General features: G+C 43.5%; 51 protein-coding genes and 5 tRNA genes. 11 read left to right on the top strand and 45 right to left on the bottom strand.

Annotation, left to right across the window (positions count from 1 at the left end; all coding sequences use genetic code 11):
* Window positions 1–12 precede the first annotated feature (12 nt).
* Window positions 13–1,113, bottom strand: a complete 1,101-nt coding sequence (locus FN961_RS13240) for an AI-2E family transporter (protein WP_144040651.1) — start codon at window positions 1,111–1,113, stop codon at window positions 13–15.
* A gap of 55 nt (window positions 1,114–1,168) precedes the next feature.
* Window positions 1,169–1,390 (bottom strand): sulfurtransferase TusA family protein, encoded by a 222-nt coding sequence (locus FN961_RS13235; RefSeq protein ID WP_144040650.1) that lies wholly within the window; start codon window positions 1,388–1,390, stop codon window positions 1,169–1,171.
* A gap of 243 nt (window positions 1,391–1,633) precedes the next feature.
* Here FN961_RS13235 and bepA point away from each other — a divergent pair, with 243 nt between their 5' ends.
* The 4 genes from bepA (at window position 1,634) to FN961_RS13215 (ending at window position 6,137) form a co-directional block, all read left to right on the top strand.
* On the top strand, window positions 1,634–3,094 hold the full coding sequence (gene bepA / locus FN961_RS13230) for a beta-barrel assembly-enhancing protease (RefSeq protein WP_144040649.1): 1,461 nt from the start codon (window positions 1,634–1,636) through the stop codon (window positions 3,092–3,094).
* 194 nt (window positions 3,095–3,288) lie between these two features.
* Entirely contained in the window at window positions 3,289–3,639 is a 351-nt protein-coding gene (gene arsC / locus FN961_RS13225) for an arsenate reductase (glutaredoxin) (protein ID WP_144040648.1), read from the top strand.
* A 24-nt stretch (window positions 3,640–3,663) separates the two neighbouring features.
* Window positions 3,664–4,035, top strand: a complete 372-nt coding sequence (locus tag FN961_RS13220; RefSeq protein ID WP_144040647.1) for a DUF2069 domain-containing protein — start codon at window positions 3,664–3,666, stop codon at window positions 4,033–4,035.
* 143 nt (window positions 4,036–4,178) lie between these two features.
* The gene (locus tag FN961_RS13215; protein WP_144040646.1) at window positions 4,179–6,137 is read left to right on the top strand and encodes a hypothetical protein; all 1,959 of its coding nucleotides are present in this window, start codon (window positions 4,179–4,181) and stop codon (window positions 6,135–6,137) included.
* Window positions 6,138–6,211: 74 nt separating this feature from the next.
* On the opposite strand, the gene hda is transcribed toward FN961_RS13215, so the two are convergent.
* Both hda and FN961_RS13205 read right to left on the bottom strand, forming a co-directional pair.
* Window positions 6,212–6,922, bottom strand: a complete 711-nt coding sequence (gene hda, locus FN961_RS13210) for a DnaA inactivator Hda (protein ID WP_144040645.1) — start codon at window positions 6,920–6,922, stop codon at window positions 6,212–6,214.
* A gap of 73 nt (window positions 6,923–6,995) precedes the next feature.
* Window positions 6,996–8,108, bottom strand: a complete 1,113-nt coding sequence (locus FN961_RS13205) for a DUF2066 domain-containing protein (protein ID WP_144040644.1) — start codon at window positions 8,106–8,108, stop codon at window positions 6,996–6,998.
* Window positions 8,109–8,299: 191 nt separating this feature from the next.
* On the opposite strand from FN961_RS13205, the gene FN961_RS13200 reads away from it, so the two are divergent.
* Window positions 8,300–9,523, top strand: a complete 1,224-nt coding sequence (locus FN961_RS13200; RefSeq protein ID WP_144040643.1) for a uracil-xanthine permease family protein — start codon at window positions 8,300–8,302, stop codon at window positions 9,521–9,523.
* A 102-nt stretch (window positions 9,524–9,625) separates the two neighbouring features.
* On the opposite strand, the gene grxD is transcribed toward FN961_RS13200, so the two are convergent.
* Window positions 9,626–9,976: a Grx4 family monothiol glutaredoxin gene (gene grxD, locus FN961_RS13195; RefSeq protein WP_144040642.1), complete on the bottom strand. Its 351-nt coding sequence runs from the start codon at window positions 9,974–9,976 to the stop codon at window positions 9,626–9,628.
* Window positions 9,977–10,186: 210 nt separating this feature from the next.
* Between grxD and sodB the strand changes: the two genes are divergently transcribed.
* The 4 genes from sodB (at window position 10,187) to FN961_RS13175 (ending at window position 15,812) form a co-directional block, all read left to right on the top strand.
* Window positions 10,187–10,768, top strand: a complete 582-nt coding sequence (gene sodB / locus FN961_RS13190; protein ID WP_144040641.1) for a superoxide dismutase [Fe] — start codon at window positions 10,187–10,189, stop codon at window positions 10,766–10,768.
* A 263-nt stretch (window positions 10,769–11,031) separates the two neighbouring features.
* Window positions 11,032–12,966 (top strand): PrkA family serine protein kinase, encoded by a 1,935-nt coding sequence (locus FN961_RS13185; protein ID WP_144040640.1) that lies wholly within the window; start codon window positions 11,032–11,034, stop codon window positions 12,964–12,966.
* A 51-nt stretch (window positions 12,967–13,017) separates the two neighbouring features.
* Window positions 13,018–14,286 (top strand): YeaH/YhbH family protein, encoded by a 1,269-nt coding sequence (locus FN961_RS13180; RefSeq protein WP_144040639.1) that lies wholly within the window; start codon window positions 13,018–13,020, stop codon window positions 14,284–14,286.
* An 8-nt stretch (window positions 14,287–14,294) separates the two neighbouring features.
* Window positions 14,295–15,812 (top strand): SpoVR family protein, encoded by a 1,518-nt coding sequence (locus FN961_RS13175; protein WP_144040638.1) that lies wholly within the window; start codon window positions 14,295–14,297, stop codon window positions 15,810–15,812.
* A gap of 67 nt (window positions 15,813–15,879) precedes the next feature.
* Here the strand turns inward: FN961_RS13175 and rplY are convergent, their stop codons facing one another.
* From rplY to pgsA, 9 genes are all read right to left on the bottom strand, one after another.
* Entirely contained in the window at window positions 15,880–16,167 is a 288-nt protein-coding gene (rplY, locus tag FN961_RS13170) for a 50S ribosomal protein L25 (protein WP_144040637.1), read from the bottom strand.
* Between the two features lie 135 nt (window positions 16,168–16,302).
* Window positions 16,303–16,851 (bottom strand): peptidoglycan L,D-endopeptidase MepK, encoded by a 549-nt coding sequence (mepK, locus tag FN961_RS13165; RefSeq protein ID WP_144040636.1) that lies wholly within the window; start codon window positions 16,849–16,851, stop codon window positions 16,303–16,305.
* Between the two features lie 111 nt (window positions 16,852–16,962).
* Complete coding sequence (locus FN961_RS13160) at window positions 16,963–18,351, bottom strand: L,D-transpeptidase family protein (protein ID WP_144040635.1); 1,389 nt, start codon at window positions 18,349–18,351, stop codon at window positions 16,963–16,965.
* Between the two features lie 470 nt (window positions 18,352–18,821).
* Window positions 18,822–18,907: transfer RNA gene (locus FN961_RS13155), tRNA-Leu, on the bottom strand.
* A gap of 89 nt (window positions 18,908–18,996) precedes the next feature.
* Window positions 18,997–19,070: transfer RNA gene (locus FN961_RS13150), tRNA-Cys, on the bottom strand.
* Between the two features lie 551 nt (window positions 19,071–19,621).
* Window positions 19,622–19,707 (bottom strand) — tRNA-Leu (locus FN961_RS13145).
* A gap of 96 nt (window positions 19,708–19,803) precedes the next feature.
* Window positions 19,804–19,877, bottom strand: a tRNA-Cys gene (locus tag FN961_RS13140).
* A gap of 1 nt (window position 19,878) precedes the next feature.
* A tRNA-Gly gene (locus FN961_RS13135) sits at window positions 19,879–19,954 on the bottom strand.
* Between the two features lie 219 nt (window positions 19,955–20,173).
* Window positions 20,174–20,731, bottom strand: a complete 558-nt coding sequence (gene pgsA / locus FN961_RS13130; RefSeq protein ID WP_144040634.1) for a CDP-diacylglycerol--glycerol-3-phosphate 3-phosphatidyltransferase — start codon at window positions 20,729–20,731, stop codon at window positions 20,174–20,176.
* A gap of 486 nt (window positions 20,732–21,217) precedes the next feature.
* Here pgsA and FN961_RS13125 point away from each other — a divergent pair, with 486 nt between their 5' ends.
* Window positions 21,218–21,400: a hypothetical protein gene (locus tag FN961_RS13125; RefSeq protein ID WP_144040633.1), complete on the top strand. Its 183-nt coding sequence runs from the start codon at window positions 21,218–21,220 to the stop codon at window positions 21,398–21,400.
* Window positions 21,401–21,451: 51 nt separating this feature from the next.
* On the opposite strand, the gene FN961_RS13120 is transcribed toward FN961_RS13125, so the two are convergent.
* From FN961_RS13120 to FN961_RS13010, 23 genes are all read right to left on the bottom strand, one after another.
* A complete protein-coding gene (locus FN961_RS13120) occupies window positions 21,452–28,513 on the bottom strand; it encodes an LPD38 domain-containing protein (RefSeq protein WP_144040632.1) in 7,062 nt (2,353 codons plus the stop codon).
* Window positions 28,503–29,702, bottom strand: coding sequence for a hypothetical protein (locus FN961_RS13115; protein WP_144040631.1), 1,200 nt, complete (start codon window positions 29,700–29,702; stop codon window positions 28,503–28,505). Before FN961_RS13115 ends, FN961_RS13120 begins: the two co-directional genes overlap by 11 nt.
* A 9-nt stretch (window positions 29,703–29,711) precedes the next feature.
* Window positions 29,712–29,948 carry a glycine zipper domain-containing protein gene (locus FN961_RS25940; RefSeq protein WP_221936120.1) on the bottom strand — a complete coding sequence of 79 codons (237 nt, stop codon included), beginning with the start codon at window positions 29,946–29,948 and terminating at the stop codon, window positions 29,712–29,714.
* Window positions 29,945–30,388, bottom strand: coding sequence for a hypothetical protein (locus tag FN961_RS13105; RefSeq protein WP_144040630.1), 444 nt, complete (start codon window positions 30,386–30,388; stop codon window positions 29,945–29,947). Before FN961_RS13105 ends, FN961_RS25940 begins: the two co-directional genes overlap by 4 nt.
* Complete coding sequence (locus FN961_RS13100) at window positions 30,389–31,009, bottom strand: hypothetical protein (protein ID WP_144040629.1); 621 nt, start codon at window positions 31,007–31,009, stop codon at window positions 30,389–30,391.
* Between the two features lie 11 nt (window positions 31,010–31,020).
* Window positions 31,021–31,431 carry a hypothetical protein gene (locus FN961_RS13095; protein WP_144040628.1) on the bottom strand — a complete coding sequence of 137 codons (411 nt, stop codon included), beginning with the start codon at window positions 31,429–31,431 and terminating at the stop codon, window positions 31,021–31,023.
* Between the two features lie 33 nt (window positions 31,432–31,464).
* Window positions 31,465–32,568, bottom strand: coding sequence for a phage tail tip fiber protein (locus FN961_RS13090; RefSeq protein WP_144040627.1), 1,104 nt, complete (start codon window positions 32,566–32,568; stop codon window positions 31,465–31,467).
* The gene (locus FN961_RS13085) at window positions 32,525–33,838 is read right to left on the bottom strand and encodes a phage tail protein (protein WP_144040626.1); all 1,314 of its coding nucleotides are present in this window, start codon (window positions 33,836–33,838) and stop codon (window positions 32,525–32,527) included. The genes FN961_RS13090 and FN961_RS13085 overlap by 44 nt, the downstream gene beginning before the upstream one ends.
* Window positions 33,835–35,442 (bottom strand): hypothetical protein, encoded by a 1,608-nt coding sequence (locus FN961_RS13080; protein WP_144040625.1) that lies wholly within the window; start codon window positions 35,440–35,442, stop codon window positions 33,835–33,837. The genes FN961_RS13085 and FN961_RS13080 overlap by 4 nt, the downstream gene beginning before the upstream one ends.
* Window positions 35,443–35,460: 18 nt before the next feature.
* Window positions 35,461–36,423, bottom strand: coding sequence for a Hint domain-containing protein (locus tag FN961_RS13075; protein ID WP_144040624.1), 963 nt, complete (start codon window positions 36,421–36,423; stop codon window positions 35,461–35,463).
* The gene (locus tag FN961_RS13070) at window positions 36,420–40,223 is read right to left on the bottom strand and encodes a tail fiber domain-containing protein (protein ID WP_144040623.1); all 3,804 of its coding nucleotides are present in this window, start codon (window positions 40,221–40,223) and stop codon (window positions 36,420–36,422) included. Before FN961_RS13070 ends, FN961_RS13075 begins: the two co-directional genes overlap by 4 nt.
* The gene (locus FN961_RS13065; RefSeq protein ID WP_144040622.1) at window positions 40,220–40,879 is read right to left on the bottom strand and encodes a phage adaptor protein; all 660 of its coding nucleotides are present in this window, start codon (window positions 40,877–40,879) and stop codon (window positions 40,220–40,222) included. Before FN961_RS13065 ends, FN961_RS13070 begins: the two co-directional genes overlap by 4 nt.
* Complete coding sequence (locus tag FN961_RS13060; RefSeq protein ID WP_144040621.1) at window positions 40,879–41,448, bottom strand: hypothetical protein; 570 nt, start codon at window positions 41,446–41,448, stop codon at window positions 40,879–40,881. The genes FN961_RS13065 and FN961_RS13060 overlap by 1 nt, the downstream gene beginning before the upstream one ends.
* An 11-nt stretch (window positions 41,449–41,459) precedes the next feature.
* Window positions 41,460–41,912 (bottom strand): hypothetical protein, encoded by a 453-nt coding sequence (locus FN961_RS13055; protein ID WP_144040620.1) that lies wholly within the window; start codon window positions 41,910–41,912, stop codon window positions 41,460–41,462.
* A gap of 78 nt (window positions 41,913–41,990) precedes the next feature.
* Window positions 41,991–42,368, bottom strand: coding sequence for a hypothetical protein (locus FN961_RS13050; RefSeq protein WP_144040619.1), 378 nt, complete (start codon window positions 42,366–42,368; stop codon window positions 41,991–41,993).
* A gap of 68 nt (window positions 42,369–42,436) precedes the next feature.
* Window positions 42,437–43,648, bottom strand: coding sequence for a N4-gp56 family major capsid protein (locus FN961_RS13045; protein WP_144040618.1), 1,212 nt, complete (start codon window positions 43,646–43,648; stop codon window positions 42,437–42,439).
* Window positions 43,649–43,657: 9 nt separating this feature from the next.
* Window positions 43,658–44,680 carry a hypothetical protein gene (locus tag FN961_RS13040; RefSeq protein ID WP_144040617.1) on the bottom strand — a complete coding sequence of 341 codons (1,023 nt, stop codon included), beginning with the start codon at window positions 44,678–44,680 and terminating at the stop codon, window positions 43,658–43,660.
* A gap of 199 nt (window positions 44,681–44,879) precedes the next feature.
* Window positions 44,880–46,973 carry a portal protein gene (locus FN961_RS13035; protein WP_144040616.1) on the bottom strand — a complete coding sequence of 698 codons (2,094 nt, stop codon included), beginning with the start codon at window positions 46,971–46,973 and terminating at the stop codon, window positions 44,880–44,882.
* Window positions 46,974–46,975: 2 nt separating this feature from the next.
* A complete protein-coding gene (locus FN961_RS13030) occupies window positions 46,976–48,718 on the bottom strand; it encodes a terminase large subunit (protein ID WP_221936119.1) in 1,743 nt (580 codons plus the stop codon).
* The gene (locus tag FN961_RS13025; RefSeq protein ID WP_144040615.1) at window positions 48,718–49,452 is read right to left on the bottom strand and encodes a hypothetical protein; all 735 of its coding nucleotides are present in this window, start codon (window positions 49,450–49,452) and stop codon (window positions 48,718–48,720) included. Before FN961_RS13025 ends, FN961_RS13030 begins: the two co-directional genes overlap by 1 nt.
* Window positions 49,452–49,790 carry a phage holin family protein gene (locus FN961_RS13020; protein WP_144040614.1) on the bottom strand — a complete coding sequence of 113 codons (339 nt, stop codon included), beginning with the start codon at window positions 49,788–49,790 and terminating at the stop codon, window positions 49,452–49,454. The genes FN961_RS13025 and FN961_RS13020 overlap by 1 nt, the downstream gene beginning before the upstream one ends.
* A complete protein-coding gene (locus FN961_RS13015) occupies window positions 49,787–50,275 on the bottom strand; it encodes a hypothetical protein (RefSeq protein ID WP_144040613.1) in 489 nt (162 codons plus the stop codon). The genes FN961_RS13020 and FN961_RS13015 overlap by 4 nt, the downstream gene beginning before the upstream one ends.
* Before the next feature lies 1 nt (window position 50,276).
* Window positions 50,277–50,708, bottom strand: a complete 432-nt coding sequence (locus FN961_RS13010) for a M15 family metallopeptidase domain-containing protein (RefSeq protein WP_144040612.1) — start codon at window positions 50,706–50,708, stop codon at window positions 50,277–50,279.
* Window positions 50,709–51,247: 539 nt separating this feature from the next.
* Here FN961_RS13010 and FN961_RS13005 point away from each other — a divergent pair.
* Window positions 51,248–51,817: a hypothetical protein gene (locus FN961_RS13005; protein WP_144040611.1), complete on the top strand. Its 570-nt coding sequence runs from the start codon at window positions 51,248–51,250 to the stop codon at window positions 51,815–51,817.
* A gap of 466 nt (window positions 51,818–52,283) precedes the next feature.
* Here the strand turns inward: FN961_RS13005 and FN961_RS13000 are convergent, their stop codons facing one another.
* The 8 genes from FN961_RS13000 to FN961_RS12965 form a co-directional block, all read right to left on the bottom strand.
* Window positions 52,284–52,826: a zinc finger-like domain-containing protein gene (locus tag FN961_RS13000; protein WP_144040610.1), complete on the bottom strand. Its 543-nt coding sequence runs from the start codon at window positions 52,824–52,826 to the stop codon at window positions 52,284–52,286.
* On the bottom strand, window positions 52,813–53,217 hold the full coding sequence (locus FN961_RS12995) for a hypothetical protein (protein ID WP_144040609.1): 405 nt from the start codon (window positions 53,215–53,217) through the stop codon (window positions 52,813–52,815). Before FN961_RS12995 ends, FN961_RS13000 begins: the two co-directional genes overlap by 14 nt.
* 499 nt (window positions 53,218–53,716) lie before the next feature.
* On the bottom strand, window positions 53,717–54,217 hold the full coding sequence (locus tag FN961_RS12990; RefSeq protein WP_144040608.1) for a hypothetical protein: 501 nt from the start codon (window positions 54,215–54,217) through the stop codon (window positions 53,717–53,719).
* Window positions 54,214–55,170 carry a hypothetical protein gene (locus FN961_RS12985; RefSeq protein ID WP_144040607.1) on the bottom strand — a complete coding sequence of 319 codons (957 nt, stop codon included), beginning with the start codon at window positions 55,168–55,170 and terminating at the stop codon, window positions 54,214–54,216. The genes FN961_RS12990 and FN961_RS12985 overlap by 4 nt, the downstream gene beginning before the upstream one ends.
* An 11-nt stretch (window positions 55,171–55,181) precedes the next feature.
* Window positions 55,182–55,364 carry a hypothetical protein gene (locus FN961_RS12980; RefSeq protein WP_144040606.1) on the bottom strand — a complete coding sequence of 61 codons (183 nt, stop codon included), beginning with the start codon at window positions 55,362–55,364 and terminating at the stop codon, window positions 55,182–55,184.
* Between the two features lie 85 nt (window positions 55,365–55,449).
* Window positions 55,450–55,779: a hypothetical protein gene (locus FN961_RS12975; RefSeq protein WP_229814700.1), complete on the bottom strand. Its 330-nt coding sequence runs from the start codon at window positions 55,777–55,779 to the stop codon at window positions 55,450–55,452.
* Between the two features lie 19 nt (window positions 55,780–55,798).
* Window positions 55,799–56,011 (bottom strand): helix-turn-helix domain-containing protein, encoded by a 213-nt coding sequence (locus FN961_RS12970; protein ID WP_229814699.1) that lies wholly within the window; start codon window positions 56,009–56,011, stop codon window positions 55,799–55,801.
* Window positions 56,012–56,334: 323 nt separating this feature from the next.
* Complete coding sequence (locus tag FN961_RS12965) at window positions 56,335–56,955, bottom strand: hypothetical protein (RefSeq protein ID WP_144040603.1); 621 nt, start codon at window positions 56,953–56,955, stop codon at window positions 56,335–56,337.
* Window positions 56,956–57,671 lie beyond the last annotated feature (716 nt).

Genomic DNA, 57,671 nt, shown 5'->3' with positions numbered 1-57,671 from the left:
GCAGAAATAAGATTAAGCCTCGGTTTTGGCTTTTTCTGTCGCTTCTTCATCAAGAAGTTTTGAGTGGGGTGTCGGCCAAGCATTGAGTACCGCTTTAACCAGCGAGGCCAATGGAATCGCAAAGAAGACTCCCCATACCCCCCATAAACCGCCGAACACTAACACTGCAGCAATGATAAACACGGGGTGCAGATCCACCGCATCGGAGAACAAAATCGGCACTAATAGATTGCCATCCAATGCCTGAATGATGCCGTAACCCAACATCAAATAGCCAAACTCAGGGCTGATCCCCCACTGAAAAAAGGCAACTAACGCGATAGGTAAAGTGACCAGTGTCGCTCCCACATAAGGGATTAAAACAGAAAAGCCCGTTAACACACCTAACAGTGCCGCATAACGCATGTCCATAATGGCAAAGAAGAGATAACTCACCGCACCAATAATCACAATCTCTATGACTTTGCCTCGAATATAATTGAAAATCTGCTGATCCATCTCAAACCATACTTTACGTGCTAGCTGACGATTAGTCGGAATAAATCGCTTGCTTCCTTTGATCAACTGATCTTTATCTTTGAGGAAGAAAAACACTAACAGTGGTACTAAAATGGCGTACACCATGAGCACTAATAGAGATGCCGAGTAGCCTAATATCTGTTTACCAATATCAAGAAGATGCTGGGTATCTAGCATCTTCTTCAACTCGCCAACCATGGTATCGAGTTGATCTGGACTGACAAATTGCGGGTACTGATTGACATAGGTTTGAGCGGTGAGCAGACCTTTATCTAACATTGTGGGTAGGTCAGTAATTAACGCAACGCCTTGTTTCCAGATACTGGGAACTAAACCAAAAGTTATCAATAACATCAATCCGATAAAGGCGACCAATACCAGTGAAGCAGCTGTGGTTCGATTGATCCCAATTTTATGCATCTGAGCCACTGGCCACTCCAATAGGAATGCCAAAACCAGCGCCACGATTAACGGTGCTAATAAACCGCCAGCGAAATAGATAGCCAGTGCTATCCCCATCAAAATGAACACTAAAGTTACGGCTTGCGGATCACTAAATCTTTCTTTATACCAATTTGTTAATAAAGCTAACATTCGTTATTCCTGAATTTATAATTTCTCTTTAAAGCCTAATGTGATCAATTTAATATTAATCTATATTACGTATTTTAAGTGTTAAAATCTTGTCATCGTTACATAGCTCAGAAAACTCGTAACCTACTTTTTTTAAAAATCGGGGAACATCTTGTCTAGAACCACTGTCTGATAGTGAAATGAATAGCTCTTCACCCTCCTTTAACTGTTTTAACGCCAATTTGGCTTTTACCAGTGCCAATGGACAACGACATGGGGTTAAATCAATAAAAATCATAATAGTCTTGCTATGAACAAACCTTGACTATTATCCTAAGTGACAAGAAGATCACAAGCAATGCTATCACCGTATTGATATCTCATAATCAAACAAATAGTGACTAAGTAACCTTGTATAATTTGACGTTAAACGGTGACAGCAAGGTTATATAATCAATAACCTACAGCGAAACCTCTAGTAGTTGAATAAAAGACTCATTAAACTGTCAATCAATGACAGTATGTTTTATTAAGGATCAGTTTGAGTAAATTCAGATCGACAAAAACGCTTTTAGCTGGTGCATTGTCACTCATATTCTGTGTTACTGCTCCCCTAACCTTTGCCAATAATGATCTACCCGATCTAGGTACGGCAGCAGTAAACACCTTCAGTCTCGAAAAAGAGACTGTTTATGGTGATGCCTATATGCGGGTCATCCGTTCATCAGCTCCTATGCTAAATGACCCTGTACTGAGCCAGTACCTTACTGAACTAGGTAACAAACTGGTGGCCCATGCCACCGGTGTGAAAACACCTTTCTATTTTTTCCTATTGAGAAATGACGAAATCAATGCATTCGCATTCTTCGGTGGTCACGTTGGCGTTCACACAGGTTTGTTTCTTAATGCCGATAATGAAAGCCAGCTTGCGTCAGTACTCGGACACGAGATCACACACGTTACTCAACGACATTTAGCGCGATCATTAGAAGCTCAACAGAAAAGCTCAACGGCCACTATGGTAGGAATGTTGGGAGCGATCCTGTTAACCATCGCCGCACCACAAGCTGGAATGGCGGCTCTGGCGACAACACAAGCATTATCGACTCAAGCCAAAATAAATTACACTCGACTGCATGAAAAAGAAGCTGACCGTATTGGCATGAAAATTCTCGTCGATGCTGGTTTTGATCCCAATGCTTCATCAGATTTTTTCGCAAAGTTAGCTACTCGATACCGCTTTACCACTAAGCCACCACAGATGTTATTGACTCACCCTCTTCCTGAATCACGTATTACAGATGCCAGAAACAGAGCCGCGCAATATCCTCATCGCTACGTGCCTGACAATATCGATTTTCAACTGGCTAAAGCACGAATACAGGTAAGATTTTCTGGCTACAGTGATGAAGCTTCACTGTCGTTATTTGAAACTCAATTAAGCAAGAAAACCTATGCATTTAAAAATGCTGCTTTATATGGTAAAGCACTAGCTCTCTTTAAGGTTGATCGTTTCAAAGAAGCGGAAACCATTATCGACTCATTGCTAAAAGAAGATGAGAACAACCTCTTTTACATTGATACTAAAACTGACTTACTGCTGCAAAGAGAGGAGAATGCGCAAGCCATCAGCTTACTTGAAGGGCAAAAAAGCCTGAAACCGACCTCTCAGGTTATCAATATCAATTTAGCCAATGCGTATATTGAATCTGATCAGCCTAAAAAAGCGATCCCATTATTGGAAGACCAGATTTTTCTTGATAAGCAGAACCAGCTCCCCTTCTTCCTGCTGAGTGATGCCTATAAGAAAACTGGAAATAAACCGCTAGAACATTTTGTTAAGGCAGAATCCATGGCGTTAGGAGCAGATTATAAAGGTGCTATCGATCAGTTGAATTTTGCTTATCGACTGACTGAAGATAATCCACTTCAACTTGCTCGAATCGAAGCCAGAATACGACAGTTCAAGCAGTCAGATAAAGCCCTGGAAGCGTTAAAGTAAATACAGATATTATTCCACATTCAGATCCGCTATAAGGACTGAATGTGGAAGCCAGTAACAATAAAACTTATCTTTTACATTAGCTTATACTAAAATCTCTTTTAAAAAATCTGATTTTGTCAGTACTCTTATTGTGACTTTGCTCACCTTTTCACGTATGATGTCGTCACATTTCGAAGACAAGATTGACCACAATGACTCAAGCTACCATTATTCATAATCCTCGCTGTTCAAAAAGCCGCCAAACACTTGCTTTGCTTGAGGAAAACAACTGTGAAATTTTAGTTATTGAATACCTTAAGAATCCCTTAGTTAAGAGTGAAGTTGAAGATTTATTGACTAAGCTGAATTTAACGGCAAGGGAGATAATGCGCACGAAAGAAACAGAGTATAAAGAACAAGGGCTAAGCGAACCTAGCCTCACCGAAACGCAGCTTATTCAAGCCATTGTCAACACTCCTAAACTACTTGAACGTCCTATTGTGTTGGCGAATGGCAAAGCAGCCATCGGCCGACCGCCAGAGAACGTGCTTTCAATCTTATAAATAATCTTTAAATATAGGTCTTTCATGAGCTCTAACACGCTATTTCAGTTGTGCCGAACAGGCTATCTATTCCTCGTCGTGCTTTTGTGTGCTTGGTTTATAAATCAAGGAATAAACGGCCAATATTCACTCGCGTTTACCCTTCTTTGGATCATCCCAATCTTACTGCCTCTTAAAGGAGTCATTCAGGGTAAACCTTATACCTATGCATGGGGAAGCTTCATCATCTGCCTTTATATGCTCCATGGACTTACATTACTCTATGTGACAGATGAGTATTTTATTTTTGCTTTAGTAGAAGTACTGCTTCTAGGCTCCCTGCTGATTGGATTCCCCTTTTACGCCAGAATACGCGGACGTGAATTAGGCTTAGGTTTAAAGAAGCATAAGAAGTAAGCACGCTTAACATCGTATTAATATTAAGCGCCTACGGGCGCTTTTTGTTTTCTTGAAGACCAACTAAAAAGGAGGTTAATCGCTGTGGCTCATGTTATATTTTAGTTACATGAATGAGTCATTAAGTTTTGGAGTATGCATCTATGCGGTATTATCACGCGCTGAGCCTTATCAGTCTTTTAAGCTTAACAGCTTGTGGCGGTGGAGGTTCAGAGACTGAAACGCCAACACCCGTTACCCCAACACCTCCAAGTTTGACTCGTTGTGAACAAGGTTCAGAATTGACTGTTGTATCAACCTCGTCAAGTATCGAGTTTATGACTGAGCAAAATTACTTCGCTCATCAAACCGCAACCATTATTGCCAAAATAGAGAATAGAGACAGCTCAGGCTTGGATTTCACATGGCAACAGCTCAGCGGTCCGACTCTCGTGTTAACCTCAATCAAAAGCCCAGTGCTTGCAGTACAATTCGCCGAAGCCGGTAGCTACTCTTTCTCGGTTAACATACAGTCAAGTGGTCTTAACCTCACCGAAAACCTTGATCTAACAGTAAGCGAGGCGACATCTTCTCTACTCACTATTCGCAGTGGACATCAAGTGGTCGAAGGGAATAATGCCAGTTTCCGTATTGACAGAACAGGCACGAATGGCGATCAAATCCCATCAAATATCAGCTGGTGCATCGCATCTGGCCCAGAAGTTAAATTGGATGTGGTCAATCCAGAACGTCCACAGTTTGTTGCACCAACGGTCGACACTGACACCGTCTCCATACTACGAGCTACAGGCACGATTGCTGGTGAATCAGCCTCTGGAGAGGTCATCGCGTTAATCACCAATGAAGCCCCCATCACTTCACAATATTTCGATACGCCAGTAGCAAGAACCTTTGCCTATAAAAACAGTTCACCTTATGCTGATGCCATAGAGACGTGTGTGTACTCTAATCAACTCACCTCCCCCTGCTCAACAAGTAAACTACCGTTACTTGGCCAATTATCCGGTGGAACCGATAAAGCAAAAATCATGGACAGAGTCTTAGTGTCACATCAGTGGATGGGTGATAACTTTGAAACATTTATCGACCAAATGGATCCGAACAGTGATTTTGCCAATCTACTGCAATCAGTTACTTCAGTGGTCATCAGTTACGATGTTCGCCCCTCTTTTTACTGGGTAGTAACTGGCGCTATCTATCTTGACCCCAACGATCTCTGGTTACTTGCCCAAGAGCGTGATGTGATTAATGAAGCCCCTGATTATCGTAGTAATTTTAGTAATGAGTTAGGCTTTATTATGCCTTGGCGATACGTTAAGAATAATGAATACGTTTCTGATACAACGCCTCGTTCTACCAGAACCAACCGAACCTTGACGCAACTGTCCCCAGATCTATCCTCTCTGCTTTATCATGAATTGGCCCATGCCAATGATTTTTTCCCAAGTTCGACTCATTCAAGCCTAGGTATAAACAGCCAGACCTTGCTTGATCATTTCCAGAGAAGAGCAAATGCAGGAGAATTAATCTCAGATCTCCTGACGGTTTTGTTCCCTCTAACCAGCAATGAAATGTTCAATCTAGCCAAAGTCAGTTTCAAAGGTGATACGGCAAATTCAGTCCAGAAAGCTTACATGCCAGATGACATCACCCAATTTTTCTCTAACGATATAGCCAGCGACTATTACGCCTATTCAAGTACACGAGAAGATGTGGCCATGTTGTTTGAGGAGAGCATGATGAGTCATCGATATGGCATTTTACGTGATGTAGGGGTCACTGACCGTCCAGAAAATGCCACAGCACAAACCATTATCGTGGATTGGGGCCAACGTGGTCGCATAGGACAAAACTCATTGCAAGACAGAGCTGCTTTTGTACTGGAGAGTATCTTCCCTACGATGAACGGCGCTAACTTAATCAGTAACCTCCCAACTCCAATTGCTATGACAAAGGGTGAGTCTTGGTCTGAAAACCTAACGATCTCGTTGCTAGAGAAGTCTCAGAAATCAAGCTCAAGCCAACAACACAGTACTAGTGAAGAATCACGAGTACATCCAGAGATCAGAGTGAGTGGTGATAGGCATAGAAGGGAAAACTAGATACGAATACCAAAACAAAAAAGCGCGGAGCTCATTGAGTCCGCGCTATTTATGTTAAGAAACTAACGTGTACTCTATAACCTAAGCATCTCTTTAACGAAGGGGATAGTCAACTTGCGTTGGTGAACCAACGAAGCCTTATCTAATCTGTCGAGCACATCAAACAGTGTACGTAGATCACGTGCTAAGCGGTTTAAAAGAAAACGGCCGACATCTTCAGGAAGTTGTAAGCCCCTCATTGCCGCTCTGCGTTGTAGCGCTGCCAATTTCTCATTATCTGCCATCGGTTGCAGTTGATAATTCAAGCCCCACTGCATACGAGAAATAAGATCAGGCAAGGTAAAACCAGAATCTGTTGGTGAAACACTTGCACTGACAATCAGTGAGCAGTTCTTATGTTCAGCAACGCGATTGTAAAGATCAAAAATGGCCTCCTCCCATAATGGGTGCCCGGCAATCGCATCGACATCATCGATACAAATCAGATCTAAATTCTCTAATCCTTCGAGTAAAGCCGTTGATATACTGGCGTGTATACCAAGGGGTAGGTAAAAGCTGCTGCGGTATAAATCATTAGCATGCGCACATGCCGCATGCATAAGATGAGTTCGACCTGATTTAACCGGTCCCCACAAAAAGACCGTACGTTCAGAATGCCCTTCTGCACATGCTTGTAAACTCTGAATTAACTCATCATTTCCAGCGGCTGGATAATAACTGTTAAATGTTTCATCATCAGGCAGATGAACCGGCAAAGATAACTGTATAGGTGAATTAGATTTCACTCAATGACTTCTCAATTTCAAGCGATGTAACTTAGATACCCATTTTAACATGAGTACCCACCAATTTGAATAACTAGCCACGCCATCGGTATTCTAACTTTTGCGCTGGAACGACAATAAACGTCTCTATGTTGTTATTGCTGCTCATATCGCCATCATTATTTGATTCAGCTTCAAAAACTCTTGGTTCCAATGCCATCAAACGATGAAGATCATCGAGGCTACCAAATAATTCAAGATTATACGTCACACGAGTACCAAGCATTTGTGACACATTAACCGCTTTTACTGCGCTGAGTTGTTTAAGATATTTTTCAATCTCAACCAATTGTTTCATCTCAGATATATCGACAAAAGTAACGGTGCTATTGAGCTGCTCACCAGAATCGGCAATGGCATAACGACTAACGTAATATTCACTGACGGTCGAAATAATCCCCGTCACAGCGGCACTCGCATCAACTGCTACCTGACGATGAGTCACTAAAGGCGTTTTCATCTCTTGCTCATCATTACCTTCAGCAAATAAAGAGACACTGTATTCGACCCCATTCGCGTTGGGGCTCATTGATGCCACCACAAAGTAATCAGCTTGATAGCGCTGAGATGCTTGTTCGATTTGCTCGACAAACATCCCTCTCACATCATTAATGGAGATCTGCATGTTGTCATCGAGATCCATCAACGGAAATATTAGAGGCACCCCTTTAGCTTCAGCTTCTAATTTGAAAATCTGGCGACTATCCAGTAGTGAACCATCATTAAGAATGCTTCTCTCTCCATCCAAATCTTCAACCAGCCAAATCAACGTCAAGGGACGCTGTTTACCCCAAACTGGCAGCTGAGCTTCTCGAAGCAGTTCCAATATACGTTTATGGTCAAAATTCACTTTAAGGAATAACTCTCCATCAATGTCATGATAACCATATTGGCTGATCAACGTATTGGGAGACTTTACTCTTGCGATAATAATTGGATTAGCCAGTGCAGCCGTTGCACCGGAATTCTTCAAGATCACATTTTGAAGCGCCACTGAGATGGCCTTATTGCGTTCAGCAGTCGAACGAGTTTCAACCGGAACAAGACTTTCATCAAGTATCGTGACTTCTGTAGCATTCACTGAGTTGAACTGGATAAACAAACAACTCGCATATAAGAGTGAGGCTTTAAATAAGGTTTTGAGCATCTTCTACTGTTCTAAAAGGTCGAGATAATAAAATTGTATCACAACTTTTATCCCACATCTGATCTCACTTCATTATTATAATGAAATCATAAGTTAACATAATGAGAACTCAATAGAGTGACGCACATCGCTATGAAAAATATACCATGATGGTATAGTTCTCAGGTTTACCTTACGTTAAGAGAATAAAAATGAAAAATGTTTCACTTGTACTTCAAGGGGCTCAAATGCTCTTTGTTGCCTTTGGCGCACTAGTATTAATGCCGCTGCTGACTGGTTTAGATACTAACGTTGCGCTGTTTACGGCAGGCATTGGTACCCTAATTTTCCAAATTATTACCAAACGACAAATTCCCATTTTTCTCGCTTCATCATTCGCCTTTATCGCCCCTATCATGTACGGCGTTCAAACGTGGGGGATCCCATCAACCATGGGCGGATTGATGGCCGCTGGTTGTGTTTATGTCGTTTTAGCCACGTTAGTTAAAGTCAGAGGTGATGGCTTCATTAAACGCTTGCTACCACCTGTTGTTGTGGGACCCGTGATCATCGTGATTGGTTTAGGGCTCGCTCCCACTGCAGTTAACATGGCTTTAGGTCGAAGCGGCGATGGTTCAATCATATTAGTTGAGCAAAGCACAGCTCTGTTCATTTCACTCTCTGCTCTGCTAAGCACCATCGCTGTCGCCATATTTGCAAAGGGCATATTGAAACTGATGCCAATTTTAGCTGGTATTATTGTTGGTTACAGCTTGAGCTTAGGGTTTGGTATCGTTGATTTCACCCCAGTAATCAACGCAAGCTGGATTGCGATGCCCAATTTTGTTGCACCAGAATTCAATTGGTATGCCATCGCTTTTATGATCCCTGTGGCCATTGCCCCCGCTGTTGAACATATTGGCGATATTCTTGCTATCTCTAATGTCACTGGAAAGGATTATCTAAAGAAACCTGGCTTACATCGCACATTAGCAGGAGACGGCGTTGCAACTATCGCAGCATCAGCCTTCGGTGGACCACCAAATACCACATACTCAGAAGTAACAGGTGCAGTAACGTTAACCAAAAACTTCAATCCTGTCGTGATGACTTGGACTGCGGTTACCGCCATAATCCTTGCTTTTGTCGGTAAACTTGGGGCCATGATGTTGACCATACCAGTGCCAGTCATGGGCGGAATTATGTGTCTATTGTTCGGTTCTATTGCAGCTGTTGGTTTAAATGCATTAATTAAGAACCAAGTGGATCTTAATGAACCAAGAAACCTCTGTATCGTGGGTGTCACTTTAGTGTTTGGTATTGGGGGGATGGCTTTTGGTATTGGTTCATTCAGTCTATCCGGAATTAGCTTATGCGGTATCGTCGCCATTGTGATGAACTTGCTACTACCAATGCCGAAACAGCCTGAATCTTAAGTGTTAATACTAACTAGGTATAAGAACTAAAACGGATTAAAACAAAAAGCCTTTCAAACGAAAGGCTTTTTTAGCTAAATCATACTGAAGCAAAGAGCGTAATTAAGATGCACTTTCTTCTGAAGGATATTTAGCTGCTGTTTCTGCGATCAAAGTCTGTAACTCACCTTTCTGATACATCTCAGTCAGAATGTCACAACCGCCGACTAATTCGCCTTCAACCCACAATTGTGGAAACGTTGGCCAGTTAGCATATTTAGGTAATTCACTGCGAATGTCCGGATGTTGTAAAATATCAACAAATGCAAACTGGGCATTACAATTAATCATGATTTGAGCTACTTGAGATGAAAAACCACAGCTCGGTAATTTTGGTGAACCTTTCATATACACTATGATAGGGTTTTCAGAGATTTGCAGCTTGATCTTCTCTACTGTTTCGTTTGTTTCCATTATATTTCCTAACTCACACGATAACTAACAAATTTATACTATTGTACTTCAGGTAACCCCATAACTAAAACCTACTTTTTAAAGGGCTTTAATTGACTCGCATTATCGATTGCAAAAATCTTATAATTGAACATACTGTGTGTGATTTTTCGAGTAGAATCATACTAACAAGTATTACAAATCAATTTTTTTGTTGAGTGGAGAAACGCAATGGCTTTTGAATTACCGGCACTACCTTACGCTAAAGATGCTCTTGAACCGCATATTTCTCAAGAAACCATCGAATATCATTATGGTAAGCACCACAACACTTACGTTGTGAAGCTTAACGGATTAGTAGAAGGTACTGAATTAGCTGAAAAGAGCCTAGAAGAGATCATTAAGACCTCTACTGGTGGTATTTTTAACAATGCAGCCCAAATCTGGAACCACACTTTTTACTGGAACTGCCTATCGCCAAATGGCGGCGGCGTTGCAACGGGTCCTGTAGCTAAAGCAATTGATGATGCTTTTGGCTCTTTTGAAGCATTCAAAGCACAATTTACTGATTCAGCTGTCAATAATTTCGGTAGCGCTTGGACTTGGTTAGTGAAAAATACCGATGGCTCTGTAGCCATCGTCAACACAAGCAATGCAGCAACACCATTAACTGATAGCAGTGTTACACCAATCATGACGGTTGATGTTTGGGAACACGCTTACTATATCGATTACCGCAATGTTCGTCCTGACTACCTTGCTCATTATTGGGAATTGGTAAACTGGGACTTTGTTAACCAAAACTTCGCCTAGTTTTAAGGTTAAATCAGACGACTAGCCATACTCGTCTATCAAAATATTAGGAGCTTTTTTAAGCTCCTTTTTTATTTTCGCCAATCACTTCTTTCAGTAAAATCCTCTAACCTACTTCTGCAACTGTTGCATTTGCAACTGTTTGTCATTGTTTTATTTAACTTTTTTAATGCTTACTTCATAATTTAGGTCTAATATTAATAACAGGAGACTGATTCTCAGTTATCGCTTTCAACCTATTTGGGCGTTTCAGGGGGTAGACAATGAGCATATTTGAGCATTACCAACAGCGCTATGAAAAAAAACTAGACGAAGAATATTCATTACAGGAATTTTTAACGATCTGTAAAGAAAACCGAAGTTCTTATGCATCAGCAGCCGAGAGACTACTGTTAGCAATTGGAGAAGCTGAGGTTGTCGACACATCGAAAGATCCTATTCTCAGCAGAATTTTCTCCAACCGGTTAATTTCACGCTACCCAGAATTTAAAAACTTCTATGGCATGGAAGAGGCTATTCAACAAATAGTCGCTTACCTTAAACATTCAGCGCAGGGCCTTGAGGAATCAAAGCAGATATTGTATTTGCTTGGTCCTGTTGGCGGCGGTAAGTCATCGCTTGCAGAGAAGCTAAAGTCTTTAATGCAGAAAATCCCCATTTACATCCTGAGTGCAAATGGTGTTAGAAGCCCTGTTAATGATCATCCATTCTGTCTTTTTAACCCTGATGAGGATGCAGAATTACTGTTTAACGAATACAAAATCCCTCACAGATACTTAAAATGTATTATGTCACCATGGGCGGTTAAGCGTTTACATGAGTTCGGTGGTGATATCTCTAAATTTAAGGTCGTCAAAGTCTACCCTGCAATTTTAGACCAAATGGCCATCGCGAAAACAGAGCCTGGAGATGAGAACAATCAAGACATCTCCTCCTTGGTAGGTAAAGTCGACATTAGGCAATTAGAACACTTTGCCCAAAATGATGCCGATGCTTACTCCTACTCAGGTGCTCTATGTCGAGCCAATCAGGGGTTAATGGAGTTTGTAGAGATGTTTAAAGCCCCAATCAAGGTGCTGCACCCTCTACTCACTGCGACTCAGGAAGGCAATTATAATGGTACTGAAGGGCTATCCGCCCTGCCCTATAATGGCATGATACTAGCTCACTCCAACGAATCTGAGTGGACCACTTTCAGAAACAACAAAACAAATGAAGCATTTTTAGATAGGGTGTACATCGTTAAGGTTCCTTACTGCCTGAGGGTCACAGAGGAAATCCAGATCTACAACAAGCTACTTTCCAATTCTGAATTGGCAAAGGCGCCATGTGCTCCGGGTACCCTAGAGACGTTAGCTCAATTTAGTGTGCTCTCTAGAATGGTCGCACCTGAAAACTCCTCTATCTATTCAAAAATGCGAGTCTATGATGGTGAAAGCCTCAAAGACACAGATCCAAAAGCTAAATCATACCAAGAGTATCGAGACTATGCTGGGGTCGACGAAGGAATGCATGGGTTATCAACCCGCTTCTCTTTTAAAATTCTCTCTAAGGTCTTTAACTTCGATCACAGTGAGATAGCTGCCAATCCTGTTCATCTTTTCTATGTACTAGAAAGACAAATTGAGCAGGAGCAATTCCCAAGTGAAACGGCAGAACGTTATCTTGAGTTTCTCAAGGGATATCTTATCCCTAAGTATGTCGAGTTCATCGGCAAAGAGATACAAACAGCTTATCTCGAATCATACTCCGAGTACGGCCAAAACATTTTCGACCGTTACGTGACCTATGCAGACTTCTGGATTCAAGATCAAGAGTACCGTGATCCTGAGACCGGTCAGCTTTTCGATCGCTCAGCCTTAAACGCTGAGCTTGAGAAAATCGAGAAACCTGCAGGCATTAGTAATCCAAAAGATTTCCGTAATGAAATCGTTAACTTTGTTCTCAGGGCGAGAGCCAATAATGATGGTTCAAATCCACTTTGGACGAGTTATGAAAAACTTCGCACAGTGATAGAGAAGAAGATGTTCTCAAACACAGAAGATCTCTTACCTGTTATCTCTTTCAATGCTAAAACCTCCACCGATGATCAGCGTAAGCACGATGATTTCATCGATAGAATGATGGATAAAGGCTACACCAAGAAACAGGTCAGACTGCTATCAGAATGGTATCTGAGAGTACGTAAGTCTTCTTAACTTAGACATAAAGTAGGGAGCTTGCTCCCTACTATGGCTTGGGAGGTACGCATGGCGAATTTTATCGATAGACGGCTTAATGCTAAAGGGAAAAGTACGGTCAATCGTCAACGATTCATCAACAGATATAAGCAACAGATTAAAAAATCTGTTAGCGATGCAGTCACAAGAAGAAGTGTCACTGACGTTGATAAAGGGGAGAAAATCGGCATCCCCACCAAAGATATAAAAGAGCCCTCTTTTCATCAGGGTCAAGGTGGCGTAAGAGAGCGCGTTCACCCAGGCAATGATCAATTTACCCGAGGAGACAAAATTGAACGTCCACCATCAGGCGGCGGTCAAGGTTCGGGGCAAGGTGAAGCTTCTGATTCTGGTGAAGGAGAAGATGATTTTGTATTTCAAATCTCAAAAGATGAGTACTTAGAACTGCTTTTTGAAGATTTAGAACTGCCAAACCTCCAAAATAATCGTCTAAATAAATTAGTCGAATACCAAACATATCGAGCAGGTGTGACCAGTGATGGCGTCCCAGCAAACATCAATATTGTTCGCTCGCTCAGATCGTCGCTCGCAAGACGAATTGCGATGTCTTCATCAAAGAAGAAAGACCTAAAGCAGCTCATAAGTGAGCTTGAGGAACTTGAAAACACCCCAGGTGCAGAAGCTGAAAAAATTCTATTTTTAAAGCAAGAAATAGAGGAATTAAAACAAAAAATTTCTAAGGTTCCTTTTATCGATACCTTCGATCTTAGGTACAACAACTATGCGAAAAGAGAGATCCCATCCAGCCAAGCAGTGATGTTCTGTATTATGGATGTGTCAGGCTCTATGGATCAAGCAACCAAAGATATGGCGAAGCGTTTTTATATCTTGCTTTACCTGTTCCTAACGCGAACCTATAAAAATCTCGACGTTGTCTATATTCGTCACCACACACAAGCAAAAGAAGTTGATGAACATGAATTTTTCTACTCTCAAGAAACCGGCGGCACCATCGTCTCCAGTGCATTAAAACTCATGGATCAGATACAAAAAGAGCGTTATCCGGAGAGCGAATGGAACATCTATGCCGCTCAGGCTTCTGATGGTGATAACTGGGCCGACGATTCTCCTGGATGTAAAAACTTATTAGAGAAAAAAATATTACCTGTCGTGCGATACTTTAGCTACATAGAGATCACTAACCGAGCTCATCAAACACTTTGGCGAGAATATGAAAGCTTGCAAGAAAGCTTCAACAACATTGCTGTTCAACATATTAAGCAAGCCGATGACATATACCCTGTATTTAGAGAATTATTTAAGAAACAAGCTGTTTAGGGGGCGTTATGGATAACAAAAAAAAGAGAACACCGCTTGATGATGGGCCAGATTGGAACTTTGAATTACTGCAAACCTATTTGACCGAAATAGAAAAAGTGGCCGCTCATTATAAAATTGAATCCTACCCCAATCAAATTGAGGTGATCACAGCCGAACAGATGATGGATGCTTATGCTGGCATCGGAATGCCCATAGGTTACACCCATTGGTCATTTGGTAAGAAATTCATCGAAACTGAGCAGAGCTACAAACGTGGCCAGATGGGTCTAGCTTATGAGATTGTCATTAACTCTGACCCTTGTATTGCTTATCTCATGGAAGAGAACACCATCACCATGCAAGCTTTGGTGATGGCACATGCCTGTTTTGGTCATAATAGTTTCTTTAAAAATAACTATCTTTTCAAAACTTGGACTGATGCGAGTTCAATTATTGACTACCTCGTTTTTGCTAAAAACTATATAAGCCAATGCGAGGAAGCTCATGGCGTAGAGAACGTCGAATTAATCATCGACTCTTGTCACGCACTCATGAATTACGGCGTTGACCGGTACAAACGTCCGAGTGAGATCTCTTTCAAGGAGGAGCAGCTCAGACAAAAAGATCGTGAAGAATACCTTCAAAGTCAGGTGAATGATCTTTGGCGTACTATTCCCTCGACTCAAAGTGAGTTAAAAGAGAAACCAAGATCTCATTTCCCAGAAGAACCTCAAGAGAATATTCTCTATTTTATTGAGAAGCACGCCCCGCTATTAAAACCATGGGAGCGGGAAATTGTTCGTATTGTGCGTAAGATGGGCCAATATTTCTACCCACAAAAACAGACTCAGGTAATGAATGAGGGCTGGGCAACGTTCTGGCATTACACCATTCTCAACCACCTCTATGATGATGGCTTGGTGACGGATCGATTTATGATGGAATTTTTACAAAATCATACTAATGTTGTCGCACAACCCAGTTACAACAGCCCTTACTATAGTGGAATTAATCCTTATGCCTTAGGTTTTAACATGTTTGTTGATATCAGGCGTATATGTGAAAACCCGACTGAAGAAGATAAACATTGGTTCCCTGAAATTGCGGGAAGTGATTGGCTCGAAACACTGCATTTCGCCATGCAAAACTTTAAAGACGAAAGCTTCATTAGCCAGTATTTATCGCCCACTATTATTCGCCAATTTAAACTTTTTGGTATTTTGGATGATGATGAAAAAAATTATCTATCCGTTTCCGCTATTCATGATGAACAAGGTTACAAAGACATTCGTCAAATGCTGTCTCAGCAATATAACTTATCCAATTTAGAGCCTAACATTCAGGTTCAAAATGTTGAAGTAAAGGGAGATAGGTCACTCACATTAAGATACATCCCTACTAATCGTGTCCCTCTTGCTAAGAGCCGCCATGAAGTGGTTAAACACCTGCATAGACTATGGGGATTTGATGTCCGGTTAGAGGAGATTGATGAGAATGGAGAGCAAACAATTATTGCGACTTGCCCAAGTGAGGAAGAGGAATAATTAATCTTAAATATTGAACATAAAAAAAGCGCCAATAGGCGCTTTTTTTATGGATGTCACTTTTCGCTTATGCGTAAGTGAAATCTACGTGCTCGATAAGAGGCTTGAACGCGTGACGTTGCATAGCTTTAACGCTAACTTTAACATCAGTACCATCAAGATTGATAGTCAGACCATTTGTGTAAAAATCTTCATTCGCTTGAATGTTGATGATATCTTTGTGGTCAAAAACGATAGCAACAGGCTCTTTACCTGGACCATAGATAACTGCAGGAACTTTGTCTGCATGACGTAGGCGGCGGCTCGAACCTTTCCCAATTTCAGTACGGACTTGTGCAGCGATAGTATAAGACATGGTTTTCTCACTTAAATAATTAGTTTCAGTTTGTCCTCCATTTTCGACCAACGAGGACGCATTTATAGCGGGCGGATATTACCACAGCGTCTTTAAACGAACAAACAATTTAATACTTATCTCAGAACTTGGCATTTACCAAGTACGGACAGGGCCAGTATCGACATGAATAAAGCCTGAACGGGGATAATAACCCACACCGCCGAGCTTAAGTTCTACTGCAGCTTCACGAAGATCACTTAACTTCACATCTGGAATAGCGATGTCCATTGCCATTCCCTTCATATGATAACTTTTCTTTGCAACACCACGACTTTTTGACGCTAGCATCGCATTGGTCATTGGGGAGCGATAACCAGATATCACGTTAAAGTCATCCTCAACGTTTAGCGTCTCTTTAAGTTTAAACAACAGATCATACAAACGAATATCCATTGGAACGGACTCATTACGTCTATGGTCTCTCAATGTATGACTAAACTCAGACAAAATGCTTTCTTGATAGTGTCCATCTATCCAATAGCTTCCATGGCCACGTTCGCCAGTATGAATATTGTGAAAACCAAGGTTTCTAATGCCTTTTGTTGAACGGCTCGCCTGAGCCTTTGACGGGAGAACTGAATACATTGCAATACCACTAAGGCCTAACAACAATTGCCTACGGGCAGGACACACTAAGGACACACTATCACCACTGCTGAATACTTAACCACAAGAGGGACAAAATATACGCTATCAATAGTGAAATCAAGTTAACATTGATACAGAAACATACCGTTTATTTTTTACTCAACATTATTCTTTTATCGAAACAAGATTAACTACTGAATTTTGTTGATAAATGTCGTTTCTAAATTGAGCTAAGCCTCCATCGTCCATCCAAGCGGTCCAATAGACTAAATGCACCGCTAGCGCATTATCGAAGGCAAACCACTGAGTTTTGTCTCTGTGTATTTGTAGATCAACCCATGTTTGCTTATCTTTAACTAAATTCGACGCGAGCCAATTAGCTAAGGATTCAACTTTTTCGACCCGAATACAGCCAGAAGAGAGCGCTCTATTGGACTCTTCAAACAACGCTTTATCATAAGTATCGTGAAGGTAAACATTGTATTCATTTTTAAAATAAAACTTATAACGCCCTAACGTATTACCTTTGCCAGGTTTTTGTTCTAAACGATAAGGGAATTTTCCTTTTGCCAACTCTTGCCACTCTTCAGGCGTTTTAACAATTGTCGAGCCTACAGAGTTATAAACATCGAAATTGTGCTCTTTAATGTAGGCTCCATCTTTGCGAAGTTTAGGCAGCAAATCTCGTCTTAACAGGTTTCTGGGAACTCTCCAACTTGGGTTAAGTACCATATTCGATATGTAACTGCTCAGCCTAGGAGTCTGACGATATGGCTTGCCTACAATCACCCTAGATTCAAGCTTAATTTCACCTTGATCAACCAAGACCATCTCAAACGCAGGTATGTTAACCAATAGGAATCGAGAGCCAAGAGTGCTCAAATACCTAGATTTACTTATAAAGTTATCCGCTAAAAGATGTGCCCTCTTAACTGGAGTGAGATTTAACCACCGTAAAGTCTCAGGCCCTATTATCCCGTCTTGCTTTAAACCATGGCGATGTTGAAACCCTTCAATTGCATTAACCACATCAGCTGTCATGACGTTATTTTCTGGGTCTAACACTGCCAAGTCACCCAGCAGCTTCAGTCTACGGTTGATTTCAGGAAGTGAGGAGTGGTTATCACCCTCTTCTAACCACACGTTTAATACAATCCCTTTCCAACTGTGAAGTTGATCTATCCAAAGCAAGTATCTGATCCGATTGCTGACAGGCAGGTAATCTTTTGATCTAGGCTCGACTGAAAACGCATTTAAGTACACGTCATCAGTGCCCCCACCACCTTGGACTGGAATATTCTCAGACTGCCAAAATTGAGCGAGATCTGTTTGAATGTTATCAACTACATCTAGATGTTCATTCCTAGTACCTTGAGCAAGAATACGTTTGTACTCAGTCAAACGCACTGAAGGCTTCAGTAGACTGACTAATTGAACTTGATATTGTAGGGAGTTGATCGCAGCATCAACCCTGTCCATGGCAAACATGGAAGTAGGATAAACAAGGGATACAATAAGGGTAAAAACAATCCTGATAAACTTGCCTAGCACCATAACACCACCCTATTATCACCATTGCATTAATAGATACGGTAAGGAAAAAATTATCCAATCAATTGCAGTGACTAAACAAAGTTTACTCCTTGGTTCAGTAGAATGCCAAAATCGTATTTCAGTTAATGCAACAACATCTACACCTCAACTAACCCTGTCAGTCATGCAAGAGCTTGTTACTGATGATAAGGCATTAATTTTAAAGTGGTTGGCTATATATCAATTAAAATGTGACCTTCACAAGGCGTCTAGCAACCCTGTATTTACGAGCCAAACGTTATAATAGAAATACCTATCGATAGGGTAAGAGCAATTACATTCCGACATTTTCACACCGCTTTCATCTCAACTCCAAAAGAAAGGGATCACTGTATCGGTTATCTTATGAGAGGAATAAACTCATACTTTCTCTATACTGCAGATACAAAAAAGCCCCGACTTACGTCGAGGCTTTCGTGTCATCTTAATAATGGTACCCGAGGCCGGACTTGAACCGGCACGCTTATTCAGCGAGGGATTTTAAATCCCTTGTGTCTACCGATTCCACCACTCGGGCAAACTCGTCGACGTTGATGATACGTATTATCGGTAGTTAATACTGTATGACTCCAAATATTAAAGAACATACTCACCACAATCTTAATATGGAGGCGCAACCCGGAGTCGAACCGAGATAGGCGGATTTGCAATCCGCAGCATAGCCATTCTGCCATCGCGCCAATATTTATCTCAACTTGCTTAAAGCACTTGCAACTCATTGCTGCTCTAAGAAAGTGAGGCTACTTTAACTGATTTACAAAATGAGTCAACACTAAATTTTACGTTTTTATTCAAGTGGTTGAAAACCAATCTCTAGCGTTTACTTTGCCTACACAATGTCTGATTGTTAAGCATGTATTATCACTTAACCATTCTAACAACACACCTCATTCCCCTACGCCTTACAGTAAATGAAACTCTTAGAGTCTTACCAATTAAAAATAAAATACAAATTCATTGATGATATGATGGAAAATAAGGCAGGACATCAACCGACCACGTCCTTTAATAACCTGAACATTTCAAATCTATACTTTATTTTGAATATAAAGAAAATCTCCTAGTCTCATTACCTTTAAATATCATTTAAATAATGGAGCTGAGTTAGGGCTTAGACTCGTCATCGTTTATTACAGCGTGGAGAAATTTCAATCCATGCTTTTCTATACTACAAGCACAAAAAAGCCCCAACTTTCGTTGAGGCTTTCGTGCTCATCTCTGATGAGAATGATGGTACCCGAGGCCGGACTTGAACCGGCACGCTTATTCAGCGAGGGATTTTAAATCCCTTGTGTCTACCGATTCCACCACTCGGGCAAACTCGTCGATGTTGATGATACGTATTATCGGTAGTTAATACTGTCAGGTTTTATTTACTTATAAAAAGCAAGCCAACTCATCACAATCTAAATATGGAGGCGCGACCCGGAGTCGAACCGAGATCGGCGGATTTGCAATCCGCAGCATAGCCATTCTGCCATCGCGCCTTGGAGCGACATATCGGGTTCGAACCGATGACCTATACCTTGGCAAGGTATCGCTCTACCAACTGAGCTAATGTCGCATCTTTTTACTTATCAACATCACCTATAATCATCAATAAAGGTATCTTCTTTCACCTAATATCAACTGAGCTAATGTCTCATCTTTCTTACTTGCACCAAGTTTTACTTAAGAAGCTTTCCCCTGACTGCGGAATGGCATTCTACCGATTTAGAGCCAAGAGTCAATCGCATATTTCACAATAAATGACTGCTTGGACACTAAATAAACTTATTGCATTTTAATTATTCGAATCAGCAGTCAAATCACTCCAGGCCGCCATGATGTAACTCATCATTGACCAGAAAGTCAGCACTGCTGCGACATAAAAGAGTGCATAAGCTGCATAAGTAATGATGTCATTAGGGTGCCAAATTAAACCTGTTACCGCTGTCATCTGTGCTGCTGTTTTATATTTACCAATCCAAGAAACAGCAACAGAGCCTCGTTTACCTATTTCAGCCATCCATTCTCTTAATGCGGAGATAACAATCTCTCTCCCTATCATAAATAACGCTGGTAGTGTCATCCAAATACTATTGTAATCGGCAACAAGAAGAACCAAAGCAGTAATGACCATAATCTTATCTGCAACAGGATCAAGAAAAGCACCAAATCGTGTCGACTGCTTTAATTTCCTTGCGGCATAACCATCAAGGGCATCGGTCACAGCTGCTAGCCAAAATACGAATGCGGCGGCAAATGGCGCCCATGTATAAGGCAAGTAAAAAATAACAACAAACACAGGTAATAAAAACAACCTGAACAAAGTTAACGCGATAGGTATATTAAACGGCATGAGGGAACCAAAATTTTAAGAGCTGAGCCAATCTTGCCTTAATTTTATGACCCCCGCAATGAATCATGTATTTGTTACGCTTAAATCTATATTTACTGAACATTCAGTACCCTATATTTTACTTGTCGGTATCATTCTAAATTCTGTACACAGTTTGGTACAAGATTCTGAAAGTACCCCTTTCGTTTGTGGCTAGTCTACATTAAAGTCGAGGACGAGCAAAAGCAAACTTAGGTGAAAACGCTTTAAAAGTGCCCATATGCAAATACAAAAGCCTCTACTTGTTGTGTAATAGCATTCATCCCTTGCTCTAAGCTCTATAGACAAATGGCACTGACAAGTTGATTCAGCTTTACGACTGCTGTTTTTAAGTTCATTAAGTCTCCGTTCACGCTTCTTACTTGCTGAACATTAATGTAGGTTTGAATATCTACGTTGTGACTATCTTCAAGCGTACTAATTAATAAAATGGCTCTAGGGGGTTCTATGGAGTTGATCCGCAACATTGCAGCATTCATTAAACTGGCTTTTTTCTTTCCGCTTTGCTGGGTTTTAGGTGGGACGTTTGTTTTGGTTTTACTGAAGCAAATAGGCGCAGAATATCCTTGGCCTTATGTGGGTTACTTTGTGGTGGGTATTGGCGGGACGGTTTGGTTTGCAAAATCGTAGTAACAGTTTATACACTCTAGTTTGAAAGGAATAATATTAAACTCCCTCTCATTACAGCTCTTGAAGACCTAGCTCATTTCTTTTCTTAGAAAACCGTAATGTCAGTTCTACTTTCTTTCCCTCTATCAACTGTATTCTACGCTCCTTTTCTCCGACAGATATTCGACTGGCCTCAATACTACGCTTTTGCTTATTAAGATTTCTCAGTGACTTTTCGATACTTGATGCGAATTTCTGTAGTTCCAAAGATGACTCATATTCACGCTCAAATTCAACTTTATCCTTACCATGTAAAGAGAGGTAATCAGCCTTAACTTTCGCTAATGAATCCTTAGCAATATAAAATTCTCCTATCGCGGCTTTAGGGTTGAGTTGTTTATAGAAGCGCCTAGCAAAGGGAATTTCTCTAGATTCAATCTCTTTACCCTCCATCGCTTTAACGGCTAGGTTTTGCCAGCGCAAACCAAACTGCAATACCCCACCCCCCATAAACTTAGCAAAGTGCTCAATTGATTGTGGTGTAATATCAATAGCACCAGATCTAAACTTGGATCCTCCAGTTACATCGTTAAGCCAAACCGCTAAATCGTTAGTCCATTCCCAAGTACGGCTGTTACCAAGATGCGCATCAGACTTATTAGCTCCGTAGCCTCTCTGTTCTGAATAAATGTTTCCACCAAAGAAGTTTTCATTTAGCGCTAACTCAATTAACGGTTTGCCCACTGTTGGTGTAACTGTTTTTACCAAACCGTTAATCATTTCATCAGACTCTTGCACACCTATTGGCGAGAAGTTCCCCGCGGCGGATAACACTAGGTTCGATGCTATCCGACTGACAGACTTCCCCTGAATAGCACTGTCTATACTATGACCTAGATTTGCAAACAAGTTGTAGCCATAAGGCATAGGAATAGCCACATAATCGCTACCACCTAGCATTAGCACGAAATTAGAAGCTTTAACGTGGTCTGGAATCTTGTCATAAAAAGCCGTGCCGTCTTCATCATCTCCGCCTATCTCACGCATTAAGTTAGCCATAACCACAGTGGCACCTATGGTTCCAATAGCCATTTTCTGCGATAAGTTATAAAACTGCGGATCCCAAAGCGATTTGCTACGGTCTTTTGGCGTTGCTATAGCTCTTAGCATATTTGCCGTACCCTGCACGCTGGCATTAGCAAACATGAACAGTGCATTAATCGTATTACTGACCTCACCTTTCCTATTGAAATTAATGGTCAGGTTTTTAGCTAAACTACTGGCCTGCTTAACACTAATACCTTGCTCTCTCGCATGGTAAAAGACGCTAAACCGAGTCGCGTTTTCCACAACATCGTTATAGTCGCTGACAAAATCAGCGACCTGTTTCCCCATCCGGCGCACCTTGCCTTGCTTGGTATTGCTCGCTCTGGATATTGTCCCTTTGAGCTCATTAGCCAACCCCTCAATGTCTTTTTGGTTCACCCAACCAGTCTTAGCCCCGGATTCAAGAAACTCTTTTAAATAATTGCCCCATTTAGGACTGCTAAACCTAGCTGAACCATCAAACTTATTATTTCTAAAACCTTGTCGAAGTACAGCCATAGCACGAGGTGTAGACTTAATCATCTTAAGTGCCAGTTTATCCGTATTCAGCGCCTTACCATCTTTTACCTGAGTCTCTGCCATAACGTTATAGATAGCAGTCTGGATATCTCTGGCAAAGTTCGTTGCCATAAATTCAGGATTCCATGTGGTCACTAAAGCGGACAAAGTTCGAGTGGCAACGCCGAGTGTACGTGTCAGCATGTTAGATTGATCGACTCCCAAGTTACCCATCGCCTGCAGTAAAAGTGGATCTTTGATTTTAATAAAGTGCTCTTCACCATCAACTTTAGTTGTGAAGTACTTATCCTTAGCGTTACCCATCTCAAAGGCTGTCATTTTGACTTGCCCAATCACCTTCTCGCCATCTTGGCTAATTTCACCACGTCGATAATCAGGATCATTAGCAGTATATATCTGCCATAGCTCCGGATCAGGATTGGATTCAACAAGCTTCAAGAAGGTTTGCCCAACTTCATTTTTACGCGCACGGATCACGGCTTGAGTCGTATCAGCAATAGTATGTAAAAGTGGTGATTCTGCTAATGATCGACGCCCCATCGCCTTAATGGTTTCTCTACCTTTAATATTAAACCCTTTACCGGTACCAAATTTCTTACCTTTATTCGTATGGGTTCCATCTTCTGCAGCGTAGCCTTTAAGTGGTACATAATATTGATATTGAGATTTCCAGGTATCAATCGCATCTTGTTGCTCTAAACCAAAATTAACCATATTCACCCGGCTTTTTTCGAGCATGGAATAGACCTCATTGGCGACTGACTCTAATGCCAAACGTTTACTTTCCAGCACAGCTTTATCTAGAATTGCTTGCGCCTGGTCGTTATTCATACCTGAACCTGCCCCGCTTAACTCAGGGTTAATGGTGTCAATATACGCATTACGTTCTTTGGCATGCTTAGCGATAAGATAGAGATCGACTTCATCTTGACTGAGTGAGTGCTCAGCCATGGTCTTGGCTATTTTGTCGGTATGCTCGAGTTTCAGTTTTCGTAAATCCTCACCGATCTTGCCGTGAAAGGCTTCTTCAGCCCTATACGCATTATTGCTATCGTTGACCTCTAAATCCCGCTGAGCCAGTTTGAGCCGATAGAACTTATCTTGCACATTACGAATAAAGTAAGCTTTTAGGTTTTCATCTGGTAGAGAATGGCCAGCACTCTCCGTTCGGTGCATCGTCTGATTATTACTATTGATAGGGCCACCACGTTCACCACTGCGGATTTGCTTGGCAATCGTCGCGGCTAAACGGTGGAGCTCTTGAGATGATGATGGGTATTTATTGAGGCCAACTTTTCGCAAGGAGCCTTTTAACCAAGCAATGATGGTGTCATAAAAGCGCTGAAAGCCATTTCGATAATTTTCAACGGTGTGTGCAAACACCTCTTCTGCTTGTTGGTTAATATCTAGTTTTGAATAGTAGCTATCGGCTTTTATTTTATCCCATTGAACCTTTAATGTAGGTTCACTTTGTGCGTCTATGATTTTGTCGAGAATGGCCTTTTTATCAGTTTGACTAAACGTTGCCAAACCGTAGTGTCCAAGGATTTCGTGTCGTAGGGTTTCTCTTGCGTCTGCCGAAGAATGCAAGTTGCCTGAGACAAGTCCAAGAACGGATCGTCCTTTTCCATTATACGAACCTTTGATCCGCCCGTATTTTTCAATCGTTGCTTCTGGTCCATACAATTCCTCTTGAGTCTGACGAACCTTAAATTCCAACTTTATGTTGCCATTGTAAGAGTCTAAAAATTCTTGTGCAATCGCCTTAGCTTCACTGAGAGGGATACCTTTTGGCTTTAGCTTACCTTTATTGTAAACCGTACTGGCGTCTTTACGAAAAAGCGCAACACCCTTATCTGTTTCTTTAGTTTTCAAGGTATCAAACAAGCCATCATAGGCCTTGTTAACCACGTCCATTTCAACCGCTAAAGGATAAGGGTAATCTGACACTTCATCCATGGCTGCAGTCGATGACTCATTAACGATATTAGCCAAGTAATCACTTTCAAAACCTTGCTGTTCTAACTTACCAATCACGTAACGCTCAAAGGATCTGGCTGTCATTTCAACCACTGTTCCCCAGTAATCTTTTGATCTGAACTTATCTCTTTGAGCTGAGCGATTAACAAGATCTGTTTCTTTTTTAATGGTTGATGTCACGCGCTTAAAAGCATCAAAAACTTCAGCTCTTACACCAAAATCATCACTGCTAGAACGCTGATATTTCCCTTCTTTCAGCAGGCCGGCCTGACGAGAACTGTCAGTTAAGTATGAACTGCTCTGTTCACCAACGCTTTCATTGTCCATCTTTGCAAAATAGTTATCTAATGCGTGAAACCACTCATGGGCCAAGCTGCCTGAGCCTTGTTTTTTCGTCAGGTTTATCACAACAGAATTCGGTTCGTAATGTGCGGCCGCTGAATTCTTCCCCCCTTTTCCTCTCGCCCCAAATGCTAATCCAAGTTGGCCGTTTAATGATAACGCCATTGGTGGCACATTTATCACCGATGCAAGATCCATTAGTCCATCGAAGGCATAATTTAAGTCATTTTGACGTTTTATCCCTTCAACCCAATTCCCAAACTGAACACCACGGAAACCGAAGGTATTGCTAAATAACTCAGGTGTTGCGTCTTTTCCTTTACGGTGTTCCTCTCCAACTCGAGGGTTATTATCGGGTCGCCTCATAGCCCCAACCTGTCTCTTTTGCTTTAGTAACTCAACCAACTCAACATTGTTATCAACTCGATAAGCCCGAGCCTCACTCCCTTTATCAAAACGTTTTAGTTCAATGTATTTATTTGCCGCTAATTTCTTGCCAAGAAATACCACACCAGACTTGCCTCGCTCAGTCCAAATATCAAACTTTGCCAGTTTTTTATCATTCACCGTTGTCGTGTCTGTTACTTGCTCTTTGATGAAGGTAAGCGCTTCTTTTTTAGTATCGAAGTGAGCTTGATTACTCATCCCCCCCAATCCACCACCTTGCTTGGTGTTAGTGACAACCCATTTATCCACGTCCTTTTCACCATGAAATAGTGAATAATGTGCTTCATTGAGCTTATAGCTACCGAGTAACTTGATACTGCTCGCAGGAATGTCTTTGGCTATAGCGATTACATCAGGCAGATGCTTAATATACTGACGACCGTACACGTTCTGATCATGCGCCCACATTTTCTTTGCCACATCATCCACGCTATGCGCTCCAGACAAGAGCTTTACTGAAAATGCGCGGGAATTATCAACCTGACTAGCCCAGGCACTTTTACCGTACTTCTTAGGCTTAGTTTTGATTTCACCTCGTAACTGAGCAACCAGCGCCAACGCAACAGGATCTGCCCCTTCATCAGTCAACTGTTGATAATCTGGTTGTGGGAATGACTTGCTCAGCGGTGCAGTTTCAATGTCCACTTCAGCTTCCAATGATTCATTAAACGAGTAGGTGTGCTTAGCAGCCCCAAGAAGCACTTCTCCAAAATCTTCAATTTTTGCCGGCTTAGATTGTTCCTTAGGTGTGAGACTTGGTGCTTTATATACAACAGGCAGTTTAGTGGCTTTTGTCTTAACCCACCGCTTGAACTCATCCACGGGCATTTGTGTGATTGCGCCGATCCCTTTCCAACCATCGGCATAATTGGACAGGTAACCATCCTTAGCTTCTGATTCAGTCTCGAAACCGATCATCACCTTATGCTCATCAAACTTGCCAGATTTCGGTTCTATCTGATCGACAATATACACATTATCGACCTGGGGACTGTCACCAATAAACACATCAACATGGTCGCCGTCAGCGCCTTCGGTCCCCTTGATATACCCGTAATGCTGATTCATGGTGACCGACCAATCCATACCGTCACTATCTACACCTGAACGCTGAGAACCTTTAGGGTTTTCTATTGAAACATCCATCCCGTTCACTTTGACATGGCCCATCTTATAATTACCGGCTTCTTTCTGCGCTTGGCTTGGCTCAGGTAAATTATTCTCTGGCGATAGCGCTGCCTGATTGCTGGCTTCGTCGATTTGCATAGCTTCAGAACCAAGAACGCCCTCCGTAGAGGGCGTTAATGTTAAGGGAAGTTGTAATTGCTTAACGGGATCATCGATGAGCGGGGGAGCCTTATCAGCTGAAGCATCAACGACCTTTTCGTCTTCCGTGCTCTCCACCTTAGGAATCGCCACAGAAACAATGCCTGCTGTGAGCAGACTTTCTTCGACGGGTTCGGCGTCATGCTCAGCTACAGGCTCATTATCAGTTAATGGTTCGACATTAGCTTCAGCGGTATCATCAAACGGATCAACAATACGACCTCCATTCATCTGGGTTTGAATAAGCTGTTCAGCGCTGAGTGCACCTTCTCCAGCTAATGCTTGTTGCGCTGCACCAATACCAGCATCGATACGTTGTTCGTTTAACCTCTGATGCATTTCAGCACGGCGACTGGCAACGTCTTTGGCAATGGGTGCAAATATCTCATGCTCTATGCCAAACTCGACTTTCATCGTTCTCCCTGCTGCAGCGGCAGATTCCACCTCGCTCAAACCTTGCTTGATACCAGACTCAATCATCTGACTGCGTACTTGTTCTATTGCGTCATCTTGCATCACGCCTTGTTCAACCAAAGCCTGAATACCATTTTTCGCTACATCACTGGATTTTTGCTGCCATGCAATGACACGCTGAGCACCTTCACTTGAAGTACGGATGATCCCGCCTACGGTAAGGCCACCAATAAAGGCTTCATCTAAGCCGTGTATTTCATCGAGTGACGCACCCGCTCCCCATTGCGCCAATGCTTCTTGCCCAGATTCTGTGGCTCCTTCCCACAAAGCGCCCTTTAATATTTGACGTCCAAACAAAGCAGCTGTTTTGGGATCTTTAGCGGCCTTAACTAAACCACCCTGTCCTATTTTTTTAGCTGTTGCTAACACGCCATTTTTGAGTACATCGCGACCAATTTGTCCTAATGACCCTTTAATACCAAGACGCTCCAATGCCATCTGGCCAACGCCAGAGGCTACAGCCCTCACGGCATCTTTTTCATCTGCGGGCTGCCCGTCGTATGCCTCTTCGGATAAGCCTCCTGCCAATGTTCCCGCACCAATAGGAGTAACCGCTGCAGCCATGTACGGCACCGAGCCTGCAATAAGTTCGCCCGCGTAGCTTCCAAAATCATCCAATGAGTCGATATCTTTGTAGGACTTCACTGTCGGCTGATATGTACTCGCCTCGGCTATATTGTCTTCTATACCAGCCTGAGCCCATTTAGATAAACTGCCATCTTGTCCAATCGTGCGACCAATCATGTTTGTTTGATCCGCTTTTGCCGCGCCAACATCGGTAAAGCCTTTTACGGCTCGATATCCAAGCTCCTGAACTTTATCAACGCCAGCACCAAATGCAGCACCCACACCTCCTTCATTTTCCGCCTCGTTTTGCTCAAACGGATCGATATATTCAAATTCTTCCTCACTAAACGGGTCAATCAATTTACTTGGCATTAGTGATATGTCCCTTGTCCATGGCGACTTTCAGTGCTTGTTCTTTTGTCATCCCCTCGTTGGCTTGCATGAACTTCTCGACGACATCTTCAACCGATAGACCGTCAACACCGCTTTGATACTCACTTCCCCCTCCGTCTTCCGAACTCTCGATTCCATAAGATTGATCAAGCGCCTGCGCACGCTGTTTATATGTAGCCTGAACCCTCTTGATGGCATCTAAGCGATCCTCTTCCATCATGCCAGAATCACTTTCTATCTTGGCAATAGCATTGGTTTCGTCACGGGCGATCATTGCCTGCTCTTTACGGTAGTTAGCTTCGGTCTTATTTTGTTGTTGCTGGCTTTGAGTTTGACCACTTTGCTTACGACCACTCATCGATTGGCCCATTTGATCCCAGTATTCAGGCCGCTCTATCATATCGGCCATCATCATCTTGCCTCTTATGGTTGCGACCAGCTCATCCGGCTTCATTTGTAAAACTGGATCATCCTTGTCAGTAGAGCGCCCCTGAGTCATGGGCTTAATTTCGCTCTTACCATTGTCATATTGCACCTTAAGTGCAAACGACACGCTACCGTCCTTGCTATTAGTTGGTACAAACCCTGCAAAACTAACATCTTCAATCGATGCGCCAATCACATGATCGAACTTACCTACCGAAGATGAGAACTTGTCCTTAAATACCTGGTCGAATAACTCAATAGTCTCTGGCTCATTCACTTTGGTCATTTGGCCGCTGGTCATTACTGACTCCAATTTCTCGCCCAATAATTTTACTTTTTGCCGAGCTTCAGGGTTAACGAAAGTACGAGGGTCGTAGCCAGGATTCCGACTAAACATCTCTTTATGTTCTGGAGATACTTGGCCGTTGGCACGAAAATAGTCCCAACCAGGACCCATCATTTTCTGATCTTTAGCCCATTGTTCCGAATTCTCCCGAGCACTTTTCTGCCAGTCTCTGTGGGACTTAGTTTCAGCAGCCGTTTGATTACGATAATCGACCGTATTCTGATAGCGCTCATTATCACGTTTATCTAAATCACTAAGTCTCCCCTGGCGATCCTGATACCTTTGATCGTCTCGTTCATCGAGCATCGCGAGTCGTTCATTGTTATTTTTACGCTGCTGATGACGCTCCATCATATTAAAGCCACTCATGGCTCCATCTACTAATGCTGAACCCATTACCTTCTCCTAAAGTGAACCAGCAAGGAAACCAACCGCCGCGCCAATGGCTGTCCCCCAACCAGGCATAATCATCGTTCCCGCCATGGCACCACTAGCCGCCCCGCTCATCTGGCTATTTTTCTTAGTTTGCTTTATCTGCTTATTTTCACTCTCACGCTTGCTCTCCATATCAGCCAAAGTTTTAAGCGAATTTTTAGCCTGAGACTTAGTGCTGTTACCCATATTCATTATGCTGTAACTCATTTGCCTTTTGCTCCTATGTCAGCCAGTGATTTAGGCGCGCCACCTTGACCCGTCACGATTTTCTGTTGCAAATCGTCGACAGCGCTTCGAGTTTCGTTATTGATTGAGGCCATGGTCAGCCCCTTAAGAAGTGAATTATTTGTCTCTGATTGACTGGAATTATCAGCATCTAAACCATAGCGCCCTAAACGCATTGACTCATTTTGTTTCGCAAGCGAGAAGGAGTTATCTAGGTTTACCTTATTACGATCCAACTGTTCAGTAAGCAAAGTATCGTTTGACGCCATAGCGAGCAGAGAGTCTTGTATGGGCAAATAACGGGTACTGTAATCACTCCATTGTTGGCGAGTCAGATCTGCTAGTGTGTTTTGGTAGTTCTTCGTAGGTAAACGGGTATGGTTATCCTCTTCGAGCCCTTCAATCTCACTATAATCTCTCATTTATGCGCCCCTTTCATATGGGGTTGAATTATTAGCAGGTAATGTGAAATCAGTATTGGTCTTAGTTGTCGGTGCCATGGCATAACTTGCCGCAGCTCCACCAATCGCACCGATTGCTCCCAGAGTGTTATTTTTATTTTGCCTAGATAGGTCAGCATCCATAAATGCCTTACGTTGAGATTTCACTGCAATATCATTGAGTGAGGCAACGGCCTCTTGAGCCTCACCTTGTCCCATGGCCATCACGTTACTCATTTTATCGATATAACGTTCTTGGCCCGCTATTTGGGAGCGACTCTTAGCATCGGTCGATACGCTAGCTTCCATATCGGACAGATTACTCATTTGTCCCTTGAACTTACCCGAATTTGGATTCACGCCGCTTGCGGCAAGTTGATCAGCACTCGTGCCACTAGCTTGAGCAAATGACCGCTGATAACCCAAGTTAGAATCATCACTGATATTTTGATAAACAGAGGTGTCATTGCTGCTCTTAGCATCCTCTATGACGGTGTTTTCAACCGGAACGATATTCTCTTTGTAATAGTTCCATTGCTCGCCATAGACTTTAGCTAACTCTTTTTCGTATTCAGTCTCTTTAACGGTATCTGACTTGCCCATGTTGACCTCTACTATAAGGTGTATCGCCAGATGGCGAGATGTTGATGATAGCCATGCTTGGTCCAGCCATGCCTTGGTGCTACGCGATCTAACCCCTTTCTCGCAGTTAGAAATTCAATGAACTTAGCCTTACCTTTACGCGCTAATGTGATGATATGTGGTTGGTAACGAATGATGCCGTTGCCCCCCTGACAATGGGCAACACTGAGTTCAACAAAGGCTGATCCACTACGATATCGCGGTCTTAAAACAAAAAATCCATCTCGAGATAAAAACAAAAAAGCCTGCTCGTTTGAGCAGGCTTTATCGATTGAATCATATAAATTAGGGTCATCAGCTAATTTGCCAATGTGGTCAATGGGGGCTTTGAGCCGTTCTTGATGCTGTAACCACTCCCCTTTGACTAAAGTGAAGTTTTCCATAATGGTAAAATTTTTACCTCATAGGGAGTGTGACTAAGTAATAAATCCTGAACCTTTACGGTACATCTGCAGCACTAAAGGTTGGCTGGGAATATCAGCACTCAGAGTCGAATCGGCTTGCGCCTTTAATGTCATAGACTTCGCTTGAACTGCGACTGACACAAAGCTTGAACCTGCAGGAATAACAATCGCCTTCCCAACTTGAGAGTTGAGTTTTAATCGAGTAAATACGGCCGCAATCCCTTCTAAATAGGTAGGGCTTGTATAGAGTTCGCCGACTGACAACCATTGCGGATAATGTGGGTTAGGTCTTACATTGATGGTCTTTATCGTTTGGAAATCTGGTTGAACATCTGATGCGCTTACAACTACCGTATCACCATCGACCAAATCGCCCTCAATTCTATTAGCGTATACAGTGCCGGAAAAAGTCGCGTTGTTTCCAAATAATTCTGCTATCCAAGCCTGATCTATCTGAGCCGTACCGATGGCACCAGAGGCGATATAGGTTGTGACATTCGTTGATAGAATTTTATCCAGCCCAGCAAATACGCCCGAATCAGTGACTGAAGCTAAGGTAATATTGTTTTTTGCCGCCAAGCTTCCCAGTGTCGGTTTTCCAGTCAGTGCGCTATAACCTAAGCTATTTAAAGTCGCTAATGCCCCCAAACCTGTCACTTGTGATGAGGCTATCGCGCCAGTCGATGACAGGACAACATTGCCCAAATTATCTTTGATAGTCACGGACTCCAATACCGCACTCTTAGCATGCATATTGCCATTGGGATCGATAGAGAAATTATTACTTCTAGCGCCTGTTGTGGGATTGTAGTTAATCGAAGGGGAAGTTAATTGCGAGCCAACAACCACTCGGTTTGAGAGTAGATCATCCGTCACTAGGCTCTGAATATGCGCCTCATCAATCAGCGCCGTTTTCATCACAGTTTTACCATCGACTACTGCAAATACTGGCGTTAAATTATTCGGGTCCTGAGAGGTAATAATGGCAAACTTGGCCCCCTTAACCGCAAATATTGGATCCACACCGTCATTGACCAAACCTATGGAGGACGTTAATCCAGCTACCGTGGTTTTAACGCCCCATAAGGCCCCATAAGGCCCACACCCCATTATCATTGGAGGCCACCGTTTCGCTGAGGGTTTGAAGTGCTGCGCCCACCGAACTTCCACTTGCATCTTCTATGCTTGCCCTGAGGGTTGTGGTTACCTGTGAAATAGTTTCATCGGTATCGGCTTGTGTGCGGTAATCATTCGCTAATATCGCACCTAGCGAACTGCCATTTTCATCTTCTATAGTGGCTTTAAGGAGACTTGTAGCTTGCGAAATAGCCCCGGTTGTTTCGGCTTGAGTTAGGTATGAATTGACCAGCAATGCACCAATTGAATTTCCACTTTCATCTTCTATTTGTCCCTTTAAGACAGTCATAGCCTGCGAAATAGCGACGTCGGTATTTGCTTGTGTACGATAGTCATTCACCAATCTAGCGCCTAGTGAGCTGCCATTTTCATCTTCTATATTGGCCTTGAGAGTAATCGTAGCCTGTGAAATGGCGCTATTGGTATCTACTTGTGTGAGATAGTTTGTCGTTAAGTTTGCAGATAAACCATCAATTTCTGAACTCAGTAATAACTGCTGCTGAGCAATGGCATGTTGATCAGTAATCACTGCTTTTTGCTTCTCGAAAACGACAACATGGTTACGCCGACTGATATCAGCATTCTCATCATTACTGACCGCTTCTTCCAATAAGTTTTCTGCAATTTGCTCAAGGCCATCGAAGGAATTTGATATTTCTTCACTTAGAAAAGCCCCAAGATGACTCCTCTCAATCAAACCGCCAATCTGGTCTAAGATCATCTCTGCTGATTCTTGCGTTTCGACATATACACCAGCTGCGCCCTGTGTAGGACCTTTCATATTTACCTGATTAACAAATCTAACCCAGTAATAATACTTAGACCCCATATCGACGCTATCGCTGAAAATGTCTGTAACTTCAGTTGCTATCTTAACGGAGTCTGAAAATGAATCAGTATCACCACGATAGATTTCAGCGTAGGCATGACCACGGTAAGTGGGATGATCCCAAGTGAGAGCTATAAAAGTAAAGCCACCCGTACCGCTTAGATTAACTGGCGAGTGTGGGCGTTCAATCGCTCCAGGATTTACTATCGGTAAACCGCCGGTATTACTACCGTTGACTGAATTGATTAATGCGCGGCGCTTCATATCATCGAAATTGATAAGGTCGCTTAACAATAATGCTCTATTCTCACCTCTCTGGCCTGTGAGCACTTCAACATTTTCTGTTAAGGCATCTCTAGCGATGTCACGTTTTTGGGTTCTAGGGATCCCCGCAAACACGCTCTTTTTATTCTTTGTCATCTGATTTCCTGCATAGATACAGCAATAGAGACCGAATGAACTTCGCCCGAACCGTACAACTCAAATTCCCACCGATCACCTCGTATACTTGGTAACCTAAATGCGTAATTTGGTATATCCCCCGGCAATAAGTGCAATATTTCGTTGTTATCAGCAAAAATCTTAATACCTGACAGCTCAACGGCTTTACCTGTCACTCTGGCGCAGGAATAGCTCATATCCGGCGCTCGATATTCTTTCGATCGCCAAATATACTGCATACTCCCTTCAGCATCCTCCCAACGACTGATAATCCCATTTTGACAAAGATATAAGGCATCATCGATCAAGCTGTTAAAACCGCAATTAGCCGTCACATCGAAGTGTCGAAAATCGGCACTTGTAGGATCAAAAATAAAAGCGCTGTCCAGAAGAGTTCCATAAAAGACTAGATAACGCCCCTCCTGAAAATAGGCCTCTATGGTTTCAGGCTGGTAAGTTTGCCATTGCTCCCTCGTTATACCATTGGCAGTCAATGGCACTGCACCACTGCCTGTCAGTGCAACTAATCCGTCAGGACTGGCATAGATTAATGTGCCATTCACTATCACGGCAGAACGCGCACTGACACAAGCTTGATTGGATTCTAACTTTTGACCCGTCATGGACTCTGGCGTCACACCTGAAAATATCCAAGGATACCCCTCCGTCAATACCGCTAAGGAATTCCCCATCGCCACAATGGCAACGATATCGTGCTCTGTCGTCATCTGATAATCACTTGGCCATGCGTAGGGTAAATACGCATTACTGAAGCAAACAGTATTCCCCATAAAACCAGCAAAAATACCATTGGCCATTGCCGTCAACCCTACCATATTTTGATCTGGCATCTCATAATCATACGTTTCCAACGGAGCACCAAGCCGATCCCCGGTGACGTTATCTACAAATGTCGAATCACTAATCGGCACTTCGGCAACCAAAAGGTAATCAGCGATACCACCGCCTGTAGCTGTGCGGTAGATACGTCGATGGGTAATATTTGAAGCGTTGACGTTAGGCGGTGATAGCGCAAGCGTCACTAAAGTACCTACCTCGTCAGGATATAAGATTTCTATTTTGCTCGAGGCTTCTCCAGGGGGACCTTCTTCGCCCTGTTCAGTAACGAAAGTATGTGTGTAATAGCGACTTTCATCATCGTTAGGGTCGACCTCATCAGTCGCATCTTCAGTAACAACACCGATTATTGGGACTTCTGGAGCCTGCACGCCCAATCGAAATGCTACAGCAGGCATATTCGCACCACTGAATACACCATTATTGGTCACTTTTGGGTAGCCATCACCAGTGAAGTAAACACGTTGCCATGGGTCATTCGCCACGGGGCTATTGATGGCATCAACATGTTTATCCCATGTAAACCAATGCTGGTTTAGATACTTAAAGAGGGTTTTGGTATTGGAACTGACATGATCGCCGGTCAATTTTGGAAGCTTAAGAGGAGATAAATTGCCCTGATAGAAATGACAACCTTTGGCAATTTGAGCCGCCTCATTAGGTAAATGCCGAGCATCGACTCTTGGCATTTCACCTGAAAAGGAGTTGATATAGATAGATGACATAAAACCTCTTGAATGCGGTTAAGGAATGTCTTTGTTGTGAACAATAAAACCGTTAGCCAAATAGGTATCGATATCTTCAACATCCAATGAGTAGGTCATAGACACATCCTCAACAATATCGATACTAACGATCTCAATAACCGCTTTATCCTCTGGACGATACAGTTTATCGCCAAGCTCAATATCTTGAACCGTTATCCAGCGCCAAATTTCATCACGCTGTATCCACCAAGGGTGCTCTCTAGTCGCAGCCAACAAGCCATCATTGAAATCTAAGATGAATCCTTCACTCGGTTCGATTCTAACTACGTTTGCCTGGCGCATTTCAGTGAAAGCTTGCTTTGAAGTAAACGCCTCCCAATGATCAAGTGATTCATCAAGCATCCCTTCGATGTAAGGGGCTGAAAGACTATCGCCTAGTTTGATGGTTTCTATCGGAGCCTGTCTCCCATCTGACATAGTGATCAATGTTCCTGACGGGAAGCAGTTATTAATTTCAGAATATTGAATGTAGAACTTCATGATTGAAACGGGTGATGTTGAGCCGTGAACATCCACGGTATAAAATGAAAACTGTCCATGGCCAAACCAATGTGTTTCTCCTGGTTCGTATTCAGCTTGTGCTATTAATCGACAGCTTATTTGCCCCGTCGATGAACTAAAAGCAGTGACACTGAATCCATTACCCGACACGGCTTGATAATGATATGTCATCGCGTTGCCATCTTGATCGTTGGCATAACTTGATAGCTGTATCGTCCATGTTTTAGTTCTGCCAGAATAATAGTTAAACGTGGCACCACTGGTCGTCGGGGCATTATTTCTGTAGGCACCATGAAAATCACTGATCGCGATCGGGCCTGTACTAGGCACACCGACTAAGTTTCGCGAACCGCCTAGGCTGGCTGCAGCGTTAGCACTGCGACCGGATTCAGTATTAATCTGCGTCAAACTGATACTCCCGCTTACTGGTAACGTCATCCTTTCTTCTCCAAGTCGGAAATACGCGCGAGAAGTTGCTGATTTTGTGCAGTGAGCTCTTTGATACCAGCCAGTGCAAGAGCCATTAACTCATGTCCACCTTGCTTGATGGTAAGCTCTCCCCATTCGTTTTCCTGCACCATCTTTGGCAGCGCTTGTTTCACGTCTTGTGCAACCAACCCCGTTTCGGTTTGCCAAGCGTCCATACCATGGGATTTCTTTTCATAATGAACACAACGCAGCTTAGCTATGTTCTCTAAAGCATCATTGATCGGAGATAAATTACGTTTAGTGCGAATATCAGAAGTCTGGTAGCCCTTGATGTCTCCAGAGCAATAGATCCCACCATTCGAACTATTCAAAAAAATACGCGCATCCCCATCTGCCGCGACATACATGCCCCAACCCGATGGGCTACCAAGACCAATAAAACTGGCTCCAGAATAGGTAAATCCTATGCCATACATATCTCCTAAAGCCGAATCGCTGGGGTTATAGCTGCTGCCAATAGTGTAGATGGGATTGGATTTGGTACTGTTCGCACCGATGTTGTTATAAGAACCAACTAGATGACCCGTATGATGCGCTTTTCTATGATAGCCATTGGACATCACACCACCAGCTGTATTCAAAGCATCGATGGCCGAATTATCACAGTAAAACCTTTTGCCCCCATACGTGCGTATCCAGGTGGTATCGGTCATGTACAAACCACCGCCATAGGTAGCACTATGCCAACCTGTCGCGCCGTGGGTGCGCAGCCAGGTATCGGCTCCATTTAGAATCACCTTACCATCTTGCGATAATCCCCCATGTAGATTGGCCATACCGTTGGCGGTCAACGTGCCACCAGTCCAAATGCTGTCACCGATGGCAGATCTAGTCACGCCAGCGCTGCAGAAAATGGCATGATGTCCGGCTATTTTGCGGCCATTGATATCTGTGTTGTTAGAATGCGTCCAGCCGATGCCGTAGAAATTCGCCACCCCGGCTGAAAGAGATGTACCGTTGGCAGCCATTTTATAGGCTGCCCCCATAGAGAACACGTTTTGAAATTTAGTCGAAGAGTAAGTACCTATGACTCCCCGACCATAATTGGTGAAGGTGATATCATTTGAATGACTATTCGTGCCCGACCATGCATGAGCATCATCCAACACCCCAAGTTCATTCAATGCCGGTTTGTTATTCGGGCTATAGGCTCGGGCGCCATTATCGTAAAGCGTACCGTAATCACGCACCGGCCACTTATTCAAAATTTCGTTAGTAACGGATCCAGTATTGGTTCGGACCGCATAGGTCGCGCCATTCGAAGCTGTAAAAGTACCAAGGTGTACTGATACGGTCGCTTTCGTGCCAGATTCTGTTTGGTAGTAGTAAGTGGCTCCTCCCCCTCTTAACCATACAAGTAGCCCCGAGGTTGTAAGGGTCATTCCAGCGACCATAGTGGAGTAAGTTTCATCAAACTGCTCGATTCGAATGGCTTTGTCATTCCCTCCCCAAGCACTATCCCCCGACCAGATCCACGTTAACGTTAATCCCCCTTTATGAGTCGCATTATGCCAAGTAGCTGGGGCTGTAACATTATATCCTCGTGTTATGGAGTATTTATTGGCCCCAAAACGAGCGCTATTTCCAACAATCACGGGGTAATAGGTATTGGCATTGCCACCAATATTGAACGATATATGATTGGCGTTACGACCTTGTCGCAATGTATCAATGTGGATCCCATCTAATAGTGCTGCGTCCGCTGCTTTATTTGAAATGCCTAAATAGGGGTGTGAGTGGGCAGGAGCTGCCCCAATATCGTTAGGGCTAGGTTTGTGTCCTGGATGATAAGCTCTATGACCATTGACCAAAATCTCCTTGTTAAAGTAGAAATTGGGCCTGTCGGTATAAATATGGGCATGGTTAACATTTGCAGGACCAAAATCGATGTAACCATAAGAAGTTTGCGACTTAATCCCTCCCCAACTGCCACCAGCCAAACCTGTATGACCATGGACTGCTGCTGCAGCGCCTATCTCACCAGGGCTTGGTTTGTTTGAAGGGCAATAGACTCGCTGACCCGTATCATAGACATTGTCGCCATAGATTTTGTTTCCATGTATTGCTTTAAACTTCCACAACAAAGTACCTATATAAGAGAAGCCATTAGCATAGGGGAGCAATCCCCCTTCCCCGGTGTTTACTCCGACTCGGAACCAGTCACTGCTCGAACATGGATTATTAAGGTGTGCAAGAAGAGGATACGCGCTGCTACCTTGAGCGCTCAACGTTATACCTGGACTTGATTTATCCTGCTTTAATGCCAGCTTGTTGTTGACCTGCGTCTGACTATAACTACCGACATCACTGGACTGCAAGACCACCGCACCTTTTTTCCCATTGACGCTAGTCACTTGCTCTGTGTTATCTAATTTAAACCATATATCGCCAATATTGTCATAAACGATAGAGTCGCCAATTTCATAATCGACAGTGGCAATCGTGCCAGCTCCGATTATCTTGTAGAAAATGGATGTTTCAGACGGCGGGACTGGTGCAATTCCAGTGCTAGCATCGAAGCCACCACCGAAAGACAAGGCACCAGTTAATGTTAAGGCTGCCGTTTCCGATAAATCTTTAAACGTTTCGGCTTCATTTCGAAGCAGCAGAGCTTGCGCCGCGTAACCTTCAGCAGCATCGGCATTATTTCCTGATGACAATTTATCCGCTGAAACCTGATCTTTATCTGTAACAACCTGCTGCGCATAACTTGTGACATTCGATTCAGCCGTTACGACAATATCTGCTTTGTTAGTGGCAACCCCTGCATAGTGTTTAGCCGATCTGCTTCCAACTTCCTCATCTGGAATATCGCTATTATCTGTATGTTGAGCCCACTGTTCTGCCTTTATCTTAGCGTCAATAGCCTCTTGGCTACTTGATTCGGCTGCAGTCTTCGAGTTACTGGCCTCCAGCGCATGTTCTGCTGCATTACTTGCTGAAGTTGTTACTGCCGCCTTACTTTCTAGCGCACTATTTGCTGAAATAGCCGCATCATTTTTACTGCTTAACGCATTTGCTTCAGATACTGCTGACAAATTTTGACTAACTAACGCTGCTGTTTTTGCATCTGTTGCCTGCAGTGAGGCGGATTCAGCCATGGCTTTATGATGAAGTGCTGAATAATCCGATACCGTCCCGGGGATCACCTCATTTATGGGGTGACTGGCATAGCTTACCGCCTTTGTCCTGGCGTCTTGGATTAGACCATCGGCATCATTGGCAATTGTTAACGCCTGTTCAGCAGCATTACTTACTGTATCAATTTCATCTTGTAAGTCATTCAGCGTTGTACTTGCCCCTTCAGCATCGGCGATTGCTGCCAGTGCGCGAGTCTCAAAACTGGTCAACGTTAACACCTGGTTCTCAACCCCATGACTGTCATGGATGGGCTCGGTAGGGTTATCTGAATTGCACCAAGTCTGCCACTCATCGAGTAATTGTTGTTTTTGATTAAATTGGCGAGAGATCTGCCCAGCTAGTCGGGTATTAATGGTCCCGGACGAATTGCGAATTATGGCGTAATGGATACCATTACTAGTGTCACCTTCGAAAGGACGATCAAGCGTGATATTGAGGTCACCATCATTGGCAATGACCTCATAAAAGGTTTTGGTGTCCGTGGTAAACATATCCCCAATAGCAATCGAGATGACATCATTAATCCAAGACGTGCCGACTCCGACAACCTCGATAGAGCCGTTAGTAACATCAACGACACCTACTCTATACCACGCACCAACAGTCATCCCCGACTCCTAACGACTTCGCTTGCCATTACTTCATCAGCCTGACTCTTTTCACCAAGTTGGGTTTTAAATGCATTCAGGTACATTTGAGATTTATTAGGGTTAGCGGCATATTCAGCATCTTTCATGTAAGCGCGATATAACACCCATTCAATTGTGGCGTTAACAAAAATGTCATCGAGTTCCATCAACGCACCACCATCGCTTTCAGCTAAAGTGATTGACGGTGGCGCCTTGGAATAAACGATGGTCAATTCGGTGTCTATCAGCACCCCTGGATAAAGATAGAACGTCTTCGGATTACGCTCATCGTAAATAAATAGCTCAGCAACACTGGCACTATTGCCGGCGTACCATTCAGGGTAACTATCATCGAGTATGATGCGGTCATAGGATCCCTTTATTGCGCGCCCTGTACTATTGCGGGGAATATCAATCAAGCGTAATGCATCGGCAGGTAAACTCTGTTTAGTGCCCGCCACACACTTAAAGTTATCAATATCAGCACAATATGCATCAGGTCGACGCAACACTATCGCTCGTTGAGCATCGTTAAGGTAGTCAAGCAACTCAAGCTTAGGCCATCGCACAAAGGCCGTATCATTGAGTAACGTGTTTACCCGTAACAAGATTTCATTTGAAGTGACTTGAGACATTAGAAAAATACTCTCTTAGATACCGGTTGAAATTGGCGTTCATCATTAGCAGACACCCGAGCACGAAAAGCTTCACGGTGTCCTTTAACGAAATCACGGCGGTAGTAATCGCTCAGATTCACATCCGTCCAACTCTGCTTAGGCATAATCCTGAGCAATGCGGCTGCACCTGCGGCTATTTCATCCGGCCACCGTTGCAATAGCTCAATTTCGAGTGGGAGTGTATCGGCCATCGGCAAGTTGGGTGCAATGGAGTACGTGACGATCACCTGATCAAACCCAGACTCAAGATTGATGTGATGACTGGCTGTGACCCTATAATCGACACTTTGCCTAAGCTCCTTGCCATCCATACCGTCCACACTGTTTATCGCTAATATGTAATAACCCTCTTCTGGAGTGAGCATCACACTGCCATCAGTCTGTCGGCTGACGGTTTCACTACGCTGTATGAAGCCCGATTCAATACAAAAATTACGGTACGATTTCTTGAGTTGGTCCTTGGCTTGTTGATCTAACATGCCAGCGCATTTTTCTCGTAATAGAGGTAACAGATCCATTATTTGCATGGGTTGCTCTCCTACTCACCACGAATTGCATCGGTTGACTCAGCTTCATTTCGTAAGCTATCACGCACTGCATCACGGTAAGGCTGAACAGGTTTCTTGGGGACGGTGATAACCAAATCCTCTGCTTCAACTAAGGTATCGAGCTGCCTTGAGCTGTATTTAGCAATATCAATTTCTTCGTCGTTAATTGTCACCAGGTAACTTTCGTCTTTTTGTTGTTTAGCTTGATTTGCTGCTTCTACGGCTTTTGCCTCAGCCAATAACTGGTCCTGTTGCTCTTGTTTTTTCAGTACCTCTCCAAGGTTATCTTTTAACACCCAAACAGTCGGATACTCGAGTAACCTTTGGCCAACATCATTGTCAACGGCCACGGGGTCATGACGGGAAAACACTAAACGTGAGCACGTTACCGTGTCTTTCTTAATGGGCTTATTGCCGATATACACAATCTCTATCTTTGACATTATTCTCTCCTAACAAAAAGCCCGGTCGCTGTATAAACAGCACCGGGCTAATCGTGTGAATGGATAAACCGATTTGAGTTAGTAATCTTTGAATCGATACTCGAGTTGAATAACCACTTCCCCGGTTGCCTCGCTGCCGGTATTGGTGAGCACTAAGTCACTCGGTCCATCATCACTAATGTAGACAGGGTTCAGCGCCGTAACTCCCGAATCAGCAGAGGTCGTCGTCACACTTAACAATTCAGTGTTGCCTGCACTAGCATCAATCAATTCAACCTTGATCCCCGTACCTGCACCTAGATTCTCTGTGATGTGGCGAATACCGACGATTTCTGTACCGATAGGTAAACCTTCAGCTAGCACTTTTACGCCAGCGCTCGCCATTCCCGACAACATGACCTTCGCGACATACAAGGAAAGGTTGCCATGGGCCCCGATGTAGAATGTTTCTTTCATGGGATTTCTCCAAATATTTCAAAATTAGACATGGCGACGATGTGCCGCCAAGTTAACGACAACCTTTCCTATAAGGTCACAGCGGTATCGAGGATCATGGTGCCATAGTCATTGACGCGACCCGATTTCTCAGCAAAACGCACCTTTTTACACCCATTCATCCACGTGATCACAGTTTCACGGCCATTACCGTGATCCGTTTTTTCTGTTGTCATTGAGAAATGAGAACCTGAACTTGAGCCACCATATGCATTCGCCATGGACTGGCCACCAAGTAGGATCGCGCGATCAATATCGACACTGGCTGTCACCAGCTGAGTTGTTGCTAACTTATCGTTGTTAGACACACTCACCGTGTCACCGGCATAGAAACGCACTGGCTTACGGTACTGGCGAACCAAAATGTTACGCCACATAATCACATCGCCTTTAAATACGGGATGATTGAAACCTTGACCACGCTTAATGGCACGAGATTGCAACTCGAGCAGTTTCTTTTCTGTGGCCGATGCCCATAAATCTCTCCATTGACGCGGACTAACAAACAACAGATAGAAAGGCGATTCGTTAGCCATCTGATCCGCTTCAAAGCTAATATGCTTGATAGGGTTAGCCTGCTCTTCCAAGATAAGCGCAAAATCATCGAGTTTGTCGAGCGACATAATATCTGCCGCATCCAGGCTTTCTAGGCTTGTAGCGTCGCCGCCGAAAATATGGCGATCATAAGTGGGGGTTAAAATGGGGTTAACCATCATTTCACTAAACTCACTGTGATCTTCAAGTGGTGTGATAATGCCATCACCGACAAATGAGCCACGCGCCCCCGCTAAGTGATACATCGCCGTTTCATCTTGCAGATCGTTAAAGTAACTACCCAATAGCGTTTTAGATGTGCTGAGTAAGTTATGCTTCGTCCGCTTTTGGCTCATTTTTCCGCCGCTATCGACCATTTTACGACCTTGGTCAATGTTGAGTTCAAAACTCGTCTTCGACAGACTTTCGCCACGACCTGCAATTTTACGATCTCCCATGGTTGGCAAACCATTAAGGTTATGAAACAGGTCCATTTCCACCGCGTCACCAGCCACGGAGGCCAGATCGTTAATCATCACGATCGGTGCTCCTTTCTCTGTCTGATTTTTGCCACGATTCTTGTCTTTCCCTGCAGACTGGGGAGCCGCGCCGGTAAGCATATTCACAAACGAATTTTGGCGTCGTGTGTGAGTAAATAGAGCTGCACCAAACGCTTTGGCAGCCTGCGCTTTAGTAATTGTCGTCATAATGTATTCCTACAAAAAGTCCGACGTATCCGCTAACAAGGCCTCGATTGCCGCATCACTCATACTGGCCATGTTAGCGGTCATCGTGGCCGCATCTTGGTCGAGCAGTTGAGCATTCGGATTGAGATCGTTGCCTTGATGGCCAATATCTGTCGGTGAGTTCGGGATTGGAGCCGCTATAGGCGTTGGCGGTGCCTCGCTCTGTATTGCAGGTTCTGCTACAGGCAAAGGATCACCAAAGGCGCTCATTACGCGCTTTTCAACCTCAGCGAAACGCTCCGTAAGGGGTGTATGTTCAAACGATGGGTCTTCAGCGAGTCGATTATCGATTTGTTGGGCCATCTGCCAGCGGTCGGGATCACTTGTGTGCCAGGACTGCAAATGTGCAGTTTCTGAAAAAGCCACCTCTAGTGGATCGGGTTCGGTTGCTGGTTCGGATGTAGCTTGGCTTGTTGATACCTGCCGTAACTGAGCGGCAAGTGCGAATACAACTTCGCCTAAATCAGGATAATCTTCTTTGAGTTTGTCCATCACAGCAGGATCATTCAGCATCTGTTCGGGCAGTAATTTAGGATCGATACCCGCACTTTTCAGTTGTTCACTGTAGAGATTGGTCTTACTTTCGAAGCTAGCGACTTGCTGTTTAAGCGCTTCATTCTCAGCAGTACTGGTCTCAAGTGCGGTCTTAACGGTTGCAGCTTCCTCTCTCGCGGCTGATAACACGCCATAAGGTAGATAGTGCTTGCCGTTTTTAGATTCGATCTGCGCTTCACCCTGTTCAGGTTCAGGGTCAGCCTCTGCAGGAACAACGTCAGGTAGCGCCGATGACGAGTCGGGATTTACTACGTCGGTTTCGCTTTCGTTAGCTGTAACTTGATCTGGTGTTGGTTCATTTGCTTCTGATTGTGTGGTTGAGTCCTCTTCCACACCATCGGCTTGGAATAACACATCACCATCAACGTCCATTTGTTCTAAAGCTGCATCAATTGCGGCTTCATCACCAGAAGCTAGGATTTCATCAAAGTTTTCCACTGTATTTCCTCATCGACCATTTATCGGATGGTTCCGAAATGTAGAGTTAAGGCGTATCGCTGCCAGTGCGAGTTGTGTCTTAAAAACCAGGCACAAAAAAGCCGCCTCGATTGAGGCGGCTTTTTGTCTACCAAGTTATGGATTATTAACAGTCAGGTATTATCTGTTTAACGAGAGCGCTGAAATCATGCGCTGACATTTACACCTCGATGGCATCGAGTTGAGATTGAATATTCTGAGTTAGCGTTGAGCGCATCGCTGCAACCTCGGCATTACTGCGGTCAATCTCTTGGATGATTTGCTCCGTCTCTGCCACTATCTTGTCGTCCTTAACCGCTTCGGTTTCCGTTTTCTTTGCCAGCTCGCCAATACGCGCCTCAAGCAAGCCACGCTCCAGTTGTACCTTCTCTAATCGGCCCTGTATTTCTGCCATTTGCATGGCCTCCATCTGTTGCGCTTTTTGCTGCTCTTGGGCGGCCGCTTCCTGTTCTTCAGGCGACATATCTTCCGGTGCCTTAGGAATGTTCAATGCCTGGCGTATGGTACTGAGGAAGTCTTGTTTATTGGGTAGGTCCATCAGCTCAATAAGCATGGGGACCACTAGAGCCTGCGCCTCTGGTGGAAGCTTACTCATGGCTTGCGTTAATTGGTTGGCTTGCTGTTGACGATAGGTTGGTGTTGCTTGTACTGGCATTAAGGCGATGTGCCCCCGAAAACGTGCCACATCATTGCTACGTTGGTTATCGTCATCGACACCATTGACGACGATGGTCTTACGTCTCGCTTTATCCTGGCGATTAATCGTGACCGAGACATTATCTCGGTCCATCATATCTTCGATGATGTAATCAAGTAGTAACCCAGCGACCTTGTTTCGGCTGTAATGAAAGTTGTCGTTGACTTCGGCAAGTGTTGTCGTACCTTGCTCCACAAGATTGGCAATCGCCACGCCGGATGTGGCGTTACTGTCCTGTCCCAGCATTGAGTTATAAACGCCTGCACAGTCTTGTATGAGCTTCATGTCGTTCTGCATCAAACTAAACTGCTGCGCCGCAATACCAATATCGTTCTGCACATTGAATGAATCAGTTATCGAATGTTTATTCTTACGATCTGGATTTAGCGGAATATAGCCATCAGGCTTCTCCACTTCCTCTTTTAACTTGCGTGCACTTAAGTTCGTTGCATCTTCATCGGCAATAATACGCCTAGCTTGCAATAAGAAGTTTAACCGGATAATACGGGCATTGATCCCGTCTTGTGCAGGGATCATGCGACTGACTAATCCGTAGGGTTCCCCGCTACTGTCTTTCTGATAACCGATAAAAGGGATTAATGAGTCTTTTCCATCAGGAGCACTGCACGGTCTATCGACGATGCGATGAGGTCCGACAAACCACGCCTCTCTGACTTTTGGAAATGCGGCATAACTCAGCTTTACTTTGCCGCTTTGTAGCGCTGCGACATGAACCTGATTTTTAGGATCATACTCAATCACTCGACCATCGCTGAGTTTAATGACGTGTGAACGCTGCCAAACTTTGTACATAACAACTTGCAGTAAAATGCGCTGGCGGTCTTGATCCATCCATTCAGACTGTTTTCTATCCCAACTATCAAAATCATGCCAAGCAGCATGTAAGTCAGGGCTATCTTCCTCGAAGTCGTCGAAATTGCCAAAGCCTTCCCACAGGTTGATGGATTGCTGAAGGACCTCTTTGTGATCGGGAAATGTCGCTAACGCTTCGTCAAAATCGACCCATTTCTTATATATCTTCCAACGGCTATCACTGCGATCGATTTCTTGGGCGTGCCAGTCCCACCAGATATTCCGTCGATGGACGAACTTCACACGATAAGCCGCTTCAAAAGGGATTGGATTGCGGCTCACTTCCACCCATCCTATCCCGGCTTTAAGTTGACCAGCATAAGCATCAGAGCAAGCTCTGTCGGCATTAGCAAGACGCCACGCATCTTTAAACTTCTCGTTCAGTGCTTGTGCTAACTCTTCTCCCTCTTCATCATCAGCACTCACAAGTAAATCAGCTCGAGTTTTAGCTTCCATCCCCAATACACCGTCAATCGTGGGTCCTATCATGTTATGCACAATTTCCGGCTGGCCACGCTCTTGTAGTACCTGACGTATTTGGGAGCTGAGTTGATCGCCATCATAATACGCACATGCAATCGAAGCAGGTCCACGCCACTGAGGCTGAGCATCAATCGCACCCATGATCTGGGTTAGCTGAGCCAGAGTGAACCCTTCTTTGTTTGCTTTAACGTGATCAACCATGGTTATCGTGCCATCCAGTGATTAGGGTTATGAGGGGCGTTTGAATCATCGATGATTCTGCGTTTAGGCATTCGGGCTCGCATTTCTTGGGCGATCATGTAACTCATGACTTGGTCATCAAAGCCGCCACTTTGCGCCCCCATTCGTCCTTTTTTGTCGAACACAAACACATTGAGTTCCGCCACTGTGCCGCGCCATCGGATACCGTCTGCGTCATTGGCCAGTAAATCTTCTAAGCCAGACACTAAAATAGGCTTGGATTGGGCACTGGTATGCCAACCGACCTTACGTGTTTCTTCGTCGATATCTTCTCGGTCAATATGTTCTTCGTGATAAATGCGACTCACAGGATAGATATCAACTAACTCCTGCAGTACCGCATGACCATGGTTATTACGCTCAGGACCTAAATAGGCCCAGTTGTACCATTCCCCAATGTGGGCCATGAGTTTGGCGAACCTTTTGGTATCCAGATGCCCAAACCAGTGCGCAACCTGCCGCCCGTCTGATTTAGCCACGATATCAAATGCGCTCCTGTCACCATGTTCTAGTCCTTCCGCGACATCAGCGCCGATGGCGTAATCCTCATCATCGTCGGGCAATTCCCACACGAGGAGATAACCAGCCGTTGCTAGCGTCAGTTTGTCAGAGGCTTTAGATGATAAATCGACGTTGGCGGTGACTTTCTTGCGTTTACCGGTGACGGGCTCAACGTCATAGACAATTAACGGTTTGGTACAGCGTCCTTCTGCTCGCATCAAATCATCGGCATCGAACACCTTACGGCCAGAAGTAAGAAAGGCCTCCATCGCCGTGGATGGGAACTCTTGCTTCATCTTGCTTTTTTGTGAGCGTTCCTTGTTGAGGTACCAATTCTTTTGCTCATCACTGAGCGTGACTTTCATTGCGGCTTCTACTGACGTGAAATACTTATCTTGTGCCTTGGTGAGCGTCAAACCTCGGCCCGAAACGGGTAGTACGTACTTTGGATCATCAAACCAAGGGAAGAAATGAAACTTAAAATCCAATTCACTAAGCGGGATCCCCGCCTCAAATAACGCGATGGCCTCAACGGACATATCGAAGAAATTGCCACTGGCACCTTCTGCTGTTGACTCAACAAAGAGTAGCGAACCAGTATGTACCGAATTGAGTGAGCCAGATTGCACTTCATCAGCACGTATCGGGAACAACGCACAAATTTTGCCGTATTCAGAAATGTGCAGCACTTGTAACGTGCCTGAACGAAACGAGACAGCGATACGAACATAACTGTCATTACCGAAATATATCGCGGTACTTGTTTTGCTTTTGGTTGCCCTTTTGCCAGTCTTAAGCCAACTGGGGAGGCGTTCATAGGGGTAGAGTATTTTAGAAGCGAATATGGCCCCAGCTTCGTCCTTTCCTTGAGCGATGACGCCGCATTGGCGGTTATCGTTGAATAGTGCATGGTCCAGAATAAATATCTGAATCGCCGTGCTGAAGCCCAACTGTCTGGCTTTTAGAATAATGTTGAGGTACCACATCAACACAAACAGCATGGTTTGGGCTGGCCTGCACCTAAATAACACTTCGTTGCCGTATTCGTCAGCAATGATGTAGAGGTTGTTAACCCGCCACCACCAACAGTTTAAATAGGGAGCACATCGCTTTAACAGCTCAGCCTCATCACTGCGTAGTGCCATTCTCTCATCAGGTGTAAGCCACGTATCTCGAGAGTATTTAGCGGTAGTGGGTTGTTGCATTACCCCACGACCTTATCAACGTCACCACCGGTCAACTCATCGATAAACTCATCAAGCTTACTGGTCCCTCCTGCGTCTTTACGGGCTTGCATAACCTGCAGTTCGATTAACTCTGTTTGCACCTCGTTTCGCCGAGTGTTGACGACTGCAGCTTTAGCCAACTCGATACTACGATTGGTATCCGCCATGATTTTGCCCTGATTGAGGTTATCCAGCTCAATCGTGGACAGTGTTTTAGTGATGGACTCAACCCGCGCAATGTTTTTATCCAGGGCGAATTCGGCTTTAAACAATGAATCAAACAGGCTGGCCGAGACCTCGACACTTGGGTGTTTATCCAGTTGGGCTTGTATCGCCTCAATGGTTTGAATGACGAGATGAATACGTGAGCGACACAGCGCGAGCTCATCATCAAGCGTGGTGGCTTCAACGAGTACACCAAGCGCCGGGTCTTTAAAATATTTAGAGTAACCACCGTGTTTAAGTGCGTTTTGGCTACCGAACGGGGCACCTAGCTTTGCGGAAACCCCTAACTTTTTAGCATTTGCAGCCTTCACTGCAGGAACTGAGTCAGCTTTAGCTTTGTCCTTAGGCTGTGGCTTCTGGGGTTTAATGTAGCGTCTTGCCGTCTCGTAGTTGAGGTTCTTACTGTCGCACCAATCTTTAGCTTTTATCTTTGTTTGCGCATGGGCGATTAGAAACTCCGCTTGTAGTGAAACCCATTTGCTCGACACTATTCTCCACCAGGTAATCCAATACGCTTTCTTATCACACGCTCTAATAGATAAATGCCACGACCGCCCATATGACCGGCTATTCCGGCCAATGCGGCGGTATACATGAATGAAAGGCCCATCTCTGCACAGATAAATGCGGTTAACAGGCCTGAAAATCCTGAAATCACCCATTCACCGAGCAATTCGACAATGCTAAACGCAGTGGATTTATCCCTTTTTAGTCGGATGATGTAATTCACGGTACCGCCCCAAACGGCTAAAAAAATAAACCAAATGTAGCCAAACCCTAGGTCGATAACCTGTTTGATAATTGGGACGTGATTATCGGGCATCATTGAAGACCTAATTTGATTTTCACTAGTCGTTCAATCAATGGCATGATGTTTTTAATGGCCCGTTCGCCAAATAAGAAACCGAGCACCAAGAGGTTTATCACCCATAGTGCACTCTCTTGCATCTCGCTAAGTTGTGGCCATCGACCACTGAAGACCATAAAGTTCATATATAGCGTGGCGTAGCCCCAAACGGGTCGCTGACAACCGCGCAGGAAGATGACAATTGGGCCGACAAATCGCACATTATTTAAATCTTTGGCTGTGCCTTCTAAATCTTTAATGCGAAGGTTAAATTCGGCTTGGGCTACATTCACTAAACGGGCCGCTTCATTGGCTTGTTTATCTGCAGCATCCTTAATACGAGCCGCCAACTCAGCTTTTTCAAGATCGCTCATCGATGGCGGGAAGTAATCTTTAACGGTATCGACGATGGTCGAGCCTAGCCCACCAGTGAAGAAGTCAGCTACTTTAGTTAATAGGTTCATCTCAGTTCACCTTTATCAGTTCAAAATGGGGTAAGTCGTGAAATGTTTGGTCTGAAGTTCGGCCATCGCCGTCCCAATCACCGCCCCAACGAATATGATGTGTAATCACGCCTTGCGCTAACAGCTCGTGTGAAACCCGCTTCACATACCCTGCAAACGTGGCGAACGCCTTTATATCTTCCCAGTCCGTATTTTTGAGCTCTGTAAAATAGGGGCCGGCATCCGTCGCCATACTCGGCATTGAATTGTGTTTACTGTTAGGGAATTGAACTTGGGATAAACTGGCATTAAATGCCTGTTGTTGATCTGCTTTATTTCTATGGCCGCAGAATATCGAGCAATCGAGCGACTGGATGACGACAGTGAATATCGCTTGTAGATCGGGATGGCATGACTGCAGGCGCGCAGTCGATGTTTTTCCAAATTTTGGCATAATGAATACTCCAAAAAAAAGCCCCAACGGTTAAGTCGGGGCAAATGGGAGACGCTATCTTGGCGTTGGTAAGCGTTTGAGATGAGTGAAATTAAAGCAAAAAAAATCCGCCTAGTGTGAGCTGGACGGATTTTTCAATGTAGAAAATAATGCATTATTTTTGGGGCGTATGCAAACTACGTTGTTTTTAATGGATGATTTGAATCAATAAGAGAGCTTAAGCGTTAGCGCTTTTGTGTCCCAAAACTCGAGAACATCAACATGAACTTACACACATCCCCTACCCACGCCACATATTTTATAAGTTACAGTCCAAATCTTGTGATATGAGTCAAAGTTGAACAAAATAAAACCACACTCAGCTTTACATTGGTATAGTCAAATGTACAATTAACGTGAATAGAGAATACTAGATGCGTATCAAGTATATGTGTCTATGGGGAGCCCTCTTTGTTAATTAGTTTTTATACATAAAGTGCTACGTAATCTGTTCTCGAATTGCTATGGAGTAAGAATCATGAAATTAATAGGGAAATAAAATGGGGAAAATCAACGTGTTTTTAGCGACTTATTCAGATGATCAGATATATTTGGAAATGATCGAAAGACTGGTTAATGAGCACCCTGTAGAGGGCTGTGTACCTGAAAGCATTAAATACTCTTCGTTCTCTAGAATGTGGATTGTTATGTCCGTTGGAAGTATCGAAACGATGATAACTGAATGGACAAAAGATCAACCTATGCTTTTTGATTTAAGACATTATGCCGACAACAATTCAAACGAGGAAAAGATTCAATCTTTGATTAATTCGTTCAAGTTGAGAGGGATTCTTATCGAAGAAGAGTATTTTAAAGATTATTTGGCAATAAAGTACATCAGAAATGCTTATGTTCACGGTGGTTGGAATAAGAAACAAAAGGATTATGTGCAACAAAGAGGTTTTCGAACAAACTTTATGATGTTTGAAAAATCAAACTTTGACCGATTTAGAAAAGTCCATTATCACATTCAAAAGTACCTAGGCCTTTTTAAACTTCAAAATGATCACCTATCACGCGCTAATTCTGATTTATTACACTCGCGTTCTCAGATTTTCGAGATGGGGTAAACGCGTAGGGAGTATAACAAAATGGTAGAGATTATGCGTATCTAGCGGGCAAATTAGCTTGTAACCGAGGAGGTGAAACAACTCTAATTATAACAATTACTTACAGACTTTGTTTTTAAAGTCTAAATGAGCAGGCTGAAACGTTTAGGCTGTTAGCTGCCACAATCAAACTCAGGGCTAACGCATGAGTTGATTTTATGTTGCATAAATTCATCAATATAGTGAATGTTATCCATTGCAGATAAAGTGATAGTTTTCAATTTAGAATCCCTGCTCATAAAACCAGCACTCATATGCTTTTAAGCAAGACTTGTCGGTTATCACTATGTTACCAGTTCCAGATTGTTAACTATCTGGTAACTCATGCGTTAGCCCTGAACCTGATAGCCGGAGATACTTAGCCCTCCATACACCTCAACACATTGCGCAGTTTCAATTTTGCGCACTTCTGTTTTGCGCAATTTAGCTAACTAATTTCACCCATTTTCTTGCGCACGTTCATAAAAATATCACGCTCCCACGCTGATAATAATCGTAATATTTCTTTCGACACTTCATCATGGTTTTTGGTGTAATTCTTGTGATCGATACCAATGACACTGCAACGTTGTCGTCTGGATATCCCTTGTCTACCCGTGCCACAACATGGCTTGCACACGGTTTTTGTGATGGGTTCGCTACCCTCGCCACTGCAGGTACGGCATAGCGGCTGAGTGAACTCTAGAATAGAGACATTTATTATCCCGGTGAGTGTTTCGGGTTTAATTTTAAAATGTCGTATTTTGATAAACAGCGTCACATACATGGTTAACGCACGGACGACTCGAGGCAGTTTGTCATCTTGTCCTGCAAATCGGTACCACGCCCAATCACTTGCTTCTTGTGACAAACCAGATAACGCATGAGCTGCCGTTCGCCAATCAATCACATCTATCGCACTGCCCCGCCCTGCAGAGTGATAATTGATGGCCTTTGGCGCCAGTTTTGATATCAGTCTAATTGGATGCATCACAGCTCCTGGATTCAATTGCGCTCATTACCCATTGCAACATTTGCCCATTGTTAACCTGTGCGGTCGTGGCTTCGATGACTGTCCAACCCAGTAGTTGGGCCGAATTCATTTTGACTCTGTCTTCGGTAAAGCCTTTACCTCTGTTGTGACGGCCATCGGTAAATACGCCGCCGTGTATCTCCAGTGCAATTTTTAGATCTGGCCAAGCGTAATCAAAACGCCATTGTCGAACAGGATGAAACCTCACTTCTTTTTCATAAGTTGGCAGTTCAAGTAAGTGCAAAGCGACATCACGCGCGAGCTTGGCTGCTTGTGCCTTAGCGTTGCCTTTGTTTTTGCCCGTTCGCGGTTTGGCTTTAGCCAATTGACGATATTCATCCAAATTCATAATAAACTCATCAATTAACAGCCAAAAAAATGGCTCCTACAAAGGAGCCAATAAGACTAGAAACCGTTAAACAATATGCTCTGTTCGTATATGAAATTACCAATTTAAAAGGGCTTTTAACAGGTCTGGTTCGACCGAAAATCGGTAACTATTGGCCTAGATTGTTAGAGCCACTAATGATAAGTACTGCCGCAGAAAAGCCAGATTCGAAGCCAAGTTAACAAAGGATCGCAAAGTTGATATGTTGGATCTAGTTAGAAGTGAAAATTTATGAAATTGAGAAGTGAACAAAAAAACAATAAAATCATTAGCTAAGGTGGAAGTTATTTGGCTCACTTTCTTCTTGGTCTGCGGCAGTTAATAAAACAACAACCATCCCCCTAAAATCCTCACATGTATTGAATCACTGCGAGTCCCCGCCCCCGCACGACTTTCAGACATAAGGACCCACACTTGATTTGGACAACATAAAGGCCCCGGGGAGCCTTATATTAACAAGCTACTTAAAGCAGCTTGGTTCAACCTCTACAAACTTATTGAGTATGGCTGAGTCAACGAGCACTACAACTTTCTTACCATTTTCTAGTAAAATCTGTATTCTTATCTCCGCACCAGCCTTATAGTCTTTGGTAGTATCTACAACTGCATACTTGGTAAAATCAATAGGGTATGAAATCACTCCCCCAGCTGCTAATACATTCCAATCAGATGTTCTAACATACTCAGTTAATGGCCTTAGTCCAACAAGTGATAAATCATCGACTCGATTTAGAAACATTGCTCTAGCTGCATCAAATAAAGCTGAGTCGGCAACATGGGGATCTACGAATAGTTTTTGACCCGAAGTATTGGTTAAAGTTAAAGTTACTTGACCATCTATAGTACACAAAGATGTTAAATCCAAACGGATATATTGATCGTCAATTGAACGCGTTGATGCATTGGCTGAACTAAAAATACCAACAAACAGGCTTGCGACAATTAATATTATGTTTTTCATAGGTAAACCTTTAAAATATATTCAAAAAAATATGGATTTCTGATCAAACGCTGTAGAACACTATGCTCACTTCCAGAGCCGATTATATTTCCATACCCTTCGACCAACTTATCGAAGTCAGCTCGTATTTCACTATCATCCATATAATGCATCGCATCGTCGTGTTTATCATAACAAGCATGTTTTACTTCATGTACTACAAGCTCCTGAAGTTCATCAGGAGAATTGCGTGGGTCATAAAAATCTAGATCTTTAACATTGATTTGGATAATGTCACCACCATTCTGATTTTGACAGTATACCCCACTTCTCTTTTTAGATGAGGCTATAAAGGAGAGGTAACCACTGGTACTAGGGTCAAGTTCAGCGGCTGCGAGTTTATTCTTAACACAGCCTAAAGAACTGGTATTGATGACTGAAGCCAGTATGGTAAATTGAGGGTCTTGAGAGTTCGACATTCCAAATAGTGCAGCGATTTGATCTAACTTAGCCTTATTAGTTTCATTTGGATTTGCAAGATCGGATTCCATTTGTTCTAGATTTTGCCTAGCATCGCTGGCTGCAGATTTTATTTTGCTGTCTTGCTCTTCGTCTAAAGTAAAAGCTTCAGGTTCTGATAAACAAAAATCAGTAGCAGGCTCACGGGTTTTCAACTTATCCAAAGGGTTATAACAGCGGTCAATAAACCCATCTCCATCCATGTCATAGCCATCCTCAAACTCTTTTAGCTCTTCATCATTTGGTGGGCAACTTTTTTTATCATCCCCATAGTGAGCAAGTTTCCATTTCCACTGACTACTGCTAGTCATAGTTGTTCGAGTTACAGGAACATAATCTTGAATAGGAAGAATTGTTGTGTATGTTACAGCACAAGAAACTAATTTTACGGGAGCTTCTGGTTGATAACAAAAAGCAGAAACATCACTATTAAAGCCTCCGTCATAGCGTGACACAGCCCAAGGTTCTATTCTTGCTTTACAAAACGCCCACTCCTCTTTAAAAACTTTAATGCCCGCACACCAATAATACTCTTCAGTTTGTATTTTAGGAGAGTGATAAGTAGCGTCATTGGGTAAGGGGGATCTTCAATAGCTGAGGCTTGAGCACAAAATAACAACGCGGCCATATGCGCAACAATTTTCTTCATAATAAACTCCATTTCACTTAACATAGCAACATTATCACAACTAAATACAAATACAACAGAACCCAAAAAAGGCATAAACAACAACTTAGATGGACAGCAATGTTAATTCGGCCTTCCTCAACCAGAATAGAAAAGATTTCTTACTTTCAAACCCCATTAACAGCCATTGGCCTTTACAGATGTATTGGGCTCTTATCGCTCTGCGGCAATCGTGTGCCAAGCAATAAACTTTCATTTCATAACGATTGATATGATCTGGTGGAAGATGGTTACGGCTACCACCACTGCAACTTAGCACGAACGGTTCTTTGAGCCGATCGCAAGCACTACGACTTGCATAGCCCTGCCCCTGCTCCTGCCTCGCCCAATACATCCCCCAAACTTTCAATTCTTTGCGTAGTGTCTTTATATTCATTAAAGCTTTGGTCTGTGTATTATGCTGCATGAGAAATTACTTCTGTGACTTTATCCAATGGCAATATAAATATCTGCTCGAAGATAGCCGAGAGATCATCATAAGAAACGGCTGTTCTGCCCCGCTCCCAACTGCCATAAGTTTTACAGCTAACTCCATAAATCTCCGCTACCTCGTCTTGAGTAAACCCTCTGATTGTACGGCCTGCTTTTAGTAAATCTGAGCCTTTCATTCTCATGATACTCCCAATCCTGACAACGTCATTGACCTCATGCGAGGGTGCTCAACGCCATGTCGATTACCAATGCCAGTTCAATCACTGTTTAATCCTCTGTTGATGAACTCTCTGGACCGTACCCCGCATAGCATTGAGTCGGCGTCGCATATCTTTCTGTTCGTCTTTGGGTAATGTTTCAAGCCAATTACAAATCTGATGATGGTTGTAATGCCTCAATTGAGACCAGGCTTTAAACCAGCGTTGCTTATCGAGCTCGACAGCATCGCATTCTGCCCTGCTCTTCCCCGTATGCAATCTCATTTGTCAGGTGTATTGAATTAGCGTTGAGATGATGCATTTAAGTGCGAATATTTCATCTTAGCTTCAGACAAAATCTGCTTTTCAAAGTCTTGGCGTTGACGTTTTATGGCTAACTCATCAGGGCTCAATACCCTCTCAGTTACGTCGGTCTTGATTGCAGAATGGATGGGATGCACCTGAGCAAGTTGCTTAAGATTATTAAGCGTCTTAGCTCTATTTTCCTGCATTTGTGCAGTTGATAGTTCAGGCAGCCTAGGAAAGTTCGCTTTGTGACACGCATGCGTTTTATGACGTTTACACAGACCAATGGTCAAAGGGATATTTGGCCACTTGTAATTGACGTCTTCGGTCATCAAGCTTTTGAGTCGTTCAATACCAGCATCGATATTTTCACGTTCAAGTTTGCCTATCAGGCTTTTCCATTCATCTTGTGAATCTAACAGCGCGTTTTGGGTTGAGAATGTGATTTCAAACATCGCACCATAAACACGTTTTAAGCGCTCAAAAAAATACACCGTTGCCATGGTGTCACGTAGAGTCAGATCGCCGCATGAGGGCTTCGAGATTGGCTTGTGGGCTTTCAAAGAGTGCGCTTTCATGTCGATGGTTCTGTTGATTGCTGTTTGCAAATTTTCCATGTGGCTGTCTCCTCGCGGTGATGGTGTCCCATTGTTTTCTGAGCTTTTCAGGACTTAGGATGTTGGTTGACCAAAACGGATCACGGCTTATCCAATCAAACTGGTCAGAAATTTGTTTGTGAGTGAGTCCGTCGATCTCTCGCATCAAGCGGATCGTGTTTGACCATGAATTCATGTTGGGTTGTTTGACACAGGGCAAGATGATTTTGATCCTGGATAAAATCCACTCGCTGAGTTTCAAATCGTCTGCGGTGTAATCAAACTTTTTCGATTTGGGTGTGTTTTCTGGTTCGGTGCTTGTGCCGGACGAAGATCTTTTAAGATCTTTAAGATCTTTAAAGATTCCGGTGCTACCTGGTGGCATAGGGGGTGCTACCTCGTAGCACAGGGGGGTGCTATCTGGTAGCACAGGGGGTGCTATCTCGTGGCATAGGGTCAAAGTATAAATATTAGTGCTACTTCCCTTCGGCCCTTTGCGATTTGTGATCTTAAGAAACCCTGCCCCTTCAAGTTCTGTGATTACCGAGGGATACTGACGGGTTAATTACCGCGGGACTTTGTCGTTTTGCATTATCGAGTTTAGCCCATTCATATTACTTTCACTACGGCGTTTTCACCAATCCCTCTGCACGCTCGATCCGTAACACCTTAGTATTCAGTTTTTCTCTTACCCAGATATTTCTGATTGTAGAGTGACTGATTGATATATTGTACCT

Origin of the sequence: Shewanella hanedai (assembly GCF_007197645.1) — a bacterium.
GTDB lineage: Bacteria > Pseudomonadota > Gammaproteobacteria > Enterobacterales > Shewanellaceae > Shewanella > Shewanella hanedai.
The sequence above is the reverse complement of the archived record's forward strand: the minus strand, read 5'-3'. Positions and strand labels throughout refer to the sequence as shown.

Bases quoted from the DNA above. Each gene is read 5' to 3' on its own strand.
- FN961_RS13175 (WP_144040638.1), top strand. From the start codon at position 14,295: ATGGATAACAAAAAAAAGAGAACACCGCTTGATGATGGGCCAGATTGG.
- FN961_RS13065 (WP_144040622.1), bottom strand. From the start codon at position 40,879: ATGTCTCAAGTCACTTCAAATGAAATCTTGTTACGGGTAAACACGTTA.
- FN961_RS13010 (WP_144040612.1), bottom strand. From the start codon at position 50,708: ATGCCAAAATTTGGAAAAACATCGACTGCGCGCCTGCAGTCATGCCAT.
- pgsA (WP_144040634.1), bottom strand. From the start codon at position 20,731: ATGCCGTTTAATATACCTATCGCGTTAACTTTGTTCAGGTTGTTTTTA.
- FN961_RS13180 (WP_144040639.1), top strand. From the start codon at position 13,018: ATGGCGAATTTTATCGATAGACGGCTTAATGCTAAAGGGAAAAGTACG.
- FN961_RS13045 (WP_144040618.1), bottom strand. From the start codon at position 43,648: ATGACGACAATTACTAAAGCGCAGGCTGCCAAAGCGTTTGGTGCAGCT.
- FN961_RS13030 (WP_221936119.1), bottom strand. From the start codon at position 48,718: ATGCAACAACCCACTACCGCTAAATACTCTCGAGATACGTGGCTTACA.
- FN961_RS13120 (WP_144040632.1), bottom strand. From the start codon at position 28,513: ATGCCAAGTAAATTGATTGACCCGTTTAGTGAGGAAGAATTTGAATAT.
- FN961_RS13220 (WP_144040647.1), top strand. From the start codon at position 3,664: ATGAGCTCTAACACGCTATTTCAGTTGTGCCGAACAGGCTATCTATTC.
- FN961_RS13000 (WP_144040610.1), bottom strand. From the start codon at position 52,826: ATGCATCCAATTAGACTGATATCAAAACTGGCGCCAAAGGCCATCAAT.
- FN961_RS13105 (WP_144040630.1), bottom strand. From the start codon at position 30,388: ATGAGAGATTATAGTGAGATTGAAGGGCTCGAAGAGGATAACCATACC.
- FN961_RS13185 (WP_144040640.1), top strand. From the start codon at position 11,032: ATGAGCATATTTGAGCATTACCAACAGCGCTATGAAAAAAAACTAGAC.
- FN961_RS13215 (WP_144040646.1), top strand. From the start codon at position 4,179: ATGCGGTATTATCACGCGCTGAGCCTTATCAGTCTTTTAAGCTTAACA.
- FN961_RS13200 (WP_144040643.1), top strand. From the start codon at position 8,300: ATGAAAAATGTTTCACTTGTACTTCAAGGGGCTCAAATGCTCTTTGTT.
- FN961_RS12990 (WP_144040608.1), bottom strand. From the start codon at position 54,217: ATGAAAAACATAATATTAATTGTCGCAAGCCTGTTTGTTGGTATTTTT.
- sodB (WP_144040641.1), top strand. From the start codon at position 10,187: ATGGCTTTTGAATTACCGGCACTACCTTACGCTAAAGATGCTCTTGAA.
- FN961_RS13050 (WP_144040619.1), bottom strand. From the start codon at position 42,368: ATGAAAGAAACATTCTACATCGGGGCCCATGGCAACCTTTCCTTGTAT.
- FN961_RS12995 (WP_144040609.1), bottom strand. From the start codon at position 53,217: ATGAATTTGGATGAATATCGTCAATTGGCTAAAGCCAAACCGCGAACG.
- FN961_RS25940 (WP_221936120.1), bottom strand. From the start codon at position 29,948: ATGAGTTACAGCATAATGAATATGGGTAACAGCACTAAGTCTCAGGCT.
- grxD (WP_144040642.1), bottom strand. From the start codon at position 9,976: ATGGAAACAAACGAAACAGTAGAGAAGATCAAGCTGCAAATCTCTGAA.
- FN961_RS13235 (WP_144040650.1), bottom strand. From the start codon at position 1,390: ATGATTTTTATTGATTTAACCCCATGTCGTTGTCCATTGGCACTGGTA.
- FN961_RS13085 (WP_144040626.1), bottom strand. From the start codon at position 33,838: ATGACAAAGAATAAAAAGAGCGTGTTTGCGGGGATCCCTAGAACCCAA.
- FN961_RS13020 (WP_144040614.1), bottom strand. From the start codon at position 49,790: ATGATGCCCGATAATCACGTCCCAATTATCAAACAGGTTATCGACCTA.
- FN961_RS13090 (WP_144040627.1), bottom strand. From the start codon at position 32,568: ATGATAATGGGGTGTGGGCCTTATGGGGCCTTATGGGGCGTTAAAACC.
- FN961_RS12980 (WP_144040606.1), bottom strand. From the start codon at position 55,364: ATGAAGAAAATTGTTGCGCATATGGCCGCGTTGTTATTTTGTGCTCAA.
- arsC (WP_144040648.1), top strand. From the start codon at position 3,289: ATGACTCAAGCTACCATTATTCATAATCCTCGCTGTTCAAAAAGCCGC.
- FN961_RS13080 (WP_144040625.1), bottom strand. From the start codon at position 35,442: ATGTCATCTATCTATATCAACTCCTTTTCAGGTGAAATGCCAAGAGTC.
- FN961_RS13005 (WP_144040611.1), top strand. From the start codon at position 51,248: ATGGGGAAAATCAACGTGTTTTTAGCGACTTATTCAGATGATCAGATA.
- rplY (WP_144040637.1), bottom strand. From the start codon at position 16,167: ATGTCTTATACTATCGCTGCACAAGTCCGTACTGAAATTGGGAAAGGT.
- FN961_RS13160 (WP_144040635.1), bottom strand. From the start codon at position 18,351: ATGGTGCTAGGCAAGTTTATCAGGATTGTTTTTACCCTTATTGTATCC.
- FN961_RS13240 (WP_144040651.1), bottom strand. From the start codon at position 1,113: ATGTTAGCTTTATTAACAAATTGGTATAAAGAAAGATTTAGTGATCCG.
- FN961_RS13205 (WP_144040644.1), bottom strand. From the start codon at position 8,108: ATGCTCAAAACCTTATTTAAAGCCTCACTCTTATATGCGAGTTGTTTG.
- FN961_RS12975 (WP_229814700.1), bottom strand. From the start codon at position 55,779: ATGAATATAAAGACACTACGCAAAGAATTGAAAGTTTGGGGGATGTAT.
- FN961_RS13070 (WP_144040623.1), bottom strand. From the start codon at position 40,223: ATGACTGTTGGTGCGTGGTATAGAGTAGGTGTCGTTGATGTTACTAAC.
- FN961_RS13100 (WP_144040629.1), bottom strand. From the start codon at position 31,009: ATGGGCAAGTCAGATACCGTTAAAGAGACTGAATACGAAAAAGAGTTA.
- FN961_RS13055 (WP_144040620.1), bottom strand. From the start codon at position 41,912: ATGTCAAAGATAGAGATTGTGTATATCGGCAATAAGCCCATTAAGAAA.
- FN961_RS13075 (WP_144040624.1), bottom strand. From the start codon at position 36,423: ATGACGTTACCAGTAAGCGGGAGTATCAGTTTGACGCAGATTAATACT.
- FN961_RS12965 (WP_144040603.1), bottom strand. From the start codon at position 56,955: ATGGAAAATTTGCAAACAGCAATCAACAGAACCATCGACATGAAAGCG.
- FN961_RS13125 (WP_144040633.1), top strand. From the start codon at position 21,218: ATGGAGTTGATCCGCAACATTGCAGCATTCATTAAACTGGCTTTTTTC.
- FN961_RS13095 (WP_144040628.1), bottom strand. From the start codon at position 31,431: ATGGAAAACTTCACTTTAGTCAAAGGGGAGTGGTTACAGCATCAAGAA.
- FN961_RS13015 (WP_144040613.1), bottom strand. From the start codon at position 50,275: ATGAACCTATTAACTAAAGTAGCTGACTTCTTCACTGGTGGGCTAGGC.
- FN961_RS13115 (WP_144040631.1), bottom strand. From the start codon at position 29,702: ATGGGTTCAGCATTAGTAGATGGAGCCATGAGTGGCTTTAATATGATG.
- FN961_RS13035 (WP_144040616.1), bottom strand. From the start codon at position 46,973: ATGGTTGATCACGTTAAAGCAAACAAAGAAGGGTTCACTCTGGCTCAG.
- FN961_RS13060 (WP_144040621.1), bottom strand. From the start codon at position 41,448: ATGCAAATAATGGATCTGTTACCTCTATTACGAGAAAAATGCGCTGGC.
- FN961_RS12970 (WP_229814699.1), bottom strand. From the start codon at position 56,011: ATGAAAGGCTCAGATTTACTAAAAGCAGGCCGTACAATCAGAGGGTTT.